This is a genomic window from Glutamicibacter protophormiae (assembly GCF_016894325.1).
GTDB lineage: Bacteria > Actinomycetota > Actinomycetes > Actinomycetales > Micrococcaceae > Glutamicibacter > Glutamicibacter protophormiae.
The window spans coordinates 3307184-3364854 of the sequence record NZ_CP069806.1; the positions used below are offsets into that span (position 1 = coordinate 3307184).

Below are 57671 nucleotides of genomic sequence, written 5' to 3' on the forward strand. Positions count from 1 at the left end.
GCTTCCGCGCCCGGATAGCCGAAGGTCACGTTCCGGAATTCGACGGTGCCAGGCTCGGGGAGCGGGGTGTCGTGCTCCCGGGCGTCGCGCATGCTCGGATCGGTGTCCAAGACTTCGCTGATGCGGTCCGCGGAGACCATGGCGCGCGGCACCATCATGGCCATGAAGGTGCCCATCATGACGGCCATCAGGATCTGCAGCAGGTACTGCAGGAATGCGGTCAGTGCGCCGATTTCCACGTCGCCGTTGTTGACGCGGTGTCCGCCGAACCACAGCACCGCGGCGGTGGACAGGTGCAGGATCATGGTGATCGCAGGGAACATCAGCACGAAGAGGTTGCCGACCTTGACGCCGAGGTCAGTCAGCTTCTGGTTGGCGTCCGCGTAGCGTTCGGTTTCGTGCTTCTCGCGGACGAAGGCGCGCACCACGCGGATGCCGGTGATCTGCTCGCGCAGCACGCCGTTGATCCCGTCGATGCGCACCTGCATCTCGCGGAACAGAGGCATGAGCTTGATGACGAGCAGCCCGACGACGATCAGCACGATCGGCACCGAGACCCAGACGAGCCAGGACAACCCCGGATCCTCGCGAATGGCCATGATCACGCCGCCCACCGACATGATCGGCGCATTGATCATGAAATTCAATGCCATCAAGGTCAGCATCTGGATCTGCTGGACATCGTTAGTGCCGCGGGTGATCAAGGTTGCGGCGCCGAACTTGTTGACGTCCTGGGCGGAGAAGGTGGACACCTTCTCGAACACTGCCTGGCGAATATCGCGTCCGATACTCATTGACGTCTTGGCGCCGAAGTACACGGCGGCGACCGCGGTGGCAACCTGGACCAGGGCCACGATCAGCATCAGGCCGCCGGTGCGCCAGATGTAGTCGATGTCCGCGTTGACCACGCCGACATCGATGATCTTGGCGTTCAGGCTTGGCAGATACAGCGTGGCCATCGTGGTGGCCAGCTGCAGGATTACGACCGCGGTAATCCATCCCGCATAGGGTTTCGAATGTTTCAGAATGAGCTTTAGAAGCATCGGGTTTGTCCTCGCTAGCATCGGACTCCCAGCCGCCTTGTCCCTCCGGGTTAAGGGCACGACGAAATAAGAGCGATTGCTAGTCTAACCCCACCTATCGACATGTGAAGTCATCCCTGCGATTGATTTTCACCAATTAGTTAAAACCCCCGGAATTCCGGGGAAAATCACACCTGATTTTACTGTGAGTTAGGCAATGGGAATTACCCCTGGCGGCCTTCCCGTTCGGCTTCGTCGAGCGCGGAATCCGCCTGCTCGACAGTCTCCCCATCAGGGTTCCTGCCACGTCGAAACCACAGCCAGAACACGACGGCGGCCAGGACCGCCAATGCCGCGACATCCACCAGCGGGCTCGACAGTGCGGCGCTGTTTTGCTGCAACCAGTCCTGCACCTCGAGCGGCACCAGCTGGGGAGCGGAAATCAGGCCATTGGTCAGCCAGAAGACCACCCCGACCACAATCAGCAGGATGCCAGTGGCCATCGAGATCACGTGCAGTTCACGCCCGAAGAGCTTCACGGTGCGCCCGCGCAGTTTGCTGCGGCCGCTCGCGCCAAGGCGGTTCCAGATCCGCGCCAGGATGAACATCGGCACCACCATGCCCGCGCCGTAGACGGCCAGAAGCACTCCACCGGAAACCGCATCGCCCTGGACCGCGGCGAGGGTGAGCATTGCCCCGAGGATCGGACCCGCGCAGAAGCCGGAGACGCCGCCCACGGCGCCCAAGGCCAGTGTCTTCAGCAAGCCCTTTCCCCCGCTGGCACGGTGCTGGAGCTTGGACATTCCAGGAATCCAGCGGGCCAGGTCGAACCCGACACCGAAAAAGTACAGGATACCCATGATGATGAGCATCAGTGCAGCAATGAGGACAATCAGATCTCGTTGGGTTGCGAGGAACAAACCCACCGCTCCCATGCCCAAGCCTGCGGGAACCAGCACCAATGCGAGACCGAGATAGAAAACCAGCCCGTGGATATAAAGGCGCGGCCCGCTGCCAACAGTGGAGGCGAAGAACGCCGGCAGCAGCAGCGCGCTGCATGGGCTGAGCAGCGCCAGCATTCCCCCGAGGAACGCCGAGAGCAGGCCGATATCCATTAGTTGGCGTCCTGAGCGGCCAGCGCGGACTCGATCTTGTCGATGAACACGTCCTTGGGCTGGGCGCCCATGACCGGCTCGCCGTCAATCAGGAATGCAGGGGTCGAGTAGACGCCCAGTTGCAGCCCGAGCTGCGCATTGCTCTCGATCACGGTTGCAGCTTCCTCCGACTTGAGGTCCTTGGTGAATTGTTCGGCGTCCAGTCCGAGCTCGACCGCGAGCTCGGTCAGCGACTTTTCGCTCAGCTCCGCGCCCTTGCGAATGGCGCTTCCGGCAAACAGTTCGTCGTGGTATTCCCAGAACTTGCCCTGTTTGGCAGCCGCATAGGAAGCCAGCGATGCCCGCTCTGAATCCTCGCCGAAGATGTTGACGTCGCGCCATTCGACGCGAACCTTGCCGTCCTTGGCGTAATCCAGGACCTGCGGGAGGGTTTCAGTCGACCACTTTGCGCAGAACTTGCACTGGTAATCGGAGAAGACCACGATCCCCACTGGAGCGTCGACCGGCCCGGCAGCCAGCAAATCGTCAGATGCGCGCAGCTCGAACTGGGCCAGATCCGGCATTTCCTCCGTTGCGCCGGTCTGCTCCCCCGGCTGTTGGATGGCCGGCTGGTCATTCGGTGCGGCTTGTCCATCGGGCTTGATATTTCCCAGATTCAGGGCCACGAAGACCAGTGCGGCGATGGCCACCAAGGCCAGGACCAGGCCGACCCACCGGCGTTTCGGCTTAGCCTCAGTCTGATTTTTCATGAGCTCTCCTTGATGTCCAGGCCCCGCGGATCCCGCGCCTGCCATAATTTACTATGAAGCATAGTCGACTATGTGTCATAGTAAATAAACGGCGTCCGGTCGCACCGATCAATGGGTGCTATCGTCGACCCACAGGACAACGTGAAATTCTCTTGGATCGGAGCGCAATGACTAGCGAGCCCCAGCGGCTGGGACCACTTGAATCCCAAGTTCTCGACGTGCTGTGGCAGGCCGGCTCGTGCACCATTCGGCAGATCATCAATCACCTTGAACGCGACTTGGCGTACACCACCATCGCCACCGTGCTGGGAAACCTTGAACGCAAGGAACTGGTCGTACCGCTGCGCGGCCAGGGCAAATCCGTCAGCTTCCGGGCCGTTGTCGGCCGTGAAGAGCATGCGGCGAGCGTGATGTCCCATGCGCTGGAGACCAGCGGGGACCGTGCAGCCTCCATGCGCTTTTTCGTTCAGTCGATGTCCGCCGAGGAAATCGAGCTGCTCCGGGGATTCCTCGACTCGCCCCAGCCCGGGACCGACGCATGACGGCGCTGGCCATCGCGCTGGTCTTGGCCGCCGGCCTGATTGCGCTGGGCGCATGGGGACCGAAGCTCATTCATGCCGCTGGACCGTCGTTCAGGCGCCGACCCCGGATGGCTGTCGGGCTGCTGGGAACCGGCATATTCCTCTGGATTGCCGCCGCCCTGTCGCTGGCCCCGCTGCTGGTCTGGGCAGGCACCGGCCCGCAGATCCTCCCGGACCGCGCTTCACAGATCTGCGTCAGCTGCCTGCAGGCGACCAACCCGTTCGCATCCGCCCAGCTGCCCTGGGCCCCTCCGGCGTTGCTGACCATTTCATTCTCGCTACTGGCCTTGGCCGGATTGCTCGCCATCGGTCTAGTGCGCTTGGTCCGCACCGAGCGCAGCACCGAACAGCTGTCCCGGGATCTTCACGCCCAGGGAGAGTCCCGAACCATTGCCGGAGCCAAGGTACTCGTCGTCTCGGATTCCCGACCGCTGGCCTTCACCTTTCCTGCACGCAAGGGTGGAATTGTCCTCTCCACGCAGACTTTGCAGCGGCTCGACGACAACGAACTAGCCGGGGTGCTTGCCCATGAAAAAGCGCATCTGTCCCAGCGGCACCATCTCACCAGCCAGATCCTCGAGGCATTGCCGCCGCTGGTACGTCGCATCCCGCTGGTTTCAGCCACGCTTCAAAGCATTGCGGAACTGCAGGAGATCGCTGCTGACAACGCCGCACAGCGTGAGGTCGGCACCGTCGCCTTGGCTTCGGCACTGTTGAAGATGGGTGGCGGTTCCGCTCCCTCCATGTCCGCTGAACGGCAAGGCGTGGCAGTGCTCAACGCCGCAGGATCCGGACGCATCCAGCAGCTAGTCGGCGCGCACGGCGGGAAGGTGAATTTCAGGCCTGCGCTTGCACTGACGCTCAGCTTCGCGTTGCTCGGCGCCGCATGGCTGGCGATCTCCACCCCCTACCTCCGTGCGCTGCTCCAAGGCTGCTGGTAGCCCGCCTGTTCACACAAGGCCGCCGCCGGTTCACAAGGCCTTTCGGGAAACGAGAGGTAGATTCACCAGCGCTTGAATGGACAAGAACTTAACTTCAATGGAACTTGTTCGAACAAGCCCCTTTTCACATTGTCACCGGGCCTGAAGTGGCTTCACTATGGTTTCGGCTCGCCGGGATTCCGACGGCCGCATCCCCCATTTTCACAAAATCTGGAGACCATACAGTGAAGTCATCCTCGCGCGTCCGCGCTTCAATTGCAGCCTCCGTTCTCGCTTTGGCCGTTGTCGCACCAACCGCGGCCACCGCATCACCGGCCCCCGCTCCCGAACCTGCGCCCGTGACGGCAAAGAAGTCGACCCCCGTGTACGAAGGCCTGCCGTCGGGCATCAACAAGAAGAAGACCCTGGTCATCGGCCTGGACGGCGCCGCACTGGCGCAGATCAACAAGAAGAACACCCCGAACATGGCGAAGCTGATCAGCGGCGGCCTGGTGTCCGAATCGAACCTGTACGCCAACCCGATGGCTCCGACCGTCTCCGGTGCCGGCTGGTCCACCATCGCGACCGGCGTATGGCCGGACAAGCACGGGGTGCCGGACAATTCCTTCTCCAATCCGAACTACGACCAGTACCCGGACTACCTGACGCGTTTGGAGACCGCTCGCGCGCAGAGCTCCACCCTGGTGGTCGGCACCTGGTCCCCGATCCCCGACATGGTGTTCGCCCAGGGAGCCGACCTGAAACTGCGCGGCGGCAACGACGCCGGCACCACCGCCAAGGTCGTGGACTACCTGTTGAACGGCAACCCTGACAGCACCTTCGTGCACCTGGACGAGATCGACGGCGCCGGGCACAGCAACGGCAGCGACTCCATCGCCTACACCCGCGGCCACAGGACCGCCGACCAGCAGATCGGCCAAATGCTGCAGGCCATCGAGCAGCGCAAAACCTACACCAAGGAAGACTGGGTCGTCATGGTCACTTCCGACCACGGCCACACCCCGGGCGGCGGCCACGGAGGCAGCAGCATCCGCGAACGCGCCACCTTCGTGATTGCCAACGGCAAGCAGTTCAAGGCCGGCACCGAACGCCACGACGTCAAGATCTCCGACATCGCTCCCACCGTGCTGAAGCACCAGGGCGTGCGCATCGAGGACGAGTGGAACCTGGACGGACAGAACATCAATTCCCTGAAGGCCGATGATTTCGACACCCTGCGTCCGCACCTGAAGAAGGCCAGGGACGAGGCCAAGCTCAGCGCGAAGACCAAGGGCTGGACCACCACCGCCCCCAGCGGCTGGACCATCGACAATTCGGCCATGCCGAAGGGCGGAGTGCGCGAATGGCGCGGCTGGTCCTTCACCACCGATGAGTTCTGGACCAACACGGATTTGAACCAGGGCCGCGAAACCAGCGTCCACAACCGCAACGTCTTCGCCGTCGCCGATTCGGACGAATGGGACGACAAGGCCCATGACCCAGGCCAGTTCGACTCCACTCTGATCAGCCCGGAGTACAAGGTCAAGGGCGGGCAGCGCGCCACCCTGGGCTTCGCCTCGAACTACAAGATTGACGGCCCGCAGTCCGGCGAGGTCTTCGTCAGTTTCGACGGCGGTGAGCCGGTCTTGGTGAAGTCCTACGACGAAAACTACAACGGGGTGGAGAGCATCCAGATCGATGTTCCGATGAAGGCCAAGAAAGCCCAGGTCTCCTTCCGCTACACCGGCACCAATTCGGCGTTCTGGACCATCGACCAGGTCTCGCTGAAGAAGTAGCCAGCATTCACCAACGTATGGCGCTAAGTGATAGTAAGAATCTTCCTTACTATCACTTAGCGCTCAAGTGATAGTAAGATGGGTTGGTAACTATCACTTGAGGAAGTGCAAAAGCCATGGAGTTCGAGCAGATCAACAGCTTCGTGGAGATTCCTGCCCATGCCTCGGAAACGCACCGCTGGCGCCCGCAACACCCCCAGATTTTCTCCAATGCACAAGTTTCCAGGCAGACCGGCGAATACCAATCAGCGATTATTCCGTCGATCTCCAACTGGTCACCCGATTTTTCAGCATCGCTAATGTCCGAACTCGAAGAAGCAAACGATGCCTTGCGCCTATTTGATGCCTATGCGTTCCTTTTGCTAGGGCAAGAGAACCCGGCACTCGGCCCTATGTCGAGCATTCTCCTGCGTACAGAAAGTGCTTCAAGCAGCCAAATCGAACAGCTTTCCACCTCCGCCCGGCAGCTAGCGCTCTGGGAGATCGACGAAAGTGAGAAATCCAATGCCCGCACAGTTATCGGCAATGTGCGGGCTATGGAAGCCGCGTTACTGCTCTCTGAAGAACTCAACGTCAGCAGCATTTTGTCCATGCATCACGAATTGTTGCGGCATCAAGACGATCTTGCGGACGAAGCGGGAAGGTTCCGACAAGAACTTGTATGGATTGGAGGCAAGGATTCTGCCGGGCCCCGCGGCGCCAGTTACATTGCGCCCCAGCATGAACTGATTTCAGGGGCGTTGGCTGATCTTGAAACGTTCATTCACCGTCAAGATCTACCCTCCCTCGTCCAGGTTGCCGTCGCGCACGCCCATTTTGAGAGCATCCATCCGTTTGTCGACGGGAACGGCAGAACCGGACGCGCCTTGGCCCACGCCATGCTTCGCCACCGCAAGGTGACCACCCATTCGACTGCGCCAATTTCAGCAGGCATCCTGAGGGACACCGCTGGCTATTTCGATGCGTTGACCGCCTATCGACGGGGCAACGCGTATCCAATCATCAAGATCTTCATCGATGCTTCGATCTACGCAGCGACGACGGGGCAAGTGCTGTTGCAGGCTTTGGCGGACGCGCTGGAAGATTCACGCAAACTGCTGGATGGTCTCCGGTCGAATTCGACTGCGTTCAAGGTGCTACCGCTGCTCATAGCTCAGCCAGTCATCAACGCCGGCTATTTGAAGGCCGCCCTGGACATTACAGACGCTGTCGCGCATCGTGCCATCGCTACCTTGGGCAATCGCGGGGTCCTGAAAGAGAAATCGGGTTTGCGAAGAAACCGTGTCTGGCAACACGACCAGATCCTGCGGATTCTGGATGACTACGCTGCGACGATTCGTCGAGACTCGGTGCATTAGACACAAGCTCCCGCCCTGGTTGAGTGCACCGAACAGTCAGGATAAAACCCTGCGATTTTCATATCCACTAGGGGATTTTCACTTCAAGGATCGGCTTATCGATGCAGAGTTAAGTGCCTACATGGCATCTTTCAACCAGCTGGCAAACCTCGCTGAAGAACTCATAAGCGATACTGCCACGCTCACCCGAAATTTCTTGGACGGGACCAACGATCCCGAAGTTGATTGCATCGAGGATAACGGTAGCGTCTCCTCCTTCGGCTGGGTGTCGGGCTGTGCCGACCACGAGGGTGTACCCAGCGGCTTCGAGATGGACACCGACGCCGATTCCAGCGAAACCGAGAAGACATAGGACCAACGCTATGCACCGGGCCCATGGGGTCGCCGGCACGGCGGGGCCAAGCTGCCACGGGACACCGTGACAGCTTGGCCCCGCCAGCATTCTCAGCTCATTTGCGGCACCGGGGCTGCGCTGATGAACTGCGCCAGGGCTACGCTGGGACGGGCAACAAGCATGAGCGGCGGAAATGCTTCCCATTCTTCGGGCACCAACTGGACGATATGTTCCGGATACGGCCGCTCAATGCGCTTGAAGCCGCCGCCCACGCCATCGGCTTTCTGCAGCTCGATATAGCTTTGTCCCCATCGCGGGTTGGGCGCAAGAACGCCCAGCCGCCGCAACCGCTGCTCCAGCCCATGCTCGCCAGCTGTTCCCACACAGCGCCGGCGGGCACTTTTCACCGCTTCGCCAAGCGACTCGTTGAGCGCCCAGTACAGTTCCGGAGTGAAACCGGCGGCGATCCACCGGGCAATGTACTCATCCACGTGATCGAAATTGTTGCCCAGCAAACCGGCGGCAAATTTAGAAGCCTCATATGCCTGGTATCCGGCCGATTGGAATTGCTTCTGGCCGCCAAAATTGGGGTAGCTCATGATGACGCTGCGCCACATTCGCTCCAACACGGTGCCTTCGGGACGATCCACCGAATACTTGCTGTTCTGGGTCATTGCTTCTCCCCCTTTTGTGGAGGATTCCCAACGCGCGCAGCGCCGGAAGAATCCACCGACTTACCCGAAACTTTTGTCCGAGTCAGTTCTTCCCCTGGGGCACCCCGCTCGATGAGGAGGGTTGCCGTGCGACCAGCCAGGTACTTCCCGTCGCAGCTCTTGAACTTGGAATAAAGCATATCCCGAGGCCACCGACATAATGGAGCCGGGTTCCGAACACGGCCGATCCGGCGCCCATGCCTTTGCAAGTACGGGCACCGGATCGCAGCCGATTCTACTGGAGAAATCCCCTCTTATCCCATTGTCGGCTCCGGGTTATCGGTCGGCCTCGGTGCAGATGCAGAATCGGTTCCCCTGGGCGTCGGTGATCACCGTGAAGGACGGCGCTTCCGCCGCATCGACGTGCGTCCCCGACGCTTCCAATTTCTTGAGTACCGGTTCGCTTTCCGAATGCGGAACCCAGATGTCCAGATGCAGGCGGTTCGGATTCGGCGTTTCCGTTTTCTGGAACCAGATGGCCGGACCGCGTCCATGCGGATCGGCAAGGCTGCCGTCCTCCAGCGCTTTATAGCCAAGTCCCGCAGCCCACTGCGCCGCGATAGCTTCCGGGTTGTCGGTGTCGATGGCAATCTCCACGGCACCGATCAAGTCGACCCGCGGCTTGGCGCCAAGGGCCTCGGCCCGTTCGGAGATCTTGCTGGCCAGCGCGATGTCGCGTGTGGTGACCTGCCCGCCGGCATCATGGGAGGTCGTCGTGACGAACACGCGGTTGTAGCGCCAGTCCACGTCGGGGTGGTGGTTGTCCATTTCGGCGGCACCCGCGATATCGCTGAAGAGCTCAATCGCGGCGGCCGAGGTCTTGGTTTCGAATACAGCGGCAATGGCACCGGGAATTTTACGCCAATGCGGCATTCCATTGAGGTACTCGTTGAGTTCTTCCTGGGCGATCACATCATTTGCAGACATGCGGTTCTCCTTTCTCCGGCAACCTTCCCACCCGTCGAGGCGAAGTTCAATGAAACTGCGCAGACTTCCAGAAACCGCGACGTGCTTGTGTACTGAAAGTGGCCTGTGAACCTTCATAGGCCCGAGACAATGTTCGGGTTCACGGCTAGCCTCAACGCACATGAGCACGAGGAGTTTTTGATGACTAACATCTACAACGCCAAAGTCTCTGATTCCACGCTGGCCGATGTCATTGACGCGGAGGCCCACAAGACGCGGCGCTTCCTGGGGCGAATCATCATTCTCGCCGCCGCGGGGGTCGTCCTTGCCGCGGCGCTCGGAGCGTTCGACATGGACACCAGCGCTGAACGATCCCAGAAGGGCGTGGACGTGAAGGTGGGCTACCCCGCAGTAGCCCGGGCAGGCAATGAGATCGATCTGGAAATCCTTGTCAGCTCAGAGGAACCGCTGCCAGAGACCTTTGCAATTCATCTCACCGAGGACTACTTGCTGTTCTTCGAGGACCTGGCCGTGTTCCCCGATCCCGAGTCGCAAAGCTCGGATGCGACCGGTGCCGTTGAATTCGTCGTCGCTCCGCAGCAGGAGGCGAGTCGGATGCTCGTCCGGATCAGCGGCAGGGCCTCGGATCGCTGGGATCTGCGCACCAGCGGAAATCTGCGAGTCCAGGCTGGTTCCACAACCGTGAATGTCCCGATCTCTACGTGGAGGATCCCGTAATGGAAATCGTTGTTCGCGCCGCCATCGCCTTTGTGATCCTGTGGCTGGTAACCCGCGCTGCAGGCCGTTCGACCTTGGGCGAGCTGAGCTCATTCGAGCTGATCCTGTTCGTGGTGCTTGGAGATTTGGTGCAGCAGGGCATCACCATGGAAGACCGTTCGCTGACCGGAAACCTGTTGGCCGTGCTCACCATGATCGTCCTGGCGGTCATTCTGTCCTATGCCAATATGCGTTGGCCCAAGGTCGGAAAAATTACCTTGGGCCGGCCCATCGTGCTGGTGCGCGACGGCATCATCGATCGGCGGGCACTCAACGGCGAGCGCATCGGCCTCGATGAGTTGAGCATGCTCGCCCGCCAGGCGGGAATCGAGAACTACAGCTCGATCAGGCTGGCCATCCTGGAGTCCAGCGGCAAGGTCTCCTTCTTCACCCAGGAAGCAGAGGCAAAGCCATGAGCTTGAATACCGAAAGCAAGCTGAAAAAGGGGATTACCGGACCCCTGCTGTATTTGTTCATTCTCGGCGACATCCTTGGCGCCGGCGTCTATGCGCTGGTGGGCGAAGTCGCCGCAGAAGCCGGTGGCGCCATCTGGGCACCGTTGCTTGTTGCCCTGGTCCTGGCCCTGCTGACTGCAACCTCCTACGCCGAACTGGTCACGAAGTACCCTAAGGCGGGCGGCGCGGCCATCTTCGCCGAGCGGGCGTTCAAGAAGCCGTTGATTTCTTTCCTCGTCGGGTTCTCCATGCTGGCGGCTGGGGTGACCAGTGCGGCGGGTCTGAGCATCGCCTTCGCCGGAGACTATCTCTCGGTGTTCTTCGAAGCGCCCACAATCCCGGTGGCACTGGTGTTTTTGGCCTTGGTCGCATTGCTGAATGCACGCGGCATCAAGGAATCCGTGCGTGCCAACGTGGGCATGACGGCCATCGAGCTTTCCGGCCTGATCCTGGTGATCGCCGTGGCAGCCATGTTCTTGGGCGGCGACAACGGGGATGCTTCGCGGCTCACCCAGTTCCCGGAGGGGACCACGCCGGCCGGCGCAATCTTCGCGGGCTCGTTGCTGGCCTATTATTCGTTCGTCGGCTTCGAGGTCTCTGCCAACGTGGCTGAGGAAGTCATTGACGTGCCCCGGGTCTACCCCCGTGCGTTGTTCGGAGCGTTGCTCACCGCCGGCGTGGTCTATATCGCGCTGGGCATCCTCACCGCCATCGCCATGGACCCCGGGGCGCTGTCCGGTTCCTCCAGCCCGTTGCTGGATGTCGTGATGGCCACTGGCGCGGGCATTCCCAACTGGTTGTTCAGCCTGGTGGCCTTGGTGGCCGTAGCCAACGGCGCGCTGCTGACAATGATCATGTCCAGCCGCCTGGCCTTCGGAATGGCGGAACAGGGGCTGTTGCCATCGGTTTTGGGTCGTGTGCTGCCCAACCGCCGCACCCCGTGGGTGGCGATCATCGGCACGACGTTCATCGCCATGCTGCTGACCGTGACCGGAGATCTGGCGACGTTGGCCAAGACGGTGGTCCTGTTGCTGCTGGTCGTGTTCACCAGCACCAACATCGCGGTGATCGTGTTGCGTCGGGACAAGGTAGAACACCAGCATTTCCGTGCGCCCCTCGTCATTCCGTATCTGGCGGTAGCTTCCTGCATCGTGCTGCTCATTCAGCAGGAGGGCGGGATTTGGTTGCGGGCGTTGGCGCTGCTGGCGTTCGGAACCATCCTGTATTTCGCCACCCGGTGGTTCTCCGGGCGGCAGGCGAGTCGCTCCGCCTAGGGCGCCGCGGAACCGGGGCCGGGAGGCCACGGCCAGCGCACGCTGCGCCGCGGAACTTCGGCATGAAAGGTCCGAAGGCCCGCAGCAGCTTCATGCCGTTCCCGACTAGATCTGGTCCGGGCTCTCACGGTTGTCCGGAAGGTTGACATGGCGCTCGTCATCGGTCCCGACATCTGCTGCTGCCTCCTGGTCGACCGCGGGTGCTTCATCCACGGGCCCGGGCAGGAGCGTTTCCGGGGTCAGCTGCAGCGGGTCGGCATCATGGGCGTCCAGGATCCGGTCCGCACCGCGCAGTGGGTCCTCGGCGTCCAGGCTCTGCGGTGCGTCCGAAGACCCTTCGGCAGGCTGGCTGTCCCGGCCGTCGAACGGCTCGTCGGCGTCCAGGTCGCGGCGTACATCGTCAAATTCGGCATTGTTCAGGGTCATGTTTTTACTCCTTGGTCGTGCGCGGGCATCGGAGCCGCTGACAGTCCCTCAACCGGCTCTTGCGCGGTGCAGGTCCGCCGGCGGTGGTGTTCCTCGGTGAGTTTCACCGTCATGGTCTCGAAATGCGCGTCGGGAGAGGCTAGCGCGTAGCGCGCGGGAAAGGTCGGAAGATCCGGGCGGAATACGTTGATCGCGGTAGCTGCGACCCATATTCCAGAGGACACGTCCGCAAAGACCAGCGAGCCGACCCGCCGTTGCAACTACAGGGTCTGCAGCTCGGTCCAGCGGAACGCGCTGGTGTGCCGCTGGATGAGCACGATGCTTTGCTCGACGGCCAGCTCCCCCGGGGTCCGCGCGTCATCGGTTCCCTCGCAATGGAAACCCTGGTCGTCTTCCAGCATCGTCAGGGTTCATGCGGGCTCGCCCTTCGTGTGCCCGGCACCCACCAGAATCACGCAGCCGCCAGGCGGGCAACACCCTGCAACATCACGGACGCTGCATTCACCATCGGCATGAGTTCCCGGCCGACCGTTCACGCCCACGCTGCTCACCTGTTCGGAAGGTGCTCCAGCAGGCAGTGCAGGTCGGCCTCGGGCGGCATCTTTCCGCTCATCCGCCGCCACGCTGGTGGACGGCCGTTATTCCTTGTTGTATTGGTCGTCGGCGGAGTTGTCCAAATCAGGATCGGGACCCTGGATAGGGTCAAGCTCCAGTTCCGGATCCGTCACTGTCTCCTGCCCGATACCCAAGTCTTCCGGTGTTTCCCCGGCTGGCCAGTTGTTCTCCACCACGTCCTTGTCCGGGTCCTTAATCCGATCTGCTGCGTGGCTAATGGCTTCTTTGGCCTTGTCTAGAAAACCCATGGTGTTGTTCCTTTCGCTGGCCACTGCCTGCTGGCAACGGCCTTGGTTCTTCCGATTATCATTGGCGGCCACAGCGAGTACAGGGTTAATCAGCTCCTGCCAGATTCCAGCCGGGAGGATCGTGAAGTCCGTGAGCCGTACTGGTTGACGGGCCCCGCCATATCCTGTGGACCGGTGCACCGCTAGCGTCCGTTGGCATCCGTCCCGCCGCGCCGGTGGTCCAGGCTGCTAGGTCCTTTCACTGCACGGTATAGGCCGTAGAGGAAGACCAGGACACCCCAGCCGACGACGATCCATAACGGTCCTGGTGAACTGTCTGGGGAAGCGAGAAGGGCGTAGATGGCGAAACCTGCCGCAATCAATCCACCGATGGCCATCAGCCAGATTCCTGGCCGTTTCTTATGCGATGCTGCCTGCTCGTACGACATGTGTTCCTCCCTGTAGTAGCTGATGGTTAACCAGCGTCGAATCGTTCGCCGTCTTCGACCGGGCCGTCATCGGTCGAGGTATTCCCAGAGATCTGGCCGCGCTGGGCCACTTGTTCGTCCTCGGCATGCTCCGGGTGCTTCCCTTGGCGGTCCGGCTGCGTGGTCCGTGCAGAGTCATCCGGGTTTCGTTTCTGATCCATCGAGTGCTCCTTTCAGGACTACGAGTTGCGCAACGCTTCGATCAATTCGGCCTTGCGCATTTTGGATCGGCCTTCGATGCCGATTTCACGGGCTTTATCCATCAGGTCGGTGACGTTCCAGTCCTCATAGCTGCCCGCCTTGCCACCTCGCTTGCCAACGGCCTCGCGACCGTCCCTGGCTGCCGCGTTGGCAATACGCGCCGACTTCTGCTTGGAGTTGCCTTCTTCGCGGAGCTCTTCGTACAGTTCCTCGTCCTTGATACGGCTGCCAGATGTCTTGACCATGAAAATCCTCCGTTTCCGGCATCGATCCCCGGGTGCGTCCGGATGGGGTCCGGGCTTGGAACTCACGCTAGCCACGATTGCCGGACACCGAAAGACCCCGTTCCCGGCTTTGCGGGAAAACCCAGACTTCGCAAGTAGCACACAGTACGCATCGGACGCCGGACGCTGAATTGAACCCGTGAGAAAGCTGATCCTTACCGTCAAACGCCCTGCAGGGGTTTATCAAGCACACGGTGAGGCGAACACTGGCCTCGTACCGCACGAGGCACCAATGGCATAGGCCGGTGCCTCTTGGAACTCCGGAAGGACTCTTCATGACCGAGAAATCCCAGCCAGAACACACTGAACCCGTGAACAAGGAACGCATCAGCCCTCCAAAGCAGCGCCAGCCCGAACCAGGCCTGGACAGTGAGCTGACTCCGCAGGCAGACCACGGCGAGCGCAGCTACCAGGGCCGCGGGCGGCTGGAGGGCAAGCGCGCGTTGATCACCGGCGCAGACTCCGGGATCGGGGCGGCAGTGGCCATCGCCTTCGCCCGCGAAGGGGCCCAGGTCGCCTTGGCCTACTTGCCGCAGGAGCAGCGCGACGCGATGAGCGTCGCCTCGGTTCTCGAAGACGCTGGTGTGGAAGTCCACCACTTCCCGGGCGACCTGCGGAACCGCGAGTACCGCCGCGGACTGGTGGACGATGCTGCCGCCGTTCTCGGCGGGCTGGACATCCTGGTGAACAATGCGGGCAAGCAGATCAGCGTGGAATCTCTGGAGGAACTCAGCGATGAGCAGGTTGAAGCCACTTTTGACGTGAACATCTTCGCGATGTTCTCCCTGAGCCGGGCCGCCCTGAAGGTGATCGGTGAAGGCGGCTCGATTATCAACACGACCTCCATCCAGGCGTTCGACCCCTCGGCCCACCTGATGGACTATGCGGCCACCAAGGCCGCGATCAGCAATTTCACGAAGTCGCTGGCCGAACAGGCGGCACCGAGAGGCATCAGGGTCAACGCCGTGGCCCCGGGACCCATCTGGACTCCGTTGCAGCCATCGGACGGCCAGCCCATCGAGGCGCTGCCCGAGTTCGGACACGATACCTGGTTGGGTCGGGCCGGGCAGCCCGTCGAAGTCGCCCCGGCGTATGTCTTTCTCGCCAGCGACGACGCTTCCTATGTGGTCGGTTCCACCGTGCATGTGAACGGCGGCAAGAACCAGCCATAGGAGCAACCCATAGAAGAAGCGCGGGTGCCAGCCGGTCGGCTGGCACCCGCGCTTCTTTTCTTGCCTACAGTTCGTCCACGTTATCCAGAGTGAGATTGCGGCGCTCGTATTCGCGCTGGCTGAAGGTCGCGCGTTGCACCGACTTCACATCATCGAAGCTGGAGCCAATGGCGCCGCCTAGTGTTCCCAGCGAGGCCGCGAGCCATGCGAGATTCAGGTACTCCGTAATCGACACCTCATGGCCCAGCTGCGAGGCAAGGAACTCCTGGTCGATCACCACCAACGACGCCACCAGCAGCGTCAGGAACAGCAGCACATACATGGCCGCAGCGGCCAAGGAGACCGTCAGGACCGTGGCCACGTTGTAGATGAGCATGCGCTCCTTGCGTCGATGCCCGCGGGGCTTTTCCCACAACCTGTTATGGAACAGAAGCCAGAGCGAGAGCGTGGCAATGCTGGCCAGCGTAATGAACCCCAGCCTCGCGCTGGATAGATAGTCGGACATCGACCAGATGCTCGTATAGAACACGCCGAAGGCTCCCGTGGCCGCCGCACCCGCCATGGCGGAAGACAATTGCGGTACGAGGCGCCAAGGGCGGTTGATCCGGATCATCCCCAGAGTGAGCAGCACCCGCCCCCGGAATCCCTCGATACTGTCAATCCGGGAAGCCCCTTCCTCCCCGGCACGCAGACTTCCACGCACGCTCAGAGCCTTCCCCAAGGTTGACGGGGGTGCGTCTGGAACATCCCCGGTGGCCAGCTCGCGCAGAATTTCACCCAGGGAACGAGCGACAGTTTTCAAGGTGGCCAATCCCAGGGTGGGCAAACTCAGGGTCGCGGTACCGTGCTCCGGGCTGAGGACCGACCGCACCGGGCGGTCTTGCTCATAGTGCGGGGCATCCGTGAGATAGATGATGTAATCCCACGTGTATTTCTCCCGAAGCCGCGGGATATTATCGTTCAGGATCACGCTGCCCGACTCGCTCAGCGGCAAGCTCATCGGATCGATCATGACCTCCCAGTTGAATTGCCGCTCCTCGTCATGGTTGAGCTGTTTTTCCAGTCGCTGGTGCACCTTGTTGGCCATCCGCTGGGCGATGCCCTGATCGGCGATCAGGCCCACCACCTTCACGGGTCTGGTATCTTCGTTCCCGCGCTCGTCCATGAGTTGTCCCCTTTCACTGCCTGCTGCACCCTGTCTATCTGCCTCACCGTAGGCAGTCGCTTCGGCCCTTCCAACCAGCGCACAGCCCGCTTGCAGGTTCACCGGCCTCACGACTGCCGGGACACCTGCAACCGGGCGCAAACGTTGACATCCAGCTCCAACGCGAACCCCTTCGCGACGTGGGCTGGAGCGTGGGGAATCGCCGGGTTCGCACGAACTGCGAGGCTTGTCCGCTGAAGAAAAGACACAGCTTGGACATCTTCCCAGAGGTCTCAGGATGCCACTGGTCCCGGTCAGGATCACGCGCGCCGGGAAGCGGAGAGGGAGTGGCTCCCGGTACCTGACCTAGGCCGCGGTCGGCCGGACCGAAAATGCACGGCATGCTCCAAACGAAGCAGGAGCGCTGCGTCATGGTTGCCGCCAAACAGGGACCCAGCTCAGGCGGACTTCTTGGAACGGGAGGAAGCCTTCTTCGGGCTCGCCAGGGAGGCGTCCTGCTTCCGTGTCCGGGACCCGGATTTGCGGTCGGAGGACTTGCCGGTTGCGGCGATGCTGCGTTTCAGTGCCTCCATCAAGTCCAGCACGTCCTCTTCATCGCCGGAGGGCAAGCTCCCGAAGGTCGCTTCGGTATCCAGATCATCGCCCTGCTCGATCTTGGCGTCAATCAGCTGCCGCAGCTGGTCCTGGTAGTTGTCCTCGTAGCCTTCCGGATCGAAGTCCCCGCTGTAGGATTCCACCAGCGCCGCGGACATCTTCAGTTCCTGCGCACTGATCCGCACCGATTTTTCCGGTTCGGCGAATCCTTCGTCCCGCAATTCATCGCTCCACATGATCGACTGGAGCACCATGGCCTTGGACCGGACACGCAAGACCCCGAGCCGCGTTTTCTGACGCAGCGCAAATCGCACCACCGCGAGTTTGTCGGTCTCATCCAGGGTGCGCTGCAACAGCTCGTAGGCCTTGGGGGACTTGGAATCAGCCTGGAGGTAGTAGCTTTTCTCCAGCATCAGCGGATCTAGCTGCTCGCCCGGGATGAACTGGACCACTTCGATCTCGCGGCTTTTCCCGGCCGGCAGCACCTCCAGATCCGCCTCCGTGAGCACCACCGTACGTTCCCCGTCGTCATAGGCCTTGTCCAGGTTCTTGTACTTGATCTTCTTTCCGCATATTTCGCAGCGCCGTTCGTACTTGATACGCCCGCCGTCCGCCGCATGCACCTGATGCAGGTTGATGTCGTGGTCCTGCGTGGCGCTATAGGCCTTGACCGGGACATTCACCAGGCCAAAGGCGATTGATCCAGCCCATATTGCTTTCATAGGCTCAGTGAAGCACCGCCCGCGCACCAGCGGCAGGGGACGGGAGATCTTGCCAGCGGGTATCAAGGTCTGCTCCGGGCAAGCGCAAAGCTCCCTAGGAACGGTGGATTCCGCGGCCGCAAAGAGGAAAGTTGGTAGCCAACATCAAGGGAAGGGGTGAAGATGGCTCGCAAGGATCACAGCGCCGCTGTCGGCGGACACACCCTGAAAGTCAGCAACCTGGACAAGGTCCTGTACCCGGAAACGGGAACCACCAAAGGCGAAGTCATCGACTACTTGCAGCGTGTGGCACCGGCACTGCTGCCGCATGCGGCATGGCGTCCGGCCACCAGAAAACGCTGGGTGGATGGCGTAGGGACTCCTGATCGTCCGGGCAAGGTCTTTTTCCGCAAGGATCTTGAAGATACCGCGCCCAGTTGGATTCCCCGCGCCCAGTTGAAGCACAAAACCCATTCCAATACCTACCCCTTGGCAAACGATGCAGCTGTGCTGGCGTGGTTCGGCCAGGTCGCGGCCCTTGAGGTCCACGTTCCCCAATGGCGCTTCGACACCTCCCTGGAGCAGCAGAATCCCGATCGCCTGGTGCTGGACTTGGATCCGGGTCCCGGCGCGGGACTGGCCGAATGCGCCGAAGTCGCCCTGCTCTGCCGCGACATTCTTGATGGCATGGACCTTCAGTCCTATCCGGTCACTTCAGGTTCCAAGGGAATCCACCTGTACGCCGGGCTGGATGGCACCTCCACCTCCGAAGAAGTCAACGAGGTCGCCAAGGAACTGGCCTCCTCCCTGGAGAGCAAGCATCCGCAGCTCGTTGTCGCAAACATGAAAAAATCCCTGCGCGAAAACAAGGTACTGGTGGACTGGAGCCAAAACAACGCCTGTAAAACCACCGTCTGCCCCTATTCCCTGCGCGGCCGCGCGCATCCGATGGTGGCGGCCCCGCGCACCTGGGAAGAAATCGAGTCTTCCGATCTGCAGCAGCTGGACTTCCACCAGGTGCTGGACCGGCTGGCGGACGGCATAGATCCGCTCAAGGGTCTGGCCTGGCCATGGGAACAGGATGCGGATCGACTCTCGGCCTACCGTTCCAAACGCAATGCGAAGCTCACCCCGGAACCTGTTCCCGATCTGCCAGAGAACTCAAGCACACAGGAAGCAGCAGATCCAGCAGCGGGAGATCCGGTGTCCTTCGTAATCCAGGAACACCATGCCAGCCGGTTGCACTGGGATTTCAGGTTGGAGCACGAAGGGGTTCTCGTCTCGTGGGCCGTGCCGAAAGGGCCGCCCCTGCAAAGGGGAATCCAGCGGCTTGCGGTCATGACCGAAGACCACCCGCTGGACTACCAGACCTTCGAGGGAACAATCCCCAAGGGGCAGTACGGAGCCGGCAAGGTGGCGATCTGGGATGCAGGCGAATGTCGCATCGAAAAGTGGCGGGGCAGCCAAGAGATTATTGCGGTGCTCTCCGGACGCGAGGACGGAGGACTCGACGGCATACCGCGGCGCTTCGTGCTCATCCATACCCCGGGCATGGGCGATGAAGACCATTGGCTGCTGCAGCTGGCCAAGGAACAGCCTTCGGGCAGTTCTTCCGCACCGGGAGTTCGCTCCGAGGATGAGCTCCTGGCCGATATTCCACAGCCCATGCTTGCCAGCTCCGGAAGGCCGGAAGACATCATCGAGGGAGACGACTGGTGCTTCGAAATGAAGTGGGACGGCTACCGCGCCCTGGCCAAGGTGGAGGACGGGGCGGTGAAGCTGGTCAGCCGCAACGGCAACGACATGACCGAAGATTTCCCGGAACTGCAGGAACTCGCGGTGCTAGCTCCCGAAGGATCTATCCTCGACGGGGAAATTGTCGCCCTGGACGGCTCGGCACGGCCGAGCTTTTCACTGCTCCAGCAACGGGTGTCGCATCGACATAAGAAACGGCTGCGGCAAGCGCAGGCCATCAAGCTGAATTTCATGCTTTTCGATGCCCTGCAGCTTCCCCGCAGTAAGGGCGGAAAGCCGCAGAACCTGATCCGGGAACAGTACGTCGACCGCCGGAAATACCTGGAACATGCGGTCTCGGACGGACAGCACGTCAAGGTGCCCCCAGCGCACACCGGCCCCACCTTGAAGGCGGCGCTGAAAACGAGCCTCGATCTGGGCTTGGAAGGTGTGCTGGCCAAGGAATGCACCGGTGACTATGAACCAGGCCGGCGCAGCGGCAGCTGGATCAAGATCAAGCACCTGCTGGATCAGGAAGCTGTGGTCATCGGCTGGACCAAGGGACAGGGCAGCCGCGCAGCGAGTGTCGGGTCGCTGCTGCTGGCCGTCCCAGTTGGCGACGGTCTGGAATTCATCGGCCGGGTCGGAACGGGATTCTCGGATCTGCAGCTGGAGGAAGTCCGGGATCGTATGGAGAAGGCCGAACGCAAGACGCCGCCGGTCAAGCACATCCCCGCCCGGTTCCAGCGCGATGCGCGCTGGGTGACACCAAAATACGTGGCGGAGGTCCGCTACAGCGAACTGACACAAGACGGGCGGCTCAGGCATCCGGTCTGGCGCGGTTGGCGCGAGGACAAGGACCCTGCCGAGGTGCGCTGGGAAGGACCCGGCGCGCCATTCAAATAAGCGTCACAAGCAATGCATGACAACGAAAGGTAAAAATTATGAACATCCTGGTCAAGCTCTTCGGTACGGCTGTCTCCCTTGCCGCCGGCTGGGTCGGTACCAAGCTCGTGAGCACCATCTGGAAAAAGGCCACCGGTGATCTTCCTCCGACCCTGGCCAACCCCGAGCAGCAGCAGCAAGAAAAGCTGGGCAAGGTGCTCACCTTTGCCGTGGTCTCCGGCGCCAGCGCCGCAGTGATCCAGGCCGTGACCAAACGCTGGACGCGGGGTCTGGAGGACAAGGTCCGGGCGCACTAACGCATGGATAAAAGGCGGTGGCGTTTCCGGTCCGGAAACGCCACCGCCTTCATGGAAGGACGGGAATCTGGCTACCGGTTGGAAACCTTCACCAGCTTGCGGTTGATGAATTCCTCCATCCCGTACTTGCCCAGTTCGCGCCCGATCCCCGAACGCTTCACGCCGCCGAAGGGCAGCTCGGCGGCCGATCCGGACGGTTCATTGATGGATACCATGCCGGCCTGCAGCTGCGCTGCAATGCGGTGGGCGCGCTCCAGGTCCTGGGTGTGCACCGAAGCGCCCAGGCCGTAGTCGCTGTTGTTGGCCAGGGCAATCGCTTCCTCTTCGCCGTCCACCTTGTAGAGCACCGCAACCGGGCCGAAGAGTTCCTCGGAGAAGGCACGCATCTGCGGCGTGACATCCGCCAGGATGGTCGGCTCGAAATAGGCGCCGTCGCCGGTCACCGGCTTCCCGCCGGCCAGCACCGTCGCTCCCTTGGCAATGGCGTCCTCGACCTGGGACGCCAGCCCGGACTGCGCTGCCGCCGAGGACAAGGGGCCTAGGAAGGTGTCCTTCTGCGTCGGGTCCCCCGACTTGATGCCGGCGACCTGCTCAGTCAGTGCCTGGGCAAACTGGTCGTAGACCGAGGAATCGACAATGAACCGCTTGGCCGCGTTGCAGGCCTGTCCGGTGTTGCCGAAGCGGGCCCGCATGCCCAGCTTGGCGGTGCGCGCAATATCGGCGTCCGGAAGCACGACAAAGGGATCCGATCCGCCGAGTTCCAGCACAACCTTCTTCAGGTTGCGTCCGGCGATTTCCGCCACGGCGGAGCCTGCGCGTTCCGATCCGGTCAGCGAAACGCCCTGCACCCGGCGGTCGGCGATAACGTCAGCGACCTGGTCATTCGTGGCAAAGATATTCACGTACAGGCCCGCGGCGGCGCCGGCGTCCTTGAAGATCTGTTCCATGGCGAGGGCCGACTCCGGGCATTGCGGAGCGTGCTTGAGCAGGATGGTGTTGCCGATCATCAGGTTGGGAGCCGCGAGCCGGGCCACCTGGTAGTACGGGAAGTTCCACGGCATGATGCCCAGCAGCACACCCACCGCTTCCTTGCGGACCACGGCGGTGCCGCCGCTGGCGACCTCCAGTTCCTCGTCCTCCAGGAATTTCGGACCGTTCTTGGCGTAGTAGCGGTAGATGGAAACGACCAGCCCGATTTCGCCCAGGGACTGGCTGATGGGCTTGCCCATTTCCCGGGTGATGATGGCGGCCAGCTCCGCGGCGCGCTCCTCGTAGATGTCCGCGACTTTTTCCAGCAACGCCACACGCTGTTCCAACGCGGACCGCGACCAGTCCGCATAGGCGGCATCCGCGGCAGCCAGCGCTTCCTGGATCTGCCCGTCGGTGGCGGTGGGGTAGGTTGCCTCGACAACTCCGGTCGCCGGGTTGGTCACTGCATACTGGCTCATGATGCTCCTTGCTGACGTTGGCTGCGCTCGGATTCCCGAGCTGTGTTCCCCAACCAGCGTTCCATGTTCAGGCAAGAAGAGACAGCTTTCCGGGCGAATCCGATGCCCTGTTCGCAACCAATGAAATCCCGGCCGTGCCGCAGCCGGCGCGGCTGGCGCTCAGCGGGCTGCCGGCGCAGTTGCCCCTTCTCCGGCGAGCGCGGAAAGATAGTCTGCGAAGCCGGAACTCAATCGGCCTTCCAAGCGCCCCGAGGTCAGTGCGTGCAATCGATCGGTAGCTTCCACCCGGTATCCGGCGTGTCGGGTTCTGTCGACAAGATCGACGTCCTCGTGCGCGGCCAATGCCTTGAATCCTCCGACCTGGAGGTAGGTCTCCGCGCAGATCCCGAGGTTCGCACCGTGGATGTGCGGGTGGTGGGGCGCCAGCAGGTACCGCTCGCTCCACCGTCGGTACAGCGGCGCAGTCAGTTCGGTGCGGTCGGGTTCCACCGTGCCGGTCACGGCATCCGCCCCCGCACGGTAGGCCGAGGCGAATTCCTCCAGCCATTGTTCCGGCACCCTGGTATCCGCGTCGGTGCAGGCGATCCAGGTGGAGGCGGGAGGACAGGAAGCCGGCAACCGCGCGAGCCCCTGCGCAACCCCGAACGCGCGGCTTCGGCCGACATTGCCGAACGGCACCTGGAGCGCTGAATAGCCCGAATGCTCGGCGCTGAAGCCGTTGGCCAGCTGGGCGGTCCGGTCGGTGCAGGCATCGATCACCACCATGACGTGCACGGTGATCTCCGGGTGGGAGGCCTGCAGCTCCGCCTTGGAACGCTCCACAGCCTGCAGGCAGCCGAGGAGGTATTCCTCTTCGTTATGGGCGGGGATCACGATGAGCATGCCCCGCAGTTTCCTATCCATGGGTTGTTCCGGGCTTGCCCAGGATTTCCAGCAGGAAGTCCCGCTCTTCGTGCATGACCACACGTTCCCAAGGGCGGCGGTGCGCAATCCGGTGCACGGTGCGGCCGTCCAGCGGCCATCCTTCAATGGGGTGGAGCCAATGGCACAGCAGCAGTTCTCCGCCGGGGGCCAGCGCGGACGCGCAGAGCCCCAGCAGCTCCTCGAGTTCGTCGGCGGCCAGGAAGTAGCCGATTTCGCTGATCACCACCAGATCCACCGTGCCCTGGCCGAGCTGCGGCCATTGCCCCGGCAGCAGGAGCTGTTCCAGCCGCACATGCTCGAAGCGCGCGGTTTCCCGTGCGGCTTGCTCCAGCGCGGTCCGGCTTGAGTCGACCGCCAGCAGGGAATCGCAGCGCTCGGCCAGCGCCGCGGTCTGGATGCCAATGGAGCATCCCAGTTCCAGCACCGTGCCATAGCGTTCCCGGGTGAGCGAGCTGAGCACGATCCGGCGTTTGCGCTCCTCGTATCCGCTGTCCCGGTAGTTCCAAGGATCGGGACGTTCGAGGTAGAGGTCCTCGAAGACCGCGGCGGACATCGCGGTGTCCTTCTCCCCCGGACGGGTCAGCCGGAAGACCTCTTGCGGTTGCAGGAAAAGTTCCATGACTTCCGCGCTGAGCATCGCCTCATCGCCGGGTCTTTCGGAGAGCGGCTGCGTCTGCGAGCGGTGTTCGGACAGGGCCGTGCGTTTGGCCGCCACGGAGGCTTCGTCCAGTTCGAGCTTTTTCCAATGCCACCAGCGCCCGTCTTCGAGCGGTGACGCCCAATGCCAGTACCAAATGGGGAATTCCAGGTGGAAGAGCGAGAGCTGGTGGGCGATGCCCGCGGCAATGAGCCCGAGGACGTCGTGGTCCCCGTGGGCATCGCCGCGGTAGGTGCTGGCCAGCACGCACCGCGACCTGCGCGCACGTTCAAGCAGGAGCTCGCGCAGTTCTTTCCGGTGCTCGGCCAATCGGCCGTCCGGCAAATGCAGCCGGTCCACCGTGATCTCGGCAGTGGTTCCGGCGTTCCGGTGCAGCTGCCGCATGGCCTGGGCGACTTCTTCCCCGCGCAGGCGGGCGAGCTGTGCGGGAGCATGGGTCGTCGAATCCGGGTGCGATGCTTCCCCGTCGGTGCACAGAACCACGTCGACCGGGATATTGCGCCGCAACGCCTCCTGCACTATTCCCGCGGCGCCGAGCGTCTCGTCATCGGGGTGGGCGGCAAGCACCAGCAGCCGTTGCGCGGAGGCGAACAGCTGGTCCAGCGGCAGGGGTTCCAAATCCCCGATGCCGCAATCATGCCAGGTTCGGGCGGAGGTTCCCTGCTGGCGATGGCTGAAAGTCACCATGGCGCGTACTCCTTGCTGTGGTTCTCCAGGACCATGCGGCCCAGCGCCGCATCATCGCGTGCCGCGTGGTGCTGGCGGATGTAGATCGACAGGTCGGCCACCCGGCGCGCGTGCTCGTCATCCATGGCCATCGGGCCGGGGCCGGTGGCGTGCCCGCTGAGTTGGATCAGGCGCTCGCAAATCCGGGAGATTTCTCCCCTGGTCTGCAGGGCCTCGCGCGGCCCCAGTTCACCTTGGTCCGCAAGCCCCGCCGCCCGGCCAAGCAGGCCGGCGCCGGAGGCCAGCAAACGGTCAGCCTCCCCCAGCCAGGCTAGGGCCAGCTGGTCCGGTTCCCGCCTGCGCGCAGAGGAGAGCAGATGGCGGAACAGCCCTACCGCGCCCCCGAACCAGCAGGCGGCAACGCCGACTCCTCCCACAGCGAATCCGGGGCGCTCAAGGTACCAGCCGGTTTCTCCGACGGGTTGAGCTGGCGTCTGCTGGCAGCGCAGCGGCCCGCTGGGCACGCCGCTCAATCCCCGGCTGACCCACTGTGCATCGACGACATCAGCGCTCGGATGCCCCAGCTCGATCATGAACAACCGCCGTCCCTGCTCCGTGTGGGCGCTGATCAAGGCATGGGTCAGCTGCCCCGCCAGGGAACACCACGGCTTGGTCCCCGTCAAGCTCCACTGTCCCGCGACCTGGCTGGCTTCCAGCCGCGCCCCGGGGCCCTCCGCGGCGAAAACACCCCAGGTCGACGCCTCAGGCCAGGGCATGGATGCCTGATGCAAAATGGCGGCGGCATCGAAGTGCGGTTCAAGGGTGCGCGCCGCCACCAGGTCCACCGCGGCAATCGAAGCGAAAAACTCCCATAGCTGCTTGGTTGAGCCCTCACCGGGAACCGGCAGTCCTTCTTCGGCCTGTTCCAGCGCGCGGAGGATCGGCCCGGGACGCCCCTTGCATTCGGCGGCTGCGCGCAGGAGGCGGGATGAATCCGGCCATTTCAGTCCACCTTGCGCCTCGCCTGATGCGGTCCCACCCTGCGGAAATACGATCAGCGACGGTTCCATAGCTACTCCTCTCCGTCTTTGCCGATCAGTGTAGGCGAGCTTCATGCGAGCTCTAATCAACCTGAAAATTCCCGCAATGCCGACACCCTGTCGCGGATTCCGCACCACGCCCTTCCCCGCTCCTGTCGAGTACGAAACAATGAAGTTCTTTCCGGACTTCCGCTAGCGGGAGCCGGATGAGGTGCATAGAATGAAAAGAAATTACCGCAATACGAAAGTAGAGATCATGACCGAACGCTCCACTCCATTGATCGTTGGCCAGAAAGCCCCTGGGTTCTCCCTGCGCAACGCCGATTCCGAGATTGTTTCGCTGTCCGATTACGCCGGCAAGAACGTCATCGTTTACTTCTACCCGAAGGCGGCGACCCCCGGCTGCACTACCGAAGCCTGCGATTTCCGAGACAATCTCAACTCCCTGCGCGCGGCAGGCTACTCGGTCCTGGGCATTTCACCGGATGAGCCGGAGGCCATCAGCCAGTTCGCCTCCGACGAGTCGCTGAACTTCCCGCTGCTCTCGGATCCCGACAATGCCGTCGCCAAGGCCTATGGATCCTTCGGCGAGAAAACCTTCGGCGAGAAGACCTTCATCGGCACCCTGCGTTCGACAGCAGTCGTGGATCCCGAGGGCCGGATCAGCCATGTCGAGTACGGCGTGGAGGCCAAGGGCCACGTGGCCCGCCTGCGCGACAAGCTGGGCGCCTGAGCCGCGCGTGGCCGAAAGGTCGGAAGGCAACTACTTGGCGAAAGCGCGGGACCGCAGGACCCCGCGCTTTCGCCTTGCGCAATATCGGCACAGCCCGAGCACGCCTAACCGAATATCCTAGCTCAGCTAAAATTTAGCTAAGCTAGAATTATTTCCACTGCAAAAGGAACCGCATGCCACGCACCTCCGATTCGCCCCAGCTGGTCTGGTTCCGCGATGACTTGCGCACCGCAGATCACCCAGCACTGACGGCCGCCCTGTCGGCAGGTCCCACCATTGCCGTCTACATTTTCGATGAGCAGTCCCCGGGACTGCGAGCGCTGGGCGGTGCCGCACGATGGTGGCTTCACCATGCATTACTCGACCTCGACGAGTCGCTCTCGAAACTGGGAGTTCCACTGATTCTGCGCAGCGGCCCGGGGGCCCCAACGGTGGCCGCCGTGGCCGAAGAAAGCAATGCCCAGGGCATCCACTGGATGCGGCGTTATGGCGAAGCCGAACGGGAGGTCGACACCCTGGCCAAGCAGAAGCTGCAGCGCGCGGGGCGCGAAGCGCACAGCTACGCCGGCGCATTGCTGCACGAGCCGTGGCAGCTGCGCACCCAAGAGGGCAATTCCTACAAGGTCTTCACGCCTTTTTACAACAAGCTGCGCGACCTCGAGCTGCGCCCGGTCTTGCCGGCCCCCGAAGCGCAGGGTGTCGTGCGCTGCGCCTTGGACAGCGAGGACTTGGAAAGCTGGAACTTGTTGCCCACCTCTCCGGACTGGTCAGGTGGATTGGCGCAGCGGTGGACGCCCGGAGAAACCGAAGCGCAGGCACGGCTCCAAGAGGTGGTGGAATCCATCGCCACCGACTACCCGGAGCATCACGACCGGCCTGATCTGGATGGAACCAGCGCCTTGTCCCCCGCCCTGCGCTGGGGACACCTGAGCCCGCATCAGGTCTGGGAAGCCTTGGGCCGGCACGCGGTTTCATCCCCGGGTGCGGCAGAGGGTGCCGCCGCGGTACAACGCCAGCTAGCCTGGCGGGATTTCTGCTGGCACCTGCTGTACCACCACCCTTCGCTGCCCACCAAGAACCTGCGTGCCGAATTCGATGGTTTCGACTGGTCGTGGCCGGAGGAAGACCCGCAAACCGCGGCGCATGTTCGCGCGTGGCAGCGTGGTGAAACCGGTTTTCGCCTAGTTGACGCGGGAATGCAGCAGCTGTGGCAGAGCGGATGGATGCACAACCGCGTGCGCATGGTGACAGCCAGCCTATTGGTCAAGAACCTCGGGGTTCATTGGAGCGTGGGAGAGCAATGGTTCTGGGACACCTTGGTGGATGCCGACCTGGCCAGCAACAGCGCCAACTGGCAGTGGGTTGCCGGCAGCGGGGCGGACGCAGCGCCGTATTTCCGCGTCTTCAACCCGGAATTGCAGGCCAAGAAATTCGATCCGCAGGGATCCTACGCGGCGCGGTTCGCACCGGTGGCTCATGAACCCATCGTCGATCTGAAGCAGTCACGCACCCAGGCGCTGGAATCCTACGACCATATGAAAGCCCGCCAGAAAGGCTAATCGCCTGAGAGGCGGTTGGCGATCCGCGTGTCGATTTCGGCCGAAAGTGCGTCAATCCGAAGCAGGGAACTATCCGCACGTTCAATGGCATCGAGCAGGTCCGCGGTTTCATCCGCGCCCTGCGCTGCGGTCCGATGCGCCCGCACGATCGACAGATCATAGCGGACGTTGGCGCGGGTACCTGAGACCGCAGCCCGCAATGCCCCGAGCGCGACAACGATGTCAGCAATCAGAGCCGGGTTTCCATGTTCTGCAAGCCAGTGGAGATCGTCAATCGCCTCGGCAGCCTTCCTGCCTATTTCGGCAGAAGACTTGGCAGCCGCCAGCGCCGCCTCGCGGATCGCCGCCGACCGAGCAGGTCCCTGCGGGGTGCTGAAAGCCTCCCCGAACGCTTTCGAACAGGCAGCGTCCTCATCAGCCAGGCGCAGCGACTGCCCGCGGAGAACTTCCGCGCGCAGCTTGAGCCGCTCCGTTTGGCCACCGCAGTCAGCGTCTTCGCTGTAGCCCGCCACCATGGAGGTCAGTGCCGCCGCCATGGACAGCATGACACCGCTTCGGCTCCTCCGCCGGGCCTCCCCGTGGCCTGCGCAAGCTTCTGCGTCCACTGCGCGACCGTCAGGCGATCCGTGGACACGTGCTCTTGGTTCTCCATGCCACCAGTGTGCGCACGATCCCACGAAGGGCGCCGCACCCTGAAGGAATGCTGGGATCCAACTAGGCTGCGACCCGATCTGCCGCCGCGCATCACCAGCCCTTGCGCCCCGAGCCCGGCCGCACCCGACCCTGTTGAGGGAGAACATGGACTTGAAACCAGAGTGACCCGGGCAACACGGAACCTCAAAGCATCCCGGGAGGCCTTGCCAGATTCGAGGTGATCAATTAGCAGCTCACCGACTCTGGAAATAAAATCACATTAGAGCGATTGACTTGGTCATTTTCAACCACCCACAAGGGCCAAAATTCTCTCAAAACATCAGTCTCACAAGGACGTTATTGGGCAGACTGCCAGCTAATCCGAATTTTTCTTCATGTTCCGGGACAACTCGATCCAAATAGGTTAGAACTCTATAGGTGACGTAAAAGCAGTGGATTTGAGATGCAGTAGTTTGAGTGCAGCGACAGACTCACGTTGAAACTGCACTGTGTTCCACAGAAGTACGGGATCACCCCCGACGGGTACGAACAAGGTGGAGGTAAGACAGATGCCAGGACGTATAGTCAGGACGAAAACGGCCGAGCGGGTCTCGGAGCTTCTAGGATCTCGCGAGGGCCGCAGGCACTTGTCGGAATTTGGATGGGTGCAAGGCATGCCCATTGTCATGACGGTGTCGACAGAATCAGTTAACGACGTGATGGGCCTGGTGAGCATGCATGGCCGTCCTGTCCTTGTCGCCATGATCGAACCCGTATCGGACGAGCTGAAGTTCCTGTACGTGGCCATGCCCAATCCGGCTCTCGAAACCGTAGCCTGCGAAAAGGACTCCGAGCTGATTTCGAACCTCTTCCAGCGAGCAGAACTGAACGGTCTAGTGACTTTCCGGTCGAAATACTGGGAGTCCAGCACAGTGACCCACCCAATCCCCACTTTCCGCGGGGCACCAGTGACACGGGTTTACGCTCAGCGATTCGGCAACTGACAATGCTTCCGCGCGGTATGTTCCCGGTGTTTGGTTGCTGGGCAGAGGCCAGTAATCGGCCGCTCAGCCGCACCAGCACTTGGGAACGTACCGGCGGGGCCATCAGCAGTCGGACATCAGCATTGCAATTCCCCGTTTCGACAAGGCCGTAACGTCTTGGCGGTTATCTCGTTTCGTCGTCACGGCCGAGATGCTGGACCATGACGATCAGCTCTTGGACCTCGTTCACGCGCCCGCCCCAGTAGGGTGCGCCAAGGCCGAAGCCATTCGCCGCTTCCTCGGCTAACCCCTGGAGATAGTTCCGATGGCTCTCCAAGGCGCTGAGAAGATCATCGAATTGGTCGTCGGAGAGAGACAGATGCAGATCTTTACGGTGTCGGGGGTTCATCACGAAGTCCTGTAAGTTCAGCGGTTGGCCATGGGTTTGACCTTACGCCGATGCGTTCTGGCGCAAGTCGGTTGCCAGGGTTTTAACCGAAAGCCACCAAATGCACCGTGCTGGATCGATGGCAGGAACCATTACTGGCCACGACCAAGCTTCTTTCCCCCACAGCAGGGAGGGTGGATCTTGAGCCCGGGACGAATCGATTCCTGAGCTGCCCGCCACCCAAAGCACGCATTCAAGACTTCCACTCAACAATTTTCTTGGAGGGATATATGAGCACCAATAACGTAGCCAAAGTCGTCAAGATCATCGAGGGCATCAAGGTGGGTATGCTGACCACCCGGTCGGGACTGAACCTGCTCAGCCGGCCGCTAACCGCGGTGCAAGTCACCGACGACGGCGACCTATGGTTCTTCATCGCTACCGAATCCGAAATCGCCCAGGAAGTCGCGAAGGATGAGAACATCAATGTCTCCTTCTCCGACAAGACTAGTTGGGTCTCGGTGCGCGGCACCGCAGAGGTCGTGCGGGATGTCGGCAAGAAGGAAGAACTGTGGAATCCAGCGGTGGAAGCCTTTGCCCGCGGCGGCGCCAAGTCGCCCAGCGTCGCGCTGCTTCACGTAAGTTCCGAATCAGCTGAATACTGGGAAAACCCGGGAGGGCCTGTCAGCTTGGCGGCCAGCTGGGTGAAGCACAAACTGACCGGGGAACAAGCCCATCCAGGCAATTCAGGGGTGGTTGACCTCTAACCTTGGCGGCTTCCACCCCATGGTGTTGTGGCTGTCCACATCGCAGATCCAGCGGTCCGGGTGATTCATCCCGGGCCGCTGCTCCGTGCAGCATGTCCCGCGGATCGCCTCCCCGGGGCAACTCGCCGCAGCTACCGCGCTCGGCCCGTTTCAGTCGGAGCCTGCACGCTGCCGATTGCGGATATCGATGATCCGCCGTTCGTAGGACAAATACAGGCCGGCCACAAGTCGCGCTTCGGCCATGTTTCCGCCCAGGAGCTCGGCGGCCTTCTTGATCCGGTAGCGCACGGTGTTCTGGTGGACGAACAGCTGGCTCGCGGTCCTGGAAATATCCTGGTCCAGCGCCAGATAGGCAACGAGCGTGTCCTCCAGCTCCGGCTCTTCGCGCAGCGGCGCAATGAAGCGCACCAGCCGCTGCCGGTCCAGCGGGCTGTCGATGCGCGCGAGCATCCAGGTGGCCGGGTCCAGGTCATCCGCCCGCAGCAGCAGGCCTTCGCCTCCCGGCTGGTGCTCGGTGTCGCGCAGCGCCACCTTCGCCGCAAGCTCCGCCCCGCGCAGCAGCTCCGGGATCCGCGACAGCGAGCCCGAGGCCTCGCCCAGCCCTACGGCAAGGTTCTCGCACTGCTCCCCAAGCCAGGCGATGCACTGGCGGGTGTCCGGGATCAGCGCGTTGAAACCCGCGCGGATGTCGTTGCTGCGCCCATTCTCCGCGAACAGCAGCGGCACCCCGGCCCGCTGTGCCGAGGCGAGAAGCATTTCCACGCGGCGCGGGCCCAGGCTGCCGTCATGCAGCACCACGGCCGCGACGCTGCGCACCGGCTGGTAGGACTCGAAGCCGAAGGGCTTGACCAGCTCCCAGTAGCGCAGTTCCCGGGAGACCTCGATGCCGTCCTGCAGGCTGGTGAGCAGCTGCGAATTCTCATGCCGGCGGCGCGAGGCGTCAAGGTGCTGCAGGCCCTTGATGGCGCCGAGCATCTTCTGCGTGGTGTCCAGCAGCACGTCCCCCACCTCTGCGAGCACCTGCTCGTTGCGGCTGGCGATGGCCAGGTGGTAGCCGCGCCCGCGCATCACGATGGTGCGGTACATGACCTGCCAGCGCCCGATGCTGATCTTCTCGTAGTGCACCCCGTGGTTGGTGATGGCCTGCAGCACCAGGTGCACCGGCCCGTCCCCGTTGGATTCCACCAGCTTGCCGGTGTCCTCGTAGAGCATCGCCGCGCCGCGGCAGTTGGCCGCAACCCGCTGGATCAGCGAGGCGATGGGCTGGTCGGAGGCGATGGAATCCAGCAGGTCGTTGGTCAGCCACATGGCCCGCTTCATGCCGTAGTCCTCGGCCACCGGTCCCAGCGCATTCACGTACTTTTCCACGTGGGTGAAGGGCACGTCCCGGGCCACCGTGAGCAGGTTGACCTCCGCGTCCCGGCAGGCCTCGACGAGCTCCTGCGGCACCTGCTCGAAGTAGATCCCCAGCCCGAAGCACAGCGCGGAGACCCGCGCACGGCGCACCGCCGCGGCCAGATCCGCGACCACCTGGTCGCGGCCCTGCTCGGCCTCCAGGCGCAGTCCGGTGGTGAGCATGATGTTCCCCGGATCGAACCAGCGCCCCGGCTCGTGGATCTCGCTGGTGTGCGCGCCGCTGACCTCGATCTCAGGCTGCGGGAGCACCACCGCTTGCAGCCCCAGCGACCTGACATCCAGCAATTCCTGCACCGTCAGGGGTTCGCGCTCGCCCACCGCACCAACTTTCTCGTCGTTCAGACTCTTCGGATTCCCGGCGCTCCGGGGCTGTTGTAGAAATTACAATCTACGCGTGCCGAGCTTTGAATTCCACCAATGACAGAGATGCCCGTCACACCCCACAGTGGATAGCACACGTTCCAAGCGTCACCCAGAGGAGAGATCATGGCCAACCTAAGAGTCGCCGTAGATGTTGGAGGAACCTTCACCGACGTCTGCATCTTTGATGATGAAACCCAGAGCATGCGCGTCACCAAGGTTCCCTCCACCCCGCATGATCCGATGGAAGCGGTGATGAGCGGCGTGCGCCGCGCCGAGGTCAACCTGGCCGACGTCTCGCTGTTCTCGCACGGCACCACGGTCGCCACCAACGCGCTGATCACCCGCCGCTTCCCGAAGGCCGCCATGGTCACCACCCGCGGCTTCCGCGACGCCATTGAAATCGGCGACGGCACCAAGGACGACCTGTGGGACGCCTACCACGACGTCACCGGCCCGTACATCCGCCGCCGCGACCGCTTCGAGATCACCGAGCGCACCGACTACGCCGGCAATGTCCTGACCGAACTGGATGAAACCGAGGCCCGCCAGCTGGCCGCCCTGCTGCGCAAGCGCGGGGTCACCACCGTGGCGGTCTGCTTCCTGAACTCCTACGCCAACCCGGCCAACGAAATCCGCATGCGCGAGATCCTCGAAGAGGAGCTCCCGGACACCGCGGTCTCCGCCTCCGCGGAGATCCTCCCGGAGATCTTCGAGCACGACCGCTTCAACACCACCGTCTCCAACGCCGTGCTGGCCCCGCTGGTCACCGGCTACGTGGACCGCCTGGCCACCGAGCTGAAGGCCGGCGGCTACCAGGGCGACCTGCTGCTGCTGCACTCCGGCGGCGGCTCCATGACCCCGCGCATGGTCAAGCGCTACCCGGTCCGCCTGGCGGCCTCCGGCATCGCGGCCGGCGCCATCGCCGCCAAGCACGTCGCGGCCCAGTGCGGCTTCGAGAACGCGGTGGGCCTGGACATGGGCGGCACCTCCACCGACATCTGCCTGGTCTCCGGCGGCGAGCTGCGCATCACCAAGGAATGGCAGGTCGAATACGGCCACCCGATCGTTTTCCCGTCCATCGAGGTGCTGACCATCGGCGCCGGCGGCGGCTCGCTGGCCCACCTGGACATCGCCGGCTCGCTGCGCAACGGCCCGCAGTCCGCGGGCGCCGCCCCGGGCCCGGCCTGCTACAACACCGGCGGCGAGGCGCCGACCAACTGCGACGCCAACGTGGCGATGAACCGCCTGGGCACCACCCTGGCCGGCGGCGCCCGCGAGCTGGACCGCTCGCTGTCGCTGGAAGCCATCGACCGGGTCATCGGCAAGCCGCTGGAGATGAGCACCGCGCAGGCCGCGCACGCCATCGTCCAGGTCGCCAACGCCAACATGGCCGACGCGGTCCGTCTGGTCTCCATCCGCCGCGGCTACGACCCGCGCGACTTCGCCCTGATCGCCTTCGGCGGCGCCGGCGCGCTGCACGGCGCGGAGGTGGCCCGCGAGCTGTCCATCCCGACCGTTGTGGTCCCGGCCAACCCAGGTGTCACCTCGGCGCTGGGCTGCCTGCTGGTGGACATCCGCCACGACCTGTCGCTGATGTTCAACGCCCCGGCCAACCAGGTCGACCCGAAGGACGTGGAAGCCGAGTTCGCCGCCCTGGAGAAGGAAGCCTCCGCCCGACTGCGCCACGAGGGCGTGGCGGACGAAGACGCCCTGCTGCAGCGCGAGATCTCCATGCGCTACGCCGGCCAGTGGCGTTCGCTCGCGGTGCCGATGGGCCAGGGCCCCGGCGCCCTGGCTCAGGCGGTGGAGACCTTCCACCAGCAGCATGAGAAGGAATTCGCCTTCAGCCAGGAAGACCAGCCGGTGGAGATCTACCAGCTGGGCCTGAGCGCCATCGGCAAGACCCCCAAGCCGGGCTTCGTGCCGGCCACCGAGCTGAACGCGGATCCGGGCGCACCGGCCTCGCGCCGCGAGGTGTACTTCGGCGCCGAGGGCTGGGTGGACACCCCGGTCTACGAGCGTAGCCTGCTTCCCGCCGGCGCCACCTTCCTGGGCCCGGCCATCATCGACCAGCTCGACTCCACCACCGTGGTTCCGCCGAACACCACCGCGGAAATCGACGGCTGGGGCAACATCCGCATCCACCTGCACAACCTAGAGAATTCTTCGGAGGGTTAAAGTGACTCAGATAATCCAGACCCCAGATGTCCGCAGCACCGGTCCGGCGCTGGACCCGGTCACCTTCGAGGTGCTGAAGAACGCGTTCGCCACCTCCGTGGACCTGATGAGCGAACAGATCCTGCGCACCTGCTACTCGTTCGTGATCTACTCCCGCGACTTCTCCTCCGCACTGTGCGACGCGCAGGGCAACACGGTGATGCAGGGTTCGGGCGACATCGCGGTGCACGTGGGCACCTTGCACTTCCAGTGCAAGGCGGTGCTGGAGCAGTTCGGCACCGACATCCACGACGGGGACGTCTTCGCGATCAACGACCCGTACCGCGGCGGCACCCACTTCAACGACGTGTCCTTCATCCGCCCGATCTTCTCCCAGGGGGAAATCATCGGCTTCGCCCAGAACAAGGGGCACTGGGCTGATATCGGCGGCAACGTGCCCGGTTCCTTCGACGTGAACGCCAAGGAGCACTTCGGCGAGGGCCTGCGCATCACCCCGGTGCGCGTCTACTCCAAGCACGTGTTCCTGCACGACGTGGCGCAGCTGCTGGTCTCCAACACCCGCGCCCCGGAACAGGCCATGGGAGACCTGCACGCGCAGTCGGAGGCCACCGCGGTCTGCGAGCGCGAGATCCTGCGCTTGGTGGAGAAGTACGGCAAGGACACCGTGGTCACCGCGATGCAGGAAACCCAGGACTACGTGGAGCGCATCGTGCTTCGCCAGCTGGAGGACCTGCCGCGCGGCACCTGGGAGACCACCGACTACCTGGACGTGGACCCGGGCAAGGGCGAAGGCCTGGTGCCCATCAAGATCAAGCTGACCCTGGACGGCACGGGCATCCACTACGACCTGTCCGAATCCGCCCCGGCGGTGGCGACCTTCCTGAACTCCGGCTACGGCACCAGCCACTCGGCCATCTACGCGGGAACCAAGACCTTCTTCCCCGAGGTGCCGCTGAACTCCGGCTTCTACGCCGCGGTGCAGGCGGAGATCGGCGAGGAGGGCTCGGTGGTGAACGCCGGCTGGCCGCACGCGGTGACCGGCTTCTGCTCCGGCCCGTACGAGAAGATCATGAACGGCATCTTCGAGCTGTGGAGCCAGATCATGCCGGAGCGCGCCATGGCCTGCGCGTTCAACCTGGAGTACCTGCTGGTGGGCGGCCGCGATGCCCGCACCAGCGATGACAACTACTTCATGTGGTACGACTGGATGGCCGGCGGCTGGGGCGGACGCTCCTCCAAGGACGGCTCGTCCGCCACCGCGCCGGTCTTCGGCCCGGGCCTGGCGGTGCAGCCGGTGGAAGGCCAGGAGCGCCTGTCCCCCGTGCTGACCACCAAGCACGAGATCGCCATCGACTCGGCCGGACCGGGACGCTTCCGCGGCGGACTGGGCATCGAAAAGGGCGGCATGCTCACCGATGCGCACTCCACCGTCATGAGCTACTGCTGCGACCGCTCGCGCTCCATCACCTGGGGCATCGAGGGCGGCCTGCCTTCCATCCCGCACGGCGTGTGGCTGAACCAGGGCACCGAGGACGAGCGCTTCCTGGGCTCCATCTTCTCCTCGGTCCCGATCCAGCCAGGGGACGTGTTCACCCGCCCGTCCGCCGGCGGCGGCGGCTTCGGCGACCCGCTGGAGCGCACCCCGGAGGAAGTGCTGGAGGACATCATTGACGGCTATGTCTCCATCGACCGCGCCGCGGCCGACTACGGCGTGGTCATCGAGGAAGTGGACGCAGAGTTGGATGACTACCGCGTCCTGGCCGAGGACACCGAGGCGCTGCGCACCCAGATCCGCGCCAGCCGCCGCGGCTGGCTGGAAGAGGACGCCGAAGCGGTGGCCGCCCGCTACCGCGAAGGCACCGTGGACATGCTGGATGTCATCCGCCGCCACGGCGTGATCCTGCACTGGGGCACCGGCGAACTGCTGGAGAACTCCACCACCGAGTACCGCCAGCTGATGCAGCGCCGCTCGGCCGCCCACTGGGACGCCTAGCCCCCACTGAATCCGCAACATTGCACCACCCATTGCACCATTAGGTGCAGCCGAGGCGGTGCGGGGAAGATCCCACGAAGATCATTCCCCGCACCGCCTCAAACACCCGCCGACACTCGCGGCACACCGTTCGACACGCTTCACCCGGCCACCCCGCCCGGACATTCTTGGTTCCCCGCGGCACCGGCAGTTCTTCCTTGCATCACCCACATCAGGCCCAGGCCATACCCGCGCACTCGCTTCGGGATGTGATGGCTCGCGCCATATTCAAAGGAGAAGTTCCATGTCAACAAACTCGTCCACCGATCTGCCCGAGGTGGAGCAGCCCACCGGGGAGAAGATGAGCGCAGGCTCGCTGTCCATGGCCTGGTACGGCCTGGTATCGGCCATGTTCTTCATCTACATCGGGGCATCGCTCGCCCAGGCCTACGGCACCATCGATACCCTCATCGGCCTGGCCATCACCATTGTCATCTACGGCGCCATCAACCGGATCCTGGCCGGCTACGCGCTGCGCAGCGGGCTGACCGTCGCGCAGTTCTCCCGCACGCTGCTGGGCCGCAAGGGCGCGGTCCTGGCCACCCTGATCTTCGCTGCCACCGCCATCTACTATGCGGTCTTCGAAGGAGCCATCCTGGGTTACGCCTTCCAGGCGCAGTTCGGCGGACCGATCCAGCTCTGGTACGCGCTGGTGGTGCTCTACACGCTCCCGCTGATTGCCGGAGGCATTCAGCGCTGGCTGGACAAGATCAACGGCTGGCTGCTGCCGATCTATTGGGGCGGCCTGCTCACCGCGGTCATCTGGGCATCCATCGCCCACCCGGGCGGCAGCTCCTGGCTGACTCACTCCACCGGTCCCCTGCCCTTCACCGCCGGCGGCCCCGGCTGGCTGGCCACCTGCGCGGCGTTCATGGGCGTGTGGATCCTGATGATGTACACCGTGGACTTCGCCTCGCTGGGACGCGCCAAGGACGTCAAGGTCCACCAGCGATACACCTTCGGCTGGCTCTTCTACACCCTGGCCTTCGGCGCCAACTCGCTGATCGGCATCTACCTGACCTTCACCATCCCAGGTGCAGAAGCCACCGAGACCGGAGTCGCCGGCGCACTGGTGCAGCTCATGGGACCGCTGGGCCTGCTGGTCATCTTCGTTTCCCAGACTCGCATCAACACCGCGAACTACGCCCTGGGCATCTCCAACCTGAAGGAATTCGGCTCCCGGGCGCTGGGCCTGAAGCTGCCAAGCCTGGCGTGGGTATTCATCGGCGCGGTCATCATCTACCTGCTCATGCTGCTGCCAGTCGTCCAGTACCTGTTGTTGGCACTGTCCTGGCAGGGTGCGCTGGTCACCGGCTGGGTCGCCATCGCCCTGGTGCACATCCGCTACGAGAAGAAGTTCTCGCTCCAGCCGGACAGCCCGAGCCTGCCCGACCGCGCATTCCCGGCATTCAACGCCGCAGGCGTCAGCGCCTGGGTCATCTCCGCAGCGGTAGGCATCGCCATGGTCCAGTCGGGCAGCGCATGGGGCGCAAACCTCGGCGTCTTCATCACCCCGGTCCTGGCCTCCACCATTTACGCGATCTGGACCCCGGGCGCGCGCGCCAAACGGCACCATGATGCGATGACTTCGCTCGATCGGGCCTAACTCGTGCAGGTCGATAACCGTGTGCCTTAGATTACCTCGGGCCTTACCACAGGCAATTCAACGCTGTTGGTAAGGCCCGTATCACCTTAGTCGCCACTCGCGTCAGCCCCAACGTCCCAATATCCGCAAAGTGACTGTTGCCAGAGTGATCAATTATTGCGCACAATGGATCATGGACATCATGTCTGCTGCACAACGCTCGAAGCTTATGTCGCGGATTCCCAGCAAGAACACCCAGCCGGAACTTGCTTTGCGACGACTGTTGCATGCTTCGGGCTATAGATTCAGATTGCATGGAGCCTTGCCAACCAAGATGTTAGCTACGCTCAAACAAGAACACCAAAAAATCCATATACGCGGAGGCCGGTTGCCTGGCTCTCCAGATCTGGTCTTCAGTGCCAGACACAAAGTGATCTTCATGAATGGCTGTTTCTGGCATGGGCACGATTGTCTTGTGGGCCGACATCGGCCATCATCGAATACGGAATACTGGAGTCCGAAATTAGATTCTAACATTGTCAGAGATCAGCGTATTCGACAAGAACTGACAATTCTTGGCTGGGAATCACTGACAATTTGGGAGTGCCAGCTGAAATCACTGGACGACGTTCTGTGCAGAGCAAAAAAATTCCTCGGTCCACCACGCGTTTCGCAGTATGTTAAATAAACGTTTTTGATAATCCTGCTATGGATGTTCATCGGTAGATTCATCGTCTACTCGCTCATTGTGCGATCGCTGTCCAGAGTGGGCACAACGGTCGAAGACTGGGCAGCCAATGTCTAGGCGGACATCCCCGATGAAAAGTAGTTCTCACTCTCCGGGGACAGTCAGGGCCCGCTTCAGCTAATACCTCAGACGTCCAGGAGAGCGTTTCCGCGCGCGTATCCAAACCGTAGTAGACGGCGTTGCCATGGATCACGCGAGCAACACTTTGGCCCAAATCTAACACTCGTATCTCGAAACTTACCACCGCAATCCACGTGATCTAGAATCCATGCGCCCGAATCCAAAGTCAGCACGATTACCTGTCCTCAGCAATACAGCTGCAGGAACTACACGAACCGGAAATTCGCTGTGCCGAAAATCTCGCTCTTCCAATACGGCTCAAGACACCACATGGTTTACTAGCCGAATCGGAGCGACAGCCACGGACACGTAAGCCTGACAAGGGATCCAAAGGCGAAGCAACGCTCACAAGGTTGCCTGCCATTGTCAAAATTTACAGATCTCAGGCGCTTCAATGTGTTGTTCTGAACACGGTTGAACCATACTGTCCGTTGTTTGAGGGAGAATAGAAGAGTGTTGAAATACGTTGATCTGTTTTCCGGATGCGGCGGGCTGTCTCTTGGTATCGAAGAGGCAGGCGTCAAACTCATTGCCGCCGTTGAAAAGTCCGATATGGCCGCAAGGACTTTCTTCCACAATTTTGTAGATGATGCGAGTGACCCGCTCGCATGGTCGAAGTATGTAGATCTCAGCGTTTCTGAGCAGATCGATAGCAGAGTCATCGTCAACGAGCTGGGCAACGTACTTGCCGACAAGGAAGCGATGGACAAGCTGAGTCTTGAGAATCTGGACATAGTAGTTGGCGGACCCCCTTGCCAAGGATTTTCACTCGCAGGACGACGAGACCCCTCAGATGCTCGAAATTTACTTCCGTGGCAGTACCTGGAGTTCGTCGCCTACACAAATCCTAAAGCGGTTGTAATCGAAAATGTAGTTGGGATGAACCAGCGATTCGATACAGAAACTGAATCCGCATTCAGCCAGCTTCGAATTGCGCTCAGTGAAACCGGTGAGGGATACGTAGTCCAAGAAGTCCTGGTAAATGCCATGCACTACGGCGCACCGCAACATCGCCCGCGACTCATGCTGATTGCGCTGCGCAGAGACATTGCCACCGCCAAATCTGTAACTGCCTCCGACGGTATCTGGAAGTCTGGATTTACGGATGAAGTCACTCAGATTCCACGATTGGCTCCCTCGCCAGTCGTGTCACGTTCCGAACTCCAGACAGTAAAGTCAGCTGTTTCGGATCTCAAAATGAATGATTCCCAGCGCGCAAATTCATATGTAAAAAATCTCAACGAGAAGTTCTCAAGTACTACTCGAAAAAACATTCAAAATCAAAAACTAAATCACGTCGAACGCAAACACACCGAAAGAACGGTTCAAAGATTCAGGCTTTATCAGTACCTTGCAGAAAATGACATCAAGAGAAGCGTTATTTCAATAGCCAACGGCGACTCGACATCAATCAGAAAGATTATTGGGGAGCAGCTCCGCAACGCTAAGTATCCTGCTGTGGCTCCAGATGGAACAATCCTCGCCAAAACACAAAACGAACTTGTTGACCTCATAATAGACTTGAGGACGAAAAAACACTCCCAAAAAGTCCTTGCGTGGAACGAACCTGCACGGACCGTCGTGACTCTGCCAGATGACTATGTCCACCCTTCAGAGCCCCGGATCTTCACAGTCCGCGAGATGGCAAGGTTCCAAGGATTCCCGGACTCGTTCGAGTTCCTAGGAAAAGAAACAACCGGTGCCCAGCGACGTAAATTTGAGGTCCCTCAATATTCTCAAGTTGGCAACGCCGTCTCACCATGGCTCTCAGCGGCCGTAGGTAAGATGCTCACGTCGATACTAAATTAACTAATTTCCAAATGTTCGTAAACTCTCTCCATGATTCAAAGGAAAACCATGGAGAGAGTCTACGCATTTATACGGATTCTAAGTAAATTTAGTCAAAAACTAGATCAAATTTCAGTTGCTCCGGGAAAAGACGCCCAAAAGACTGAGGCCTGATCTTGAAAAGCGGGCCCTGCTCAGAAACTTTACCGTTCTTTCGAGAAATTAAATGGTCCATGTAGACCATACGGTCTTTTAGCATTGGGATAAATTGGTCAAGCACGGGTTCCGAAGTGTACTGGGCCTCCACAAATTTAATTTGCTCACGCCCGTGCTCTTTTCGGGAGATTCCCTGCACCCACATCGTACGCTTATGCTTTTCACGGAGCTTCTCAAGCAATCCATCGATGGGCCAGATAGCAACTACGGGTACATTTGGGTCATTTGAAACCTCTTTCAGAAATCCCAGATCATGATCGATTTCAAATCCAAGTCCTTGAGTATTAAAACGATCATACTCGACTGAACAGTTTAGGCTCCGTACGGCTTTCCCTTTAGAATCAATTCGTTCGTAACCGAACTTGTCGAGAATTTCTGCAGAGCTCTTAAGTTGGCTAATTTTCCAATCTGCCACGCGTGCGAAGAGTGTCTTTCCACGCGATACCTTGGTACGCGTCGCCTTTAGCTCGATCGCATTCCCGAAATCAGGCGCTTGAGCCGAGTTAGCTTCTATTCCCAGTTCAGTTTCAAGCAAGTGCCCAATTCCAGTCGGTCCGTCACGATAAACATCGATGAAGCCACGAGACGAAATGTCTCGAAGCCGTTCAACGAGGTCATCTCGAATCGCATCGAGCGCCAGTGCAGCCTGAAAAACCCTCTCCCCGCTCAGGCTTAGCGTCTTCAGCTGATCAAGGTTCAGATTCGACAAATTGAGGATCAGCAGTATTGAACCAGCATTAACGAACATTAGAATATCGTCTGGCTTGCAGTGATTTGCAATTCCATAGATATGAAACCTAGGATCACCGGATTTGGTCGGCGGTCGATACATGGACATACTCGTCTTCTGCAAATTCATATCTGGGAGAACCAAATAGACTTCTGAAATCACTTTATGAGCTTCGCCCTGAGATTGCTTCCGATAATCATGCAAGCCCATCTCTAGAAAAAGCTCACGCACTTGAAAGGTCGCATCCGAAATCGACTTGCCAAGCATTGTCGATGTCATGTGCACCAGGGCATAAGGCTTTTCGGCATCACGAGCTAGAGCAACGAATTCAACCTCGCGCTCAGTCAACGTACGCATTTATATATTTTCCTTAGTCTCTAACCGCTGAGAACGCTCTTCTCAAAAACTAGAATACCAATTCACCAAGTCAAGCACGTAAATCCCAGTCCAGAGTGTACGTTGAATTGTCGTCTAAAAAAGGTCTCGGGCTTCGATTTCGAATCATTCGACGACTATTCACCGATTGCTATCACTGGATGCGTTCATCAAACACAAGCGTTCAGATGAAAAGCCAGAATCGCGCAGCAGAAACTCCCCTGAGCGTCGAGGGCGCCAAATAGCGTCACTGAGTAGTGCTGTTCTGACGACTTGGTCGCGCTGGCCCGGATATCTGGTAGTGCTCGGGACATTTCCCTGACGAAATTGACTGGATGTCGCGTACTCCGGCTTGACGAAAAGCTCACGGAAGAACGACGCTGAGAAGTTAGTCCATCTTCTCGTTTGCCCTAACTGTGAGCTGGAGCTAAACGGTAAGTGCCCCTGCTGCGAGATCCGCGCACGCCGTTGAAGTTACAGCGAAATACCTCTGGCTTTGGTATGAATCGCTCACATCCAAATAGCGGTAGTTAGTTGTGGAGATTTCGAGAGTCTACGTCTGGAGCGAAGACCTACAGTCATCTGGAACCGAGACAGGCGCCATGGTTACATTCTAGATCGAGAACTAAACCGGGTGTTTCATGGCGGCCCACGTCATTAATGGTCGTTAACAACGAAAGAGTGCTCTCAAATGGGAAAATAAAGGTGTCTAGGCCAGAATTCCATGAGTTCAAAGGATCACTCTTTCGGTGAACAACTCTACCGGTCTCTACCCCCAGCTCCCAACCGTGACCACGTCCCAGAATCTGGTGTCCCACGCAGCTCTACTCCCGTTGCCCCGACTGCTGAACAGCCTCGGATTCCGCCAACTGGCCGAGGATCGGCTTGGCCAGTTCGTCCCCGCCACGGCGCCCCACCGGCAGGGGAAAATGATCAGCGACCTGGTCTTGACCCTGGCCGCCGGCGGGGAGCATGGCACCGATGACGACCAGCTACGCACCGCCCCAGGGATCTTCGGTCCGGTGGCCTCCGAGAGCACGTTCAGCCGGTTCTTCACCCGGCTCACCGATCATCCCGGCGCGTTCGACTATGCCTTCGCCACCATGCAGCGCGAGATCCTCTCCCGACTCTGGGCCGCCGCAGGCCAGCGCAGCCCCTCCATCCGGGCGACTCGTGCCTATCCCTTGACCGTGGATATCGACGCGTCGTTGGTGCACGGGCACTCCGACAAGGAGCACGCCAAGGGCACCTATAAGCGCGGGTTCGGGTTCGCTCCGATGATCGCCATGGCAGAGGACAGCCAAGGCCACAGCACCGGCGAGGTGCTGGCCGTCAGGATGCGCCCGGGAAACAAGGGAGCCAATTGACGCGGCCGACCATATCAGCATCTTGGCTGAGGCCTTGGCTCAGCTACCCGATCATTTCTACGACCAGGATGGGAACCTGCTCGGTGAGAAGATCCTGGTCCGTACCGATAGTGCCGGGGCGTCCCGCGAGTTCTTGAAGCACGCGCACGCTTTGGGTCTGCAGTTCTCCACCTCGTATGCGCTGCCCGTGGCCAACGAGCGGTTCATCGGGTGGATCAACAAGAAGAAGTACTGGGAGCCGGCCCTCACCGCCGACGGAAGGTCAGGAAGGACGCGTGGGTGATCGACGCGTCGAAGGTCATCGAGCTGAGGGGCTATCCGCCGGTCACCAGGATCTACCTGCGCGCTGAACCGCTGCATTCGGGGGCGAAAGCAAGCTTGTTCGATACCGACTGGAACCGGGTGACCGCGTTCCTGACGAACAGCCCGCAGTTCGATCCGGCGTTTCTGGACGTGCGGCACCGGGCTCGGGGCCGCTGCGAGAATCGGATCAAGTCGCTGAAGTCTGCCGGGTTGGGGAAACTGCCGTTCGTCGCGTTCGGAGCGAACCAGGCGCGGGCGAATCTGGCGATGTTCGCGGTGAATCTTGTGGCGTGGGTGCAGTTGGCGGCGCTGCCCGCCGGGCATGATGCCGGGCGCTGGGATCTGAAACGGTGGCACTACCGGGTGTGATCGCTGGCCGGGAAACTGATCACTAGCAGACGACAGGCGCGGATCCTGATCAACCAGAACGCACCGGAAGCTGGTCTGGTGATGCTGCTGCACGAGAGCATCAGCATTCTAGCTGACCGGTGGCGTCAGGGGCATTCGACGGCCTGAGCTACTGGTTTCTGGTCCTAGAATCCTTCAATAGAAAGTCGATCATCCGGTGGGTGGTGACTGGTGCGTGCGTCCGTGGGTGGCGCTGTTCGTTGTGTTCTCAAACGGGAAGCCCACCCGCGCTTGGCTCATGACGGCTGCGGGTGGGTTTCTGAATCGCCTTGAAAAAGCTGGGCTAAAGCATCAGGTTACTGTCCCCAGCTCGTAGCTGGGCTAAGTTTTGTACAGCAGCCGTATTTGGAAGCGTCTGTGCGCATATCAGATAGCGCCGATGTAACGATCGGGTGTGTAATCTCGTCACTTCGTGGACACTGAAACTCAGCACTTCGTGGACAGGTGCTACCAAATACCTCTGTTAAACACACGGGGGCGGGCAAGACGTACCTTGTTTGCGCGATCGGTATTGCTGCCTGCCACACGGAGTATTCCGTGGCTTACACGCGGATGGACGACCTGGCCCGGAAGCTGCTCATCGCGAGAAACGACGGGGTAGGACATCAAGATCTGTTGCTGAAGCTTTGCGATGTTGACCTGTTGATTATCGACGACTTCCTCACGGTGGCATCGATCAGAATGTTGCCAGTGACTTGTTCGCGATTTTTGCTGAACGTGAGAATCGGTTGCCTACGATTATCGCGAGTCAGACTGATCCGTCGTATTGGGTGCAGGCCCTGCCCGATCCGTATTGCCGGCGATTCGATCGTGAACCGGTTGGCGACGAATACCCGGTGGATCGTTCTGGGGAATACTGACATGCGGAAGTTGAAGCATGACGAGGCCCGAGCAGCTACCGATTATTGGGAGTAGTTTCGACGCAACCCACAGATAGGTAACGCTCAGGCGCTCGCTCATCATCGTACTGGCTCAGGCTGACGCCTGAGCCAGTACCATCTGACCGGAATCCGGGTACCGACTGGCCGGACTGTCCTGTCTCATCACTTTGTGGACACACGATCTCATAACTTCGTGGACATGATGTCTCACCTCTTCGTGGACATTTACAACGTGACTTTCTGGCACGCTCATGTGTATGCCTAACGCACTTTCTCCACGCCTGCGCGCGATGATCATCAGCTTCGACCCGACACAGCCCGAGGCCCTGACCATCAGCGAATTCTGCAAGACCCAGAAAATCTCGCGCAGCATCTTCTACCGCATCCGCGAACGTGCCACCCAAGAATCAGCCGGCGCGCTCCACCCGCGTTCCAGAGCCCCAAGGGAACCTTCCAGACGCTATGGTCCCGAAGTGATCAACGAACTGGTCAGGATCCGTAAAGAACTCAAAAAAGACGGTTGGGACTACGGACCGAAAACCATCCACTACGAAGCAACTATCCAGGATGATTTTCCTGGCGGACAAATCCCATCCGTAGCGACCATTGCCAGGTTGCTGGCCTGTGTCGGTCATGTTGAACGCAGCCCGCGCAAGCGCCCTAAATCCTCCTACGTCCCCTTCGTACGCTCCACCGCTATGGCCCTGTGGCAACTCGACGCATTCGAGTTCAGAACGCTCTCCGATCAGGTGGTGACCGTCTACCAGCTGATCGATGATGCGACGCGATTCGATGTGGGTTCCAGCGCGTATGCACGGCACGAGAACAGCGGCGATGCGCAACAGGTGCTCGCTCAGGCCATCAATGCATACGGCCCTCCCAAGGAAGTCCTCAGCGATAATTCCAAGGCGTTCAATCAGCTTCGCGGTGGAACCATCGGCATCGTTGAGGCCTATCTAGCTTCTCAAGGAAGCATGCCGATCACCGGACTACCGGGCAGGCCGACGACTCAGGGCAAGAATGAACGCTCGCACCAGACCCTTCAACGGTTCCTCAAAGCCAACAAACCCCAAAATCTTGCTGACGTGCAGAGGTTGCTCCGTCGTTACCGTGAGCATTACAACCAGCGCCGCCCACATCAGTCCTTGAATCAGGCAACCCCGCAAAAGGCTTGGGAGCTGCTGGAGCACACACCGGCCACCGAGCCGATACCGATGGTGGTGCTGGAAGCCAAGGCGGCTGAGTACCTGATGAAGCGCCGCGTGGGCAGCTCGGCGGTGAATCGCGCTGACCTTGTCGTTTCGAAAACCGGGGACATCTTGGACAAGCTCACGGAGCAGCACGAGCCTGCCATGGATCGGGAAAGCCATCAGTTACTGGTTCGGGTCAATAGAGACAACTGCCAAGCGTATTATCGGGGCAAGCAGATCTCGCTGCCGCAGACCTATGCCGACCGACAGTTCCTGAGAACCATCACCGATGACGAATTCATCTTGTCGGATCCCGATACCGCGGAAGTCGTGTTGAGCTTCCCGTTGCCACTGGTGGCATTGCGTGTGCATCAGCGGTTTGTGGCCTCGTACTCGATCAGAGGAATTCACTTGGCGCACCCGACCAAGCAGTGGAGCCGGAAGGCCGCCGAATGCCAGGCCCAGTACGAAGCGCGGGAAGAAGACATGCCAGAGGTCTTTGATTACCGGTAGTCAGCCGTTGCCGGCGGCTCCGGAATGGGCACCGCCGGTAGCTGTGTACAAAGTCATGAGATCGGTTGTCCACGAAGTGCTGAGTTTCAGTGTCCACGAAGTGACGAGATTACACATCCGATGCGCGCACAGGCGCTTCCAAATACGGCTGCTGTACAGTGCGATTCCGGCACGTAGGTAGTGTGGCCAGCGGACGAATGCTGCGTTCTGGGAATAGTTGCAGTCAACCCATGGACTGTGTGCAGCGCGATACATGGCCAAGTCACGATGCGTGGACAATAAACTGACACTTTAGTTGTCGCTCTAGAGGACAACCATTGCACCGGCGTTGGTCCCGGGTTACTCGTGGTCGTCGCTCCCGGCGCGGACGCCCGACGTTTCCACAACTGACTACCGCCGTTTGGTTGTGAGCGATTCAAACTAAAGCCGGAGGTGTTTCACTGTAGCGTCAACGACGTGCGTGGATCTCATAGCAACGGCAACCGCCATCGCGATCCCGCTCACGGTCCGCACCAGTGAGAAGTCGGGCTAACTTCTCGGCCCCGTTCCCCAATGAAGTTGTCGCCACTCTGGAGCATGCAGTATTCAGCCAATCTTGCAAGGGAAATGCCACGGACACTACCAAGTATCCGGATCAGCACTTCCATGTCGTCGGAACAGCGCTACCCACTGACGCTATTTTGCACGTGGATTGAATAGCACCTGCCGAATAGGGGTTGAAGGTACTTCTGTTCCGGCGAGTTGGTACCGCTATTCCGCCCTCATGGTGTTTTATCTCGCAACATCGTAGACACTGAAGCTCATGGCTTCGTAGACAACCGATCTCATGACTTTGTACCAGGTCGTCGGAACGGCACTACCCACTAACGCTATTTGGCATGAACTGCTGCCCATGAACCGGATCGTTGGGAACACAATCGGAACGGCTGGATAAGGCGTTGCTCTATGAGCAAGCCTCTGCTTCAGATCCCAATAAAAGCGCACACCTTTGTGCTTACGTAACATCGACGGCTACGCACCTAGGCCAGACGCGCACCTGCTTTCTACCTGAGTGGCCAGATCTTCAATGAACGCGCGAGCCATAGCAGAAAAGGGTTTAGTCGGTTCAGCTGAACGCCACATATCCGCAATAGTTCTTTTTGCGGAACCCAGAGCGAAATCGATTTCTTGTTGCGTTGCTCCGACTCGCGTGATTTTCGCAATATCTTCGACAACTCGAATGCTCTGGATGCGCAATTCGTCTAGGACTTCAGTACGCAACCTTACTAACTCAACCCTGTTAAGCGCCAAACAGACTATAGTTTCTTTTCCCATATCGCTTTGACCACCCTGAATGTCGGAGGCCTCAACCACGCTGTATCGAATATCTGACCGCCATTTCAATTCTGGCTTAGGATCCATTCTGGTCGGATCAATCAGTAATGCTCCCTCAGAAAAATGATCATTATCTGGAGGAGTTAGACGTTTGTTCCTTACTGGAAATTTGTCAAATTTTCCGTATGATTTTGCAGGTCTGTTTAATTCAAGATCTCTGATCTGCTGAACTGTCATTTCAGCTGTCACGATATGCTGACGGAGCCGCTTATTACAGGGTGGGCAACTCGGCAGAAGATTGGACCATTCAAGCGCGAGCCACCAGTATCCGGAATGCGTAAGGTCATCAACATTGCCTTTTGGACGATAGTGTTCAACTTCCAAAAATCCCATTGAAATCTTTGTTTCACAATACGCACATTTCATATGAGACATGCTCAAAAGATCTCTTTTTATTTCATAAGTATTATAATGCTTGAAGCCTGTGAATATTCCTTTAGCTGGTTGCATTCCGGAGTAATGTTCGAATGCCCAATCTCTCTCTGCGTTTGTAGCAGTATCGCTCAGACAAAGAGGAGCTGTCCCCCTATTGAGTTTAATCATCTTATTTACATATTCCTCAGCGCATTTAAGACCGCATCGACAGCTTCTCCGCTTATCTCTGGACGAAGCCTCTCAACAGGTCGTTCCCGCTCTGCAATAAACCTCCCCATCGCCTCTCGAATAACTCGCTCCTGTGAGTCGTTTCCCATTGTTAGGTGGGAAATTAGACGATCAGCTTCAAGACTTAGCCCTTCGGGAGAACTACTTACGGCTTGAACATACCGCGCCATACTTAGTTCAGTTGCGGGGTCAGTTGTACTGGACAGCCCGAAGTAATCTGATGTCAACAGTTGGTCTGCTCGCATGCCCTTGACGCTGGGCAAGTTCTCCAGTTTCCTGATCGCACCGTCGGCCATGCGTTGAAGGACCACAACCTCTCCATCGTCCATGCCGTGAAGGCACAGAGGATCATGTGTCGTTGCTATGAATTGCACGCGGGGCAGCGCATCCCGCAAGGCCGACATAATCCGCATCTTCAATCGCGGATGAAGGTGGGTCTCTATCTCATCTATCAGAACAATAGCCTCTGCTTCTTCGATGATCGGATATCTTGATAGAAGTTCACGCACAATATCAACTACCATTGATATTACTGATTTATATCCGTCGCTTAGCCGCTCAAGTGGAATCGGTTGACCGTCAAACTCAATGCAAATGAGATTTTCTGAACTGCGTACAATTCTGTCATCGTTCTTTAGCGATAGGACGGCTCTAATAACTTGAGCGACTTGGGCAAACTCCTCTGAGCTGAGTTGGCTTAGCCATGAGCCGGGATGCGGAATTGTTGCCTTAGGGTTGAACAAAGTCACAACTCGTGCTGAGGCCTTCCCCGTTCGCTTCGAACCAAGTGGATCGAAGTATCTGCGGGGGCCGTAGCCGAGCACGATTGTGCGCACTTGATCTTCTCCTATGATCTCATTCTGGCCGGCATCATAGTGATAGATTGCGTCTACACCGAATCGAAAACTAAGTGTCGTGACTGGATCTGGTGGGGTGAGCTGATCCCATCTTCCATGCGTTTGGCCACTCAGGAAATCTCTGGACTTTAGCTTCAGCCTTTTAGCCTCCGACGCTCCCAGTAACGCCAGTGCGATGGCTTGCAGAACGCTGGTTTTACCAACCGAATTTTCTCCCAGCAGCATTAGACAAGGCGCCGCTCCTGTTCCAACGTGCGGCGATATTTCTAATTTTAGTGCGCTAATTCCCTTAAAGTTATTGATTTCAATATTTGAAAGTCCACCATTTCTCTCAACACGAGACCAGGGGCTTACCCCCCTCCGAGGACGAGGAGTATCTGAAACAGACATGGCGCCATCCCATCGGCGCCGTCTGCTGTCATCGCCGGGTAGGTCTTCAATTTGCTGAAGCACTCGTCTTTTTTCGTTTTCAGATACCTCCCCTAGCGCCTTTCTATTCAACGCAAACGGAAAGTTTATGGATTGGAATTTATTAGTTAAACCAGACCCTTTGAGTATTCGTTTTAATATATTGAGACGAACTCCAGCGAATTCCTTTTGGTAGTCTATAACATTTTCCAGTCGATCATAAGCTGATGATGAATTGAACAATTCCATCAGTTCGATCGCAAATCTTCTTGCCTCCACTTCTCTCTCTGCGATCAACTCTTCACGATTTAAGTTGAGGATAGAAATCGTGGCTTTTCCGCGATAAGTTTTCGGTTCAAACCATCCGTCAAACAAGCATTCCAAATGAGTGCTAATGTTGTCATTATATGGATTAATTAAATGTCGGTTTTCAAGTTCTTCGACATCATTAAGCCTCATTGAAGAATCTGCGCGTCGCCCTTCAACTGGGAAGAAATTGCTTTTATTGAATTTACATTCATCGCAAGTAAGGATTAAATTATCAAAGTCATAGGCAAGCCATGTGTACGAATCCGGAAAATTTGTCCCATCCAAGGCCCGAGCATTTCTCAGTGGTCTAAAGTGGTCGACACCACTCGTTGCAGTAACTCGTCGTTCACAGAAAACGCACTTGCTCATGCACCGATCGCGCACAACTCGTGATATTTCGGTTAGGTAGAAGACTTCCTTGTGGATAGGAGCCCGTCTCAGACTTCGTTCATCATCGTCGAGTCGCAGGTACTTTACGAGTTCCATCCGCGGAGCACGAAGTATCTGGAGACTCGTCGTATCATCGGCCCTGAAAGGAGGTAACTGGAGCACTTTGTTCCTTTTCATGCTTGTCTAGGTTTCAATGAATCTACCGGATCTGGATTGGCTGATGTTACTTGATCAGTCTTAATGTTGTGAGACACGCGGTCGTCGTAGAATGAGTGCATGTCCGAACGTCAGAAGTTCGCCCGGAGTGAACCGTTCCGGAAGTCATGCAGCCAATTTAGTAGCGGCGACACCGTGTAAAACGCTGGTGATTTCACCATAATAGAGTTCCTCAAATTCCACTGAACTCCGGTATCCCAAGGTCGGCTGCATTCAGGCACGGTTATGCCTATACACTCAGTCCACAACGGCATCTGCGACGTCAGAATCCGATGCCAGCGGACCGCAGCGGAACGGGGGGATCCCTTACCACGGCCTCGTTCTTGAACAACCGCATCACCGCCTCGACAGCGGCATTGTCGAATGCGTCCCCGAACGAACCGACCGACAGGACCAGCCCTCCTTAGCCAGCGTCTGCTTACACCGCTGCGAGAGATATCCGGCGCCGGCATCTGATTTTAGCCGATGTCGGCTTAACTCAGACCTAGGTGTAATGCCCACATAGGTTAAGAACACACGGCGTGGCACAGTGACAAAGAGAAGACCCCTGAGTGAAGTGGTGTTTGCGACAACATTCACGACAACCCAGAGGTCTTCTCCATGTCCCATCCTAACGCCACCCTCACCCCCAAAGGCCGCACCCTGCTCGCCCGCTGCATCGTCGAGGACGGCTGGTCCCTGCGCCGTGCCGCTGAACGCTTCCAAGTCTCCGTCGGCACCGCCAACCGCTGGGCCACCCGCTACCGCGAGCACGGCGCAGCAGGCATGCACGACCGCTCCAGCCAGCCACACACCAGCCCGCACCGCACCTGCACCCGCACCGAACGACGGATCATCGCCCTGCGCGTGAACCGCCGCTGGGGACCGGCCCGCATCGGCTACCACCTGGGCATCCACCCTTCCACCGTGCACAAGGTCCTCTCCCGGTACGGGTGCTCCCGCCTGTCCTTCCAGGACCGGGCTACCGGCCGGTGCATCCGCCGCTACGAGCACAAGGCGCCCGGGGACATGATCCACGTGGACATCAAGAAACTCGGGCGGATCCCCGACGGCGGCGGCCACCAGGTCCTGGGCCGGGCGGCCGGGAAGCGGAACAAAACCCGGACCGCCGCCAACAGGAGGCCTGGCTACGCTTACCTGCACAACGCGGTGGATGACCACTCGCGCCTGGCCTATACCGAGATCCTGAAAGATGAGAAGAAGGAAACCGCGGCCGGGTTCTGGGAACGGGCCAACGCCTACTTCGCCTCGCTGGGCATCACGGTGCGTCAGGTGCTCACCGATAACGGGGCGTGTTACCGGTCCCACGCGTTCAGGGACGCGCTGGGGGCAGCGGTGAAGCACCGGCGCACGCGCCCGTATCGGCCGCAGACCAACGGCAAGGTGGAGCGGTTCAACCGGACGATGCTGGAGGAATGGGCGTATGCCAGGTCGTACCGCACGGAGGCTGAGCGGGTTGCCGCGTTCCAGGGGTGGTTAGACTATTACAACTACCGTCGAGGACATACTGCACTGAAGGGTCTGGCGCCGGCTGATCGTGTTCTCAACCTCCGTGGGTAATACACCTATGCCGAGGAAAATATCAACGTCCGCGGTGATCATGACTAGTTCTCCTTTGAACTAGTTTTTTGTTCACGGTCGACCAACCGTCGGTAGCAACGTCTTACATCCACGTTATGACAGGCATCCATTTTCTGGCGTCGCGCCCCTCATCAGCAATCACCCTGCTGCCTTCAGTCTTGGTGGCACCCGCCTCGGATCATTGGTTGGACAGGGGCAAGACACCATGCCCAGGCTGGTCGGCCGACAGTCCCTACGATCCTCTGTGTAGGGACTGCCAACAACATAGCGGGAGCACTCATGCTTCCCCAGCGGTTAGCATATCCCTCTGCTGGTAGGCAACCACAGGGTTCAAAATTTCGTAGGAACGGCACCTGCTACTGATTCATATGGGGCCCAGGCCATTCCTTGATAAGCAGTTCGGCCATGGAGGCGCTTCTTTCATCGATCGTTGATTCGTCAAAAACACTAGGGTAGTCACTGACGAGGTGCGCGTTGAGGCGCAAGGCACTGTGTTTTGAGAGTTCTTTCCGCTTTGATTCCCAAGGGTCGTTGCCAAGGGATGGGTTCAGGCTCGAGGTGACCAAGGTCAGGTTGCCGATGCGATGGAGATGTTCTTTCCTGCTGTCCTCAGCTTCGGGGCTGGTGGGCGTCGGCAGGGGCCAGGTATTCTTCCATGTTTGCGGGATGATGTGTTCGATGGAGAGCTTGGCGGGCAGTATGAGTTTCTCGGTCTTGGATGAGAAAAGTCGGGCTTCGACGGCCTTGAGCAACATGCGCACCCGCGCTTGGGGCAGCCACTTATACAAGTCTCTGGTAGTCAGGTGGTTTAGGAAAGCTTCGTCTGTGGGCCACCAGCCGCTGGTGGTTTCTTGGTCAAAGGATTTCAGGTGCCCGATGATCGACCCGACCGGATCAGCCGCACCGTGCGTGGCTTTCAGCAAATCGAGCATGATTCTGTTGTAGTTCTTAGTGGTCAGCCTCAACGTCATCCGGCGAACCAACCATGATTCCAGTGCTGTCAGGGCATCATGGAGACGGTTCCGGGAGATTTTCTCCTGCTGCATGCTGCGCCACAATCGCATGGCAACGGGGTAAACAACACTGATGTCTAGAACGTCCCGCCGAGAAAAGAACAACCGTTCCTTGGTGCCTTCTTCAAGGGCATGGAAGCTGCGGTAAATTTTGGCGTCAGAGACCAGGTCGTCAGTGAAAGCTCTGACGCTTTCAGGCGTAGTCGCGTAGGTACCGAAGAGACGGCTGAATTCAACGAAGAGTCCAGTAGCGGAGATTTCCGAATTAGTTTTTTCCGTGAGCCAATGCATGAGGAACAGTTCGGCGCGGGGTCGCAAGTAGCGTCCCTGTTTGGTGTTTTCACGCCACCATGGTTCCCCGAACGTGGCCTGCCATACCTCACTGTCGAGTTTGTCCAGATCGAGGCCGAAAGTCTTAGCGCTACGGAAAACGTGATTCTTGACCAGGTCGATGGCCAAGAGTCGTTCTCCTTGCGCGTTGAGAGACTCGAAAATTCCTTGCGGATTATCTCCTGGCTGGAGTTCTATAACGACAAACAACAGCTGCTCGTACAGGGTGTCCCGCAGGGCATCGAAGTACTCATCAACCCGGTCTACAGGCAGTTCTGAAGCCCATTCTTGGAGGCTGTGTTCGAAGAATTCCCATGCTTTCGAAACCAGCATTTGTGGTCCTGAATGGTGGTCACTGGACTGCATGATTTCATTAAAAACCTCACGGTCGTGTCTTGTTGGCCGGAGCTTGAACACGTCCGCTTCGTCGACATCGACGTCATCGTCTTGTGTCCAAAGTCTGCGCAGTCGGGATGCGTGCTTGGGCTTATCTCTCGCGGCGCAGACGGCCGTTGCCGCGGACAGAAGCAGCTGGGATGTAGTAAGTCGCTGCTGACCGTCGATGACTTCCTGTGCCACCACCCCTCCTTTACCGGTGGAGGGTTCACCGATCACCACGGCTCCGAAAAAGTGCGGTGTCATGGGTGCCACTTTTGTGGGATCACCTGCCTGTTGTTCAAGATGGCGGTGGTCCACTAGTCGGTCAACGGTCTGCTTGACGTCATCCCAAAAGGGGCCAAGTCTGTCATTCTCCGGATCGTCTTCACGATGCTGCCAGACATAGGGACGTTGGTAGAGCGGAACCTCGTACCGCACTGAACCCTGGAAAATACGTTTAAGAGACTGCGATTCGGCTTTCACGTCATAAGCCTAACCAATGTCAGGGGCTAGTGATTCACAACTTCTCAGCGGACGGTCCGCGGTGTGTCTTTTGGGTTGCGATGCCTGGGGTTTGGCGCCGGCCACGACAGATCATCGAGGATCTTCCAGAGCGCGGCGTTCTTCAATGCGGTTCGCCTAATGTCCTGACACATGCCGACGTCAGTGACTACAATAACCGGGGCGACGCTAATTCGCGGTCTACCAAAGTCACTGGCCATGGTTGGGAGTCAGCAGAACGCGTACGCGAGTTCTTCCACTTGCGCCCCACCCAAGTTCGCAGAATAACTATCCCTGTGTTTCACACTAGACATTTCTCGTTCAATGACACATAGATGGGCATCACCCACATTCCGTGGAACAATCCCTTGGGGGTTCTCACAGCATGAAACCTGATGCCGGACCCGAACGAATAAGGAGTCCCACCGGTGTCCACAGCGTCGCAGCCAGTTCATCAACGAACTAACATCGCCTGGATTATCATCGTGGCTTCTGGAGTGTTTGCCGGCCTCCATATCTGGAAACTGGCACCAGCCTTGCCCGTCATCCAGGAGCAGCTGGGCTTCTCCCTGCTCTTCGCTGGAACCCTTCTCGGCGTTGTCCAAGTCGCTGGCATGCTCGGTGGCCTGGCAGTATCGCTGCTTTCAGAAGTCATTTCGCAACGGCGGACGCTGCTGCTTGGTCTACTATTGCTCGTCTTCGGCTCAGCCCTCGGCGGAGCTTCCCAAGACGCCTATGTCCTTCTGACAACCCGCATCATCGAGGGAGCCGGTGTCATCATGACCACCGTGATGGGCCCGGGACTGGTTCGTTTGCACGCACCGTTGAAGAACCTGAACATGGCTGTCGGCTGGTGGGCAGCCTACATGGGCATGGCGACGTTCCTCGGAGTCTTCAGCACCGCATTGGTCCTTCAGCACCTGTCGTGGCGCACCTGGTGGTGGATCCTGGCGGCCCTGACGTTGTTGCCGATTCCGCTGGTGCTGAAATTCGTAGGCCCCGATACCCCAGCAGGCGCCGCTGGAATGCGCGAAGCCGCCCGTCGCATCGGCATCACCGCCAAGTCCGGACGCGTCTGGGTCAGTGGTCTGATCTTCGGCTGCTACACCGTTCAGTGGATGGCAGTCGTGGGATTCCTCCCCACCATCTACGAAGGCTTCGGTCTCTCCCCCGTCACTGGTGGTCTGATCACCGCAGTGGTCGGCGGACTGAATGCGGTCGGCGCAATCATCAGCGGCTCGCTGCTGCACAACGGAGCCAACGGCAGATCCATGCTCTTGGTGGGCTTCATCCTGATGGCCGTGACGTCAACACTGACATTCATCTTCGACTACCCGACGCATCTTTTGTGGATCCAGATGATCGCTGTCGGTTTGTTCTCGATCAGCGGGGCCACCATTCCAACCACCATGACCCGCGTTGCCGTCGATCTGGCCCCGGCTGGCGGATCCGCACCGGCCTCCATGGGCCTGATCCAGCAGATCTTCAACATCGGCAACTTCACCGGCCCCATGTTGCTAGCCGGCATTGCAACGCTCACCGGCGGATGGAACTCGACATGGTGGATCACCTGCGGATTCGCCCTGGTCGGCATCCTCCTGACCATAGGCCTTTCGCGTCGGAACTCGCCGTTCGCGGCGATGAACTCCCACCAAGGCTGAGCAATGCTCACCTGCATCTTCAAGAGATCTCGCAAGACCGTCCAAGAAGATTTACTGCAGGATTCTGGACTTCATATTGAATGGGGCGGAGAGGGTTGTACTAATCCATCTCGCATTTTCACTGGCGATCAGTTGCACTGTTCGGTTAGCTGCCTGAGCGACGAACGAATCGTCGTGGCTCGTGAACAAAATGCCATGGCCCTTTGACGTGCAGGCTTCAAGTATTTCGCGAAGAACCCTTACTCCGTTTTCGTCCAATCCCTCTGTTGGTTCATCCAGCAGTAAGATCTCCGGTTCATGCAAAAGAACGCTAGCAAGAGCCACTAGCTTGCGTTCCGACATAGACAGTTCGTATGGGTGCGTTTCCGCTTTGTCCCGGAGATCCAACCGTTCAAGCACCGCTGCCACCTGCTGTTGAGATTTAGCGCCAGATCGAAGTCCGTAGCCGACTTCGTTGAACACGGTTCGTTCGAAAAGTTGGTCATTAGGGTTCTGCAGCAAGAGACCCGGCTTTGCGCTCGTGCGCACTGTTCCGGCTGCTGGTTTGAGCAATCCGACCGCAGCTTTAAGGATGGTCGTTTTGCCTACTCCGTTGGGTCCCAAGAGTCCCAAGCATTCGCCGGCGCGAAGCTTGAGGTTGAATCCACTAATGGTCGGTGGTGTTGATGATCCGTAGCCGAGGTTTGTTCCGGCAAACTCCAGAAGCACCCGCGAGCAATTTCTCCCAGTGGATTGGGGTGGCTTCTTGTCCAGATTTGGTTCTAGATTCAATGGGAGAGATTTTCGCTCAAATCGTGATAGTTCGCCGTCTTCAAGTCTGAGGACTTCATCGGCAAGATCCGCGCCATGTACATAGTTCCGGGTCAAGATGACAATCGCTTTGCCCAGCAATTTCAATTTCTGGATGGCGGATAACTCCATTTTTCGGGCGTTCCTATCCAATCCTGAAAATGGCTCGTCCAAGACGAATACTTGCGGGTTATCGACCAGGAGTGCGCCCAAAGCAACGATTCGTGCTTGCCCACCGGACAGTTTGCCAACGTCCTGGGCGAGCAGATGTTTGATGTCCAGCATGTCAGCGACTGCAAGTATACGAGTCAGCATGCCCTCTCGTGGCACTCCATGATTCTCCAGCGCGAACGCCATCTCTTCAGCAACAGTTGCCCTGATTCCTGATAAATAGTCGTTAGCATCTTGCGGGAGGAACGAAATGTGCTGTGCCCAGCCAG

Annotated in this window: 49 protein-coding genes, 1 pseudogene and 1 riboswitch (2 of these 51 running past the window's edge); of the genes and pseudogenes, 25 read left to right on the forward strand and 25 right to left on the reverse strand. The window is 59.9% G+C overall.

All coding sequences use genetic code 11. From position 1 onward, the window contains the following. The 3 genes from JQN66_RS15485 to JQN66_RS15495 all read right to left on the reverse strand — a co-directional run. On the reverse strand, positions 1-1043 hold the 5' portion of the coding sequence (locus JQN66_RS15485; RefSeq protein ID WP_204675819.1) for an ABC transporter ATP-binding protein. 691 nt of this gene lie to the left of the window's left edge; 1043 of the gene's 1734 nt are visible here — the first part of the coding sequence; its start codon is at positions 1041-1043; the stop codon falls past the left edge of the window. A gap of 203 nt (positions 1044-1246) precedes the next feature. Then, complete coding sequence (locus JQN66_RS15490; protein WP_204675820.1) at positions 1247-2137, reverse strand: cytochrome c biogenesis CcdA family protein; 891 nt, start codon at positions 2135-2137, stop codon at positions 1247-1249. Continuing rightward, positions 2137-2886, reverse strand: coding sequence for a DsbA family protein (locus tag JQN66_RS15495; protein ID WP_204675821.1), 750 nt, complete (start codon positions 2884-2886; stop codon positions 2137-2139). The genes JQN66_RS15490 and JQN66_RS15495 overlap by 1 nt, the downstream gene beginning before the upstream one ends. Before the next feature lie 167 nt (positions 2887-3053). Between JQN66_RS15495 and JQN66_RS15500 the strand changes: the two genes are divergently transcribed. The 5 genes from JQN66_RS15500 (at position 3054) to JQN66_RS15520 (ending at position 7893) form a co-directional block, all read left to right on the forward strand. Then, positions 3054-3428, forward strand: coding sequence for a BlaI/MecI/CopY family transcriptional regulator (locus JQN66_RS15500; RefSeq protein ID WP_188947034.1), 375 nt, complete (start codon positions 3054-3056; stop codon positions 3426-3428). Beyond that, on the forward strand, positions 3425-4408 hold the full coding sequence (locus JQN66_RS15505; protein WP_204675822.1) for a M56 family metallopeptidase: 984 nt from the start codon (positions 3425-3427) through the stop codon (positions 4406-4408). Before JQN66_RS15500 ends, JQN66_RS15505 begins: the two co-directional genes overlap by 4 nt. Before the next feature lie 362 nt (positions 4409-4770). After that, positions 4771-6183 carry an alkaline phosphatase family protein gene (locus JQN66_RS15510; RefSeq protein WP_239464046.1) on the forward strand — a complete coding sequence of 471 codons (1413 nt, stop codon included), beginning with the start codon at positions 4771-4773 and terminating at the stop codon, positions 6181-6183. 116 nt (positions 6184-6299) lie between these two features. Continuing rightward, positions 6300-7541 (forward strand): Fic family protein, encoded by a 1242-nt coding sequence (locus tag JQN66_RS15515; protein WP_204675824.1) that lies wholly within the window; start codon positions 6300-6302, stop codon positions 7539-7541. A 121-nt stretch (positions 7542-7662) separates the two neighbouring features. Further along, entirely contained in the window at positions 7663-7893 is a 231-nt protein-coding gene (locus tag JQN66_RS15520) for a hypothetical protein (protein WP_204675825.1), read from the forward strand. A gap of 92 nt (positions 7894-7985) precedes the next feature. Here JQN66_RS15520 and JQN66_RS15525 read toward each other — a convergent pair whose 3' ends face one another. Further along, complete coding sequence (locus tag JQN66_RS15525; protein ID WP_204675826.1) at positions 7986-8549, reverse strand: hypothetical protein; 564 nt, start codon at positions 8547-8549, stop codon at positions 7986-7988. Between the two features lie 51 nt (positions 8550-8600). Beyond that, a riboswitch (SAM riboswitch) is annotated at positions 8601-8714 on the reverse strand. Positions 8715-8864: 150 nt separating this feature from the next. Continuing rightward, positions 8865-9515, reverse strand: coding sequence for a 4a-hydroxytetrahydrobiopterin dehydratase (locus JQN66_RS15530; RefSeq protein ID WP_204675827.1), 651 nt, complete (start codon positions 9513-9515; stop codon positions 8865-8867). Positions 9516-9695: 180 nt separating this feature from the next. Here JQN66_RS15530 and JQN66_RS15535 point away from each other — a divergent pair, with 180 nt between their 5' ends. The 3 genes from JQN66_RS15535 to JQN66_RS15545 are packed head-to-tail and all read left to right on the forward strand — an operon-like array spanning position 9696 to position 12000. Next, positions 9696-10232, forward strand: coding sequence for a hypothetical protein (locus JQN66_RS15535; RefSeq protein ID WP_204675828.1), 537 nt, complete (start codon positions 9696-9698; stop codon positions 10230-10232). Beyond that, positions 10232-10687 carry a DUF421 domain-containing protein gene (locus JQN66_RS15540; protein WP_204675829.1) on the forward strand — a complete coding sequence of 152 codons (456 nt, stop codon included), beginning with the start codon at positions 10232-10234 and terminating at the stop codon, positions 10685-10687. Before JQN66_RS15535 ends, JQN66_RS15540 begins: the two co-directional genes overlap by 1 nt. Continuing rightward, entirely contained in the window at positions 10684-12000 is a 1317-nt protein-coding gene (locus JQN66_RS15545; protein ID WP_204675830.1) for an APC family permease, read from the forward strand. The genes JQN66_RS15540 and JQN66_RS15545 overlap by 4 nt, the downstream gene beginning before the upstream one ends. Before the next feature lie 105 nt (positions 12001-12105). Here JQN66_RS15545 and JQN66_RS15550 read toward each other — a convergent pair whose 3' ends face one another. The 6 genes from JQN66_RS15550 to JQN66_RS15575 form a co-directional block, all read right to left on the reverse strand. Then, on the reverse strand, positions 12106-12426 hold the full coding sequence (locus tag JQN66_RS15550; protein WP_204675831.1) for a hypothetical protein: 321 nt from the start codon (positions 12424-12426) through the stop codon (positions 12106-12108). Positions 12427-12686: 260 nt separating this feature from the next. Then, positions 12687-12827: a hypothetical protein gene (locus JQN66_RS15555; RefSeq protein WP_204675832.1), complete on the reverse strand. Its 141-nt coding sequence runs from the start codon at positions 12825-12827 to the stop codon at positions 12687-12689. A gap of 237 nt (positions 12828-13064) precedes the next feature. Then, positions 13065-13289 (reverse strand): hypothetical protein, encoded by a 225-nt coding sequence (locus tag JQN66_RS15560; RefSeq protein ID WP_204675833.1) that lies wholly within the window; start codon positions 13287-13289, stop codon positions 13065-13067. Between the two features lie 182 nt (positions 13290-13471). Next, complete coding sequence (locus tag JQN66_RS15565; protein ID WP_204675834.1) at positions 13472-13717, reverse strand: hypothetical protein; 246 nt, start codon at positions 13715-13717, stop codon at positions 13472-13474. 26 nt (positions 13718-13743) lie between these two features. Further along, the gene (locus tag JQN66_RS15570) at positions 13744-13917 is read right to left on the reverse strand and encodes a hypothetical protein (protein WP_204675835.1); all 174 of its coding nucleotides are present in this window, start codon (positions 13915-13917) and stop codon (positions 13744-13746) included. Between the two features lie 18 nt (positions 13918-13935). Next, positions 13936-14202 carry a DUF7218 family protein gene (locus JQN66_RS15575; protein WP_204675836.1) on the reverse strand — a complete coding sequence of 89 codons (267 nt, stop codon included), beginning with the start codon at positions 14200-14202 and terminating at the stop codon, positions 13936-13938. A 314-nt stretch (positions 14203-14516) separates the two neighbouring features. Between JQN66_RS15575 and JQN66_RS15580 the strand changes: the two genes are divergently transcribed. Beyond that, on the forward strand, positions 14517-15413 hold the full coding sequence (locus JQN66_RS15580; RefSeq protein ID WP_204675837.1) for an SDR family oxidoreductase: 897 nt from the start codon (positions 14517-14519) through the stop codon (positions 15411-15413). 64 nt (positions 15414-15477) lie between these two features. On the opposite strand, the gene JQN66_RS15585 is transcribed toward JQN66_RS15580, so the two are convergent. Together JQN66_RS15585 and ku are read right to left on the reverse strand one after the other, a co-directional pair. Continuing rightward, the gene (locus JQN66_RS15585) at positions 15478-16578 is read right to left on the reverse strand and encodes a hypothetical protein (protein WP_204675838.1); all 1101 of its coding nucleotides are present in this window, start codon (positions 16576-16578) and stop codon (positions 15478-15480) included. 437 nt (positions 16579-17015) lie between these two features. Continuing rightward, a complete protein-coding gene (gene ku / locus JQN66_RS15590; RefSeq protein WP_204675839.1) occupies positions 17016-17894 on the reverse strand; it encodes a non-homologous end joining protein Ku in 879 nt (292 codons plus the stop codon). Positions 17895-18056: 162 nt separating this feature from the next. Between ku and JQN66_RS15595 the strand changes: the two genes are divergently transcribed. Both JQN66_RS15595 and JQN66_RS15600 read left to right on the forward strand, forming a co-directional pair. Next, positions 18057-20513, forward strand: coding sequence for an ATP-dependent DNA ligase (locus JQN66_RS15595; RefSeq protein WP_204675840.1), 2457 nt, complete (start codon positions 18057-18059; stop codon positions 20511-20513). Between the two features lie 38 nt (positions 20514-20551). Further along, positions 20552-20809 carry a DUF4235 domain-containing protein gene (locus JQN66_RS15600; protein WP_204675841.1) on the forward strand — a complete coding sequence of 86 codons (258 nt, stop codon included), beginning with the start codon at positions 20552-20554 and terminating at the stop codon, positions 20807-20809. Between the two features lie 71 nt (positions 20810-20880). Here the strand turns inward: JQN66_RS15600 and JQN66_RS15605 are convergent, their stop codons facing one another. From JQN66_RS15605 to JQN66_RS15620, 4 genes are all read right to left on the reverse strand, one after another. Further along, on the reverse strand, positions 20881-22257 hold the full coding sequence (locus JQN66_RS15605; protein ID WP_204675842.1) for an NAD-dependent succinate-semialdehyde dehydrogenase: 1377 nt from the start codon (positions 22255-22257) through the stop codon (positions 20881-20883). Between the two features lie 159 nt (positions 22258-22416). Continuing rightward, positions 22417-23160, reverse strand: coding sequence for a glycosyltransferase family 2 protein (locus tag JQN66_RS15610; RefSeq protein ID WP_204675843.1), 744 nt, complete (start codon positions 23158-23160; stop codon positions 22417-22419). Continuing rightward, positions 23153-24526, reverse strand: a complete 1374-nt coding sequence (locus tag JQN66_RS15615) for a bifunctional PIG-L family deacetylase/class I SAM-dependent methyltransferase (RefSeq protein WP_204675844.1) — start codon at positions 24524-24526, stop codon at positions 23153-23155. Before JQN66_RS15615 ends, JQN66_RS15610 begins: the two co-directional genes overlap by 8 nt. Then, positions 24520-25575 (reverse strand): acyl-CoA dehydrogenase family protein, encoded by a 1056-nt coding sequence (locus tag JQN66_RS15620; protein ID WP_239464047.1) that lies wholly within the window; start codon positions 25573-25575, stop codon positions 24520-24522. Before JQN66_RS15620 ends, JQN66_RS15615 begins: the two co-directional genes overlap by 7 nt. Positions 25576-25801: 226 nt before the next feature. Between JQN66_RS15620 and bcp the strand changes: the two genes are divergently transcribed. Both bcp and JQN66_RS15630 read left to right on the forward strand, forming a co-directional pair. Then, positions 25802-26278, forward strand: a complete 477-nt coding sequence (bcp, locus tag JQN66_RS15625; protein WP_204675845.1) for a thioredoxin-dependent thiol peroxidase — start codon at positions 25802-25804, stop codon at positions 26276-26278. 173 nt (positions 26279-26451) lie between these two features. Beyond that, positions 26452-27837: a cryptochrome/photolyase family protein gene (locus tag JQN66_RS15630; RefSeq protein WP_204675846.1), complete on the forward strand. Its 1386-nt coding sequence runs from the start codon at positions 26452-26454 to the stop codon at positions 27835-27837. Here JQN66_RS15630 and JQN66_RS15635 read toward each other — a convergent pair. After that, complete coding sequence (locus tag JQN66_RS15635) at positions 27834-28382, reverse strand: cyclodeaminase/cyclohydrolase family protein (RefSeq protein ID WP_239464048.1); 549 nt, start codon at positions 28380-28382, stop codon at positions 27834-27836. The two genes, JQN66_RS15630 and JQN66_RS15635, sit on opposite strands and share 4 nt — an antisense overlap. 762 nt (positions 28383-29144) lie before the next feature. Between JQN66_RS15635 and JQN66_RS15640 the strand changes: the two genes are divergently transcribed. Then, positions 29145-29474, forward strand: coding sequence for a hypothetical protein (locus JQN66_RS15640; protein ID WP_239464049.1), 330 nt, complete (start codon positions 29145-29147; stop codon positions 29472-29474). Positions 29475-29637: 163 nt separating this feature from the next. Here JQN66_RS15640 and JQN66_RS15645 read toward each other — a convergent pair whose 3' ends face one another. Next, positions 29638-29862, reverse strand: coding sequence for a hypothetical protein (locus tag JQN66_RS15645; protein ID WP_204675848.1), 225 nt, complete (start codon positions 29860-29862; stop codon positions 29638-29640). A gap of 269 nt (positions 29863-30131) precedes the next feature. Here JQN66_RS15645 and JQN66_RS15650 point away from each other — a divergent pair, with 269 nt between their 5' ends. Further along, entirely contained in the window at positions 30132-30608 is a 477-nt protein-coding gene (locus JQN66_RS15650) for a pyridoxamine 5'-phosphate oxidase family protein (RefSeq protein ID WP_204675849.1), read from the forward strand. 150 nt (positions 30609-30758) lie between these two features. Here JQN66_RS15650 and JQN66_RS15655 read toward each other — a convergent pair whose 3' ends face one another. Further along, a complete protein-coding gene (locus JQN66_RS15655) occupies positions 30759-32342 on the reverse strand; it encodes a helix-turn-helix domain-containing protein (RefSeq protein WP_239464050.1) in 1584 nt (527 codons plus the stop codon). Positions 32343-32510: 168 nt separating this feature from the next. Here JQN66_RS15655 and JQN66_RS15660 point away from each other — a divergent pair, with 168 nt between their 5' ends. From JQN66_RS15660 to JQN66_RS15680, 5 genes are all read left to right on the forward strand, one after another. Then, on the forward strand, positions 32511-34565 hold the full coding sequence (locus tag JQN66_RS15660) for a hydantoinase/oxoprolinase family protein (RefSeq protein WP_204675850.1): 2055 nt from the start codon (positions 32511-32513) through the stop codon (positions 34563-34565). Between the two features lies 1 nt (position 34566). Next, positions 34567-36558, forward strand: a complete 1992-nt coding sequence (locus JQN66_RS15665) for a hydantoinase B/oxoprolinase family protein (protein ID WP_239464051.1) — start codon at positions 34567-34569, stop codon at positions 36556-36558. Positions 36559-36841: 283 nt separating this feature from the next. Next, the gene (locus tag JQN66_RS15670) at positions 36842-38203 is read left to right on the forward strand and encodes a purine-cytosine permease family protein (protein ID WP_204675851.1); all 1362 of its coding nucleotides are present in this window, start codon (positions 36842-36844) and stop codon (positions 38201-38203) included. 208 nt (positions 38204-38411) lie between these two features. Further along, positions 38412-38870: a very short patch repair endonuclease gene (locus JQN66_RS15675; RefSeq protein ID WP_338029224.1), complete on the forward strand. Its 459-nt coding sequence runs from the start codon at positions 38412-38414 to the stop codon at positions 38868-38870. Between the two features lie 633 nt (positions 38871-39503). Further along, positions 39504-40859, forward strand: a complete 1356-nt coding sequence (locus JQN66_RS15680) for a DNA cytosine methyltransferase (protein WP_239464052.1) — start codon at positions 39504-39506, stop codon at positions 40857-40859. Between the two features lie 88 nt (positions 40860-40947). Here the strand turns inward: JQN66_RS15680 and JQN66_RS15685 are convergent, their stop codons facing one another. Continuing rightward, the gene (locus JQN66_RS15685; RefSeq protein ID WP_204675852.1) at positions 40948-42141 is read right to left on the reverse strand and encodes an MvaI/BcnI family restriction endonuclease; all 1194 of its coding nucleotides are present in this window, start codon (positions 42139-42141) and stop codon (positions 40948-40950) included. Positions 42142-42908: 767 nt separating this feature from the next. Between JQN66_RS15685 and JQN66_RS15690 the strand changes: the two are divergent. From JQN66_RS15690 to JQN66_RS15700, 3 genes and pseudogenes are all read left to right on the forward strand, one after another. Then, a pseudogene (locus JQN66_RS15690) lies at positions 42909-44345 on the forward strand (IS1380 family transposase). Between the two features lie 336 nt (positions 44346-44681). Beyond that, positions 44682-45152 (forward strand): ATP-binding protein, encoded by a 471-nt coding sequence (locus JQN66_RS15695; protein ID WP_239464053.1) that lies wholly within the window; start codon positions 44682-44684, stop codon positions 45150-45152. Between the two features lie 223 nt (positions 45153-45375). Next, positions 45376-46821 (forward strand): integrase core domain-containing protein, encoded by a 1446-nt coding sequence (locus tag JQN66_RS15700; RefSeq protein ID WP_204675853.1) that lies wholly within the window; start codon positions 45376-45378, stop codon positions 46819-46821. Positions 46822-47832: 1011 nt separating this feature from the next. Here the strand turns inward: JQN66_RS15700 and JQN66_RS15705 are convergent. Further along, positions 47833-48738, reverse strand: coding sequence for an HNH endonuclease family protein (locus tag JQN66_RS15705; RefSeq protein ID WP_204675854.1), 906 nt, complete (start codon positions 48736-48738; stop codon positions 47833-47835). Positions 48739-48743: 5 nt separating this feature from the next. Further along, positions 48744-50657, reverse strand: coding sequence for an AAA family ATPase (locus JQN66_RS15710; protein WP_204675855.1), 1914 nt, complete (start codon positions 50655-50657; stop codon positions 48744-48746). 921 nt (positions 50658-51578) lie between these two features. Between JQN66_RS15710 and JQN66_RS15715 the strand changes: the two genes are divergently transcribed. Continuing rightward, positions 51579-52538: an IS481 family transposase gene (locus tag JQN66_RS15715; RefSeq protein ID WP_204675856.1), complete on the forward strand. Its 960-nt coding sequence runs from the start codon at positions 51579-51581 to the stop codon at positions 52536-52538. A gap of 377 nt (positions 52539-52915) precedes the next feature. Here the strand turns inward: JQN66_RS15715 and JQN66_RS15720 are convergent, their stop codons facing one another. Next, positions 52916-54763 (reverse strand): DUF262 domain-containing protein, encoded by a 1848-nt coding sequence (locus tag JQN66_RS15720; RefSeq protein WP_204675857.1) that lies wholly within the window; start codon positions 54761-54763, stop codon positions 52916-52918. 503 nt (positions 54764-55266) lie between these two features. On the opposite strand from JQN66_RS15720, the gene JQN66_RS15725 reads away from it, so the two are divergent. Further along, positions 55267-56442, forward strand: coding sequence for an MFS transporter (locus JQN66_RS15725; protein ID WP_239464054.1), 1176 nt, complete (start codon positions 55267-55269; stop codon positions 56440-56442). A 51-nt stretch (positions 56443-56493) separates the two neighbouring features. Here the strand turns inward: JQN66_RS15725 and JQN66_RS15730 are convergent, their stop codons facing one another. Further along, a protein-coding gene (locus JQN66_RS15730) for an ABC transporter ATP-binding protein (protein WP_204675859.1) crosses the window boundary here: on the reverse strand, positions 56494-57671 show its 3' portion. The gene runs 295 nt beyond the window's last position; the window shows 1178 of its 1473 coding nt (coding positions 296-1473); its start codon lies off the right edge, out of view; its stop codon occupies positions 56494-56496.

Excerpts from the sequence above, each read along its gene's own strand:
- JQN66_RS15645 (WP_204675848.1), bottom strand. The coding sequence starts at position 29,862 with ATGAACCCCCGACACCGTAAAGATCTGCATCTGTCTCTCTCCGACGAC.
- JQN66_RS15630 (WP_204675846.1), top strand. The coding sequence starts at position 26,452 with ATGCCACGCACCTCCGATTCGCCCCAGCTGGTCTGGTTCCGCGATGAC.
- JQN66_RS15620 (WP_239464047.1), bottom strand. The coding sequence starts at position 25,575 with ATGGAACCGTCGCTGATCGTATTTCCGCAGGGTGGGACCGCATCAGGC.
- JQN66_RS15640 (WP_239464049.1), top strand. The coding sequence starts at position 29,145 with ATGCCCATTGTCATGACGGTGTCGACAGAATCAGTTAACGACGTGATG.
- JQN66_RS15550 (WP_204675831.1), bottom strand. The coding sequence starts at position 12,426 with ATGACCCTGAACAATGCCGAATTTGACGATGTACGCCGCGACCTGGAC.
- JQN66_RS15490 (WP_204675820.1), bottom strand. The coding sequence starts at position 2,137 with ATGGATATCGGCCTGCTCTCGGCGTTCCTCGGGGGAATGCTGGCGCTG.
- JQN66_RS15520 (WP_204675825.1), top strand. The coding sequence starts at position 7,663 with ATGGCATCTTTCAACCAGCTGGCAAACCTCGCTGAAGAACTCATAAGC.
- JQN66_RS15675 (WP_338029224.1), top strand. The coding sequence starts at position 38,412 with ATGTCGCGGATTCCCAGCAAGAACACCCAGCCGGAACTTGCTTTGCGA.
- JQN66_RS15560 (WP_204675833.1), bottom strand. The coding sequence starts at position 13,289 with ATGGGTTTTCTAGACAAGGCCAAAGAAGCCATTAGCCACGCAGCAGAT.
- JQN66_RS15685 (WP_204675852.1), bottom strand. The coding sequence starts at position 42,141 with ATGCGTACGTTGACTGAGCGCGAGGTTGAATTCGTTGCTCTAGCTCGT.
- JQN66_RS15670 (WP_204675851.1), top strand. The coding sequence starts at position 36,842 with ATGTCAACAAACTCGTCCACCGATCTGCCCGAGGTGGAGCAGCCCACC.
- JQN66_RS15555 (WP_204675832.1), bottom strand. The coding sequence starts at position 12,827 with ATGCTGGAAGACGACCAGGGTTTCCATTGCGAGGGAACCGATGACGCG.
- JQN66_RS15660 (WP_204675850.1), top strand. The coding sequence starts at position 32,511 with ATGGCCAACCTAAGAGTCGCCGTAGATGTTGGAGGAACCTTCACCGAC.
- JQN66_RS15570 (WP_204675835.1), bottom strand. The coding sequence starts at position 13,917 with ATGGATCAGAAACGAAACCCGGATGACTCTGCACGGACCACGCAGCCG.
- JQN66_RS15615 (WP_204675844.1), bottom strand. The coding sequence starts at position 24,526 with ATGGTGACTTTCAGCCATCGCCAGCAGGGAACCTCCGCCCGAACCTGG.
- bcp (WP_204675845.1), top strand. The coding sequence starts at position 25,802 with ATGACCGAACGCTCCACTCCATTGATCGTTGGCCAGAAAGCCCCTGGG.
- JQN66_RS15700 (WP_204675853.1), top strand. The coding sequence starts at position 45,376 with ATGCCTAACGCACTTTCTCCACGCCTGCGCGCGATGATCATCAGCTTC.
- JQN66_RS15525 (WP_204675826.1), bottom strand. The coding sequence starts at position 8,549 with ATGACCCAGAACAGCAAGTATTCGGTGGATCGTCCCGAAGGCACCGTG.
- JQN66_RS15495 (WP_204675821.1), bottom strand. The coding sequence starts at position 2,886 with ATGAAAAATCAGACTGAGGCTAAGCCGAAACGCCGGTGGGTCGGCCTG.
- JQN66_RS15705 (WP_204675854.1), bottom strand. The coding sequence starts at position 48,738 with ATGATTAAACTCAATAGGGGGACAGCTCCTCTTTGTCTGAGCGATACT.
- ku (WP_204675839.1), bottom strand. The coding sequence starts at position 17,894 with ATGAAAGCAATATGGGCTGGATCAATCGCCTTTGGCCTGGTGAATGTC.
- JQN66_RS15715 (WP_204675856.1), top strand. The coding sequence starts at position 51,579 with ATGTCCCATCCTAACGCCACCCTCACCCCCAAAGGCCGCACCCTGCTC.
- JQN66_RS15605 (WP_204675842.1), bottom strand. The coding sequence starts at position 22,257 with ATGAGCCAGTATGCAGTGACCAACCCGGCGACCGGAGTTGTCGAGGCA.
- JQN66_RS15515 (WP_204675824.1), top strand. The coding sequence starts at position 6,300 with ATGGAGTTCGAGCAGATCAACAGCTTCGTGGAGATTCCTGCCCATGCC.
- JQN66_RS15565 (WP_204675834.1), bottom strand. The coding sequence starts at position 13,717 with ATGTCGTACGAGCAGGCAGCATCGCATAAGAAACGGCCAGGAATCTGG.
- JQN66_RS15540 (WP_204675829.1), top strand. The coding sequence starts at position 10,232 with ATGGAAATCGTTGTTCGCGCCGCCATCGCCTTTGTGATCCTGTGGCTG.
- JQN66_RS15585 (WP_204675838.1), bottom strand. The coding sequence starts at position 16,578 with ATGGACGAGCGCGGGAACGAAGATACCAGACCCGTGAAGGTGGTGGGC.
- JQN66_RS15595 (WP_204675840.1), top strand. The coding sequence starts at position 18,057 with ATGGCTCGCAAGGATCACAGCGCCGCTGTCGGCGGACACACCCTGAAA.
- JQN66_RS15535 (WP_204675828.1), top strand. The coding sequence starts at position 9,696 with ATGACTAACATCTACAACGCCAAAGTCTCTGATTCCACGCTGGCCGAT.
- JQN66_RS15530 (WP_204675827.1), bottom strand. The coding sequence starts at position 9,515 with ATGTCTGCAAATGATGTGATCGCCCAGGAAGAACTCAACGAGTACCTC.
- JQN66_RS15575 (WP_204675836.1), bottom strand. The coding sequence starts at position 14,202 with ATGGTCAAGACATCTGGCAGCCGTATCAAGGACGAGGAACTGTACGAA.
- JQN66_RS15610 (WP_204675843.1), bottom strand. The coding sequence starts at position 23,160 with ATGGATAGGAAACTGCGGGGCATGCTCATCGTGATCCCCGCCCATAAC.
- JQN66_RS15635 (WP_239464048.1), bottom strand. The coding sequence starts at position 28,382 with ATGCTGTCCATGGCGGCGGCACTGACCTCCATGGTGGCGGGCTACAGC.
- JQN66_RS15650 (WP_204675849.1), top strand. The coding sequence starts at position 30,132 with ATGAGCACCAATAACGTAGCCAAAGTCGTCAAGATCATCGAGGGCATC.
- JQN66_RS15545 (WP_204675830.1), top strand. The coding sequence starts at position 10,684 with ATGAGCTTGAATACCGAAAGCAAGCTGAAAAAGGGGATTACCGGACCC.
- JQN66_RS15505 (WP_204675822.1), top strand. The coding sequence starts at position 3,425 with ATGACGGCGCTGGCCATCGCGCTGGTCTTGGCCGCCGGCCTGATTGCG.
- JQN66_RS15580 (WP_204675837.1), top strand. The coding sequence starts at position 14,517 with ATGACCGAGAAATCCCAGCCAGAACACACTGAACCCGTGAACAAGGAA.
- JQN66_RS15500 (WP_188947034.1), top strand. The coding sequence starts at position 3,054 with ATGACTAGCGAGCCCCAGCGGCTGGGACCACTTGAATCCCAAGTTCTC.
- JQN66_RS15600 (WP_204675841.1), top strand. The coding sequence starts at position 20,552 with ATGAACATCCTGGTCAAGCTCTTCGGTACGGCTGTCTCCCTTGCCGCC.